Below are 53,431 nucleotides of genomic sequence, written 5' to 3'. Positions count from 1 at the left end.
GCAGCGCCGCCAGGTTGGCGGGCCGCTTTGCCGCGCCCCGCCCTTCGGCGGCGGCCATCTCGCCGCGCGTCTTCACCACGTGGCCGCCCCGCGCATCGTGCAACCACTTCCACAGCCTCAGATAGCCGCTGAACTCGCTTTTCTCGTCGTCGAACTTCGCATGCGCCTGGTCCGCCTGCGCCTGTTGCTCCAGCGGCCGGTCGCGCACGTCCTGCACGCTCAGGGCGGCGGCGATGATGAGCACCTCGCGCAGCGCCCCGCGCTCGCGCCCTTCCAGAATCATGCGGCCCACGCGCGGGTCCAACGGCAGGCGCGACAGCTCCAGGCCCAGTTCGGTCAGTTCCTGCGCCTCATCCATCGCGCCCAGTTCCTGCAAGAGCTGGATGCCATCGGCAATCGCGCGGCCCGAGGGCGCATCGAGAAACGAAAAATCCTCCACCCGCCCACCCTCGCCGCCCAGGTGCAGGCTCTTCATGCGCAGGATCACGGCCGCCAGCGACGAGCGCAGGATTTCCGGGTCGGTAAAGCGCGGGCGGCTGGCAAAGTCCTTCTCGTCGTACAGCCGGATGCACACCCCGTCGCTCACGCGCCCGCAGCGGCCGGCGCGCTGGTTGGCGGCGGCCTGGCTCACCGGCTCGATCAGCAACTGCTCCACCTTGCTACGGTAGCTGTAGCGCTTGACGCGGGCCGTGCCGGGGTCGATGACGTACTTGATGCCCGGCACCGTGAGCGAGGTCTCGGCCACGTTGGTGGCAATGACGATGCGCGGCGCGCCGTGCGTGTCGAACACGCGGTCCTGCTCGGCCTGGCTGAGGCGCGCGAACAGCGGCAGCACCTCGGCGTTGCGCGTCAGCGGGCTGTGCGACAGGTGCTTGCGCAGATGCTCGGCAGCGTCGCGGATTTCGCGTTCGCCGGGCATGAAGACCAATATGTCCCCCGCTGGACTGCCCGTCCAGACTTCATCGACCGCTTCGGCAATCGCATCGTTCAAATCGTGGTCGCGGCTTTCCTCGAAGGGCCGATAGCGCTGCTCCACCGGATAGGTGCGCCCCGACACCAGCAGCACCGGCGCGGGCTGGTCCTTGGCATCGGCAAAGTGCTTGGCAAAACGATCCGCGTCGATGGTGGCCGAGGTGACGATCAGCTTCAGATCGGGCCGCTTCGGCAAGATCTGCTTCAGATACCCGAGCAGGAAGTCGATGTTCAGGCTGCGCTCGTGCGCCTCGTCGATGATGAGCGTGTCGTAGGCGCGCAGCAGCGGGTCGGTCTGCGTTTCGGCCAACAGGATGCCGTCGGTCATCAGCTTCACGCTGGCGCCGGGCGACAGCCGGTCGTTGAAGCGCACCTTGTAGCCCACCACCTCGCCCAGCGGCGTCTGCAGCTCGTCGGCAATGCGCTTGGCCACGCTGGTGGCGGCGATGCGGCGCGGCTGCGTGTGGCCGATCAGCTTGCCGCGCTGGCCGGCCGGTGCGTTGCAGCGCCCGCGGCCCATGGCCAGCGCGATCTTGGGCAACTGCGTGGTCTTGCCCGAACCCGTTTCGCCGCAGACGATGACGACCTGGTGCGCGCGCAGCGCGGCCTCGATCTCGGCGCGCCGGCTGCTCACGGGCAGCGACTCGGGGAAGTCGATCAGCTTGGGCTGGTTGGCCGCTGCAACTTCAGAACGGCCCGCGCGCTCAGGCAGCGGCTGGCGGGGCGGTGCGGGGGCGGAACGGCGGCTCGGGTCGGTCATGGGGTGCGGCATTATCCCCGCCGGCCCTGCGGTGCAGCGGGTGGCGGGACCTGCCCTACATGAGGGCGATCCGCCGCAGCTCAACCCGGTGATTCGCTATTTAAATAATAGCTGCTTGCGCTTGCAGGACGGGCGCTGAAGGCCAAAATGGCTTGAAAACCTGCTGTGCCACGCTGATCACACCATCCCCGCCAGCCGCTGCCGCACGATCTGCTGCGCCTCGGCCACGATGCGGTCGATCAGTTCCTTCACCGTCGGGATGTCGTGGATCAGCCCGGCCACCATGCCGCACGACCAGGCGCCGGCGTCCAGGTCACCATCGCGCATCACCTTGGGGTACACGCCGCCCACCTCAGCCACGATGTCGTCGAAGGTGATCCTGTCGCCCAGTTCGCGCTCCTTGGCCAGCAGGCGCTCGACGCCGGCGTTGTTCAGCACACGCTCGGTGTTGCGCAGCGGGCGCATCACCAGGCGCGTGTCCAGTTCGCTGGCGGCCACGATGGCCTGTTTGACCTTCTCGTGCACCGGCGCCTCCTTCGTGGCGATGAAGCGCGTGCCCATATTCATGCCCTCGGCGCCCATGGCCATCGCCGCCACGAGGCTGCGGCCGTCGGCCATGCCGCCCGAGGCGATGAAGGGAATCTTCAGCGTCTCGGCCGCGCGCGGCAGCAGGATGAAGTTGGGCACGTCGTCCTCGCCCGGGTGGCCGCCGCATTCGAAGCCGTCCACGCTCACCGCGTCGCAGCCAATCGCCTCGGCCTTCAGCGCGTGGCGCACCGAGGTGCATTTGTGGATCACGGTGATACCCGCTTCCTTCAGCATGGGCATCCACTTCTGCGGGTTGTTGCCCGCCGTCTCGACCACCTTGATGCCACCGTCGACGATGCTGCGCACGTAGCCGGGGTAGTCGGGCGGCGTGCGCGCGGGCAGAAAGGTCAGGTTCACGCCGAAGGGCTTGTCGGTCATGCCGCGGCAGCGCGCGATCTCCTCGGCCAGCGCGGCGGGCGACGGCTGCGTGAGCGCCGTCAGAATGCCCAGGCCGCCCGCGTTGGACACGGCCGAGGCCAACTCGGCCAGGCCGACGAAGTGCATGCCGCCCTGCACGATGGGGTATTGGATGCCGAGCATGTCGGTGATGCGGGTGCGCATGAAGCTTCTCTCCGTGTCGAATGGGGTTGCGGGTGAAGCCGCCATTGTGCAAAACGGCGCCGCGCCGCGCGTAACGCGGGTGACATGGCGTTGGCCAAAGTGGGCACGGAACCACGGCGCGCCAGGCGGCTCCAACCGCGTCGACGCCGGACCACCCGCCGACGCACCGCATTGACCACCATGAAGCGCCCCACCGCCACCCGCCCGCCGCGCACTGCCAACCGTGCCGTGCGCGTGGCCGCGCCTGCGCCGCGCAACCCGGTGGCGGCCGCACTGGCCGCGCGACGCACATCGGGCGCGGCCGGGCGCCATGGCCCGCAGGCCAGCGCGCGCCGGGCCGCCGAACGCGCGGCGCTGGTGCGGGAGCTGCGGTCCGCACGGGACGATTGAAGCGACCGGACGCTGTGTAATTTATAGCAGTCAGCGCAGACGCGGCGCCGGCTTTCAGTTTTTTTATGGGAAGTCCATGCACTGGAGGATACGCCGCCCTTTGAACGCAGAGGTCGCGGAGGTTTCGCAAAAGTCGCAAAAAAAAACGATGTTTGGAGCCTGGTGCATTTGCAGGCTTCGCCAGTGATAGATGCCTCACTCGTTGGCGACAAGCCCATGATGCTTTCTGCGTCTTTTTGCGAAACCTTCGCGACCTCTGCGTTCAACCTGGAAACGGCAGTTGGATGCGCCCGAGCGTGCCATGAGGCGTGCCAGGTTTTGCCTGCAAGGACGAGCAACGCCGCATGGCGCGGACCGAAAGCGGTGAAATCCGGTGCACAACGCGCTCACCTGACAGGTGAGCGTGATCGAAGCCGTGAAAGTCAACGTACATGGGGTTGACCGAAGATGACGAACGGTCAACTGCCGTTTCTATTGACGTATTCCAAAAGCATGACAGCGCGTGCCGCGCCAAGGAAAACCCCCCTCTCCCTCTGGGAGAGGGACTGGGGTGAGGGCCGCCAGCGTGTCATGCATGACGCAATGATCAACAGGCTCAGTCGAACTTCACCCGCGGATCGACCCACACGTAGGTCAGATCGCTGATCAGCTTGGTGATGAGCCCGATCAGCGTGAACAGGAACAGCGTGCCCAACACCACCGGATAGTCGCGGCGGATCACGCTTTCGTAGCTCAGCAGACCCAGCCCGTCGAGCGAGAACAGCGTCTCGATCAGCAGCGCGCCGGTGAAGAAGGCGCCGATGAAGGCCGCCGGAAAGCCCGTCACGATGGGGATCAGCGCGTTGCGGAACACGTGCTTCCACAGCACCTGCCGCTCCGTCAGGCCCTTGGCGCGCGCCGTCAGCACGTACTGCTTGCGGATTTCCTCCAGGAACGAGTTCTTGGTCAGCATCGCCGTCACCGCAAAGCTGCCCAGCACCATCGCCGTCACCGGCAGCGTGATGTGCCACAGGTAATCGACGATCTTCGCGCCCCAGCTCAGTTCGTCCCAGTTGGCCGAGGTCAGCCCGCGCAGCGGAAACCACTGCAACTGCCCGCCAAAGATCACCAGCAGCGCCACGCCCAGCACGAAGCCCGGAATGGCGTAGCCCACCAGCACGATCAGCGTCGTCACCAGGTCGAACCGGCTGCCCGCCCGCACCGCCTTGGCCACACCCAGCGGCACGCTGATGCCGTAGCTGATGAAAAACGTCCACAGCCCCAGGCTGATCGACACCGGCAGCTTCTCCTTGATGAGCTGCCACACGTCCTTGTTCTGGAAGAAGCTGCGCCCCAGATCGAAGCGCGCGAACTGCCCCAGCATCTGGAAGAAGCGCTGGTGCGCCGGCTTGTCGAAGCCGTAGAGCCTCTTGATTTCCTCCAGCCGCTGCCCATCCACGCCCTGCGCGCCGCGATAGGCCATGCCCCCGCCCTCGGCCGACGCCCCGCCTGCCCCGGCGCGGGCCTCGGCCAGGTACTGCTCCACCGGGCCGCCGGGCACGAACTGTATGACGGCGAAGGTCAGCAGCAGCACGCCCAGCAGCGTGGGCAGCATCAACAGGAGGCGTTTGAGGATGTAGGCGAACATGGCTCTTCTGATTCAGGCTTCCACCAGCGTCCATTGCGACCAATCGCTCGGAACCATGGTGCGCCTGCGATCCTTGAATACCGCTTGCATTTCAAGTTCTCCGTTGGGACGTGGGCCAATCGAATAAATCCAGCACATGCCAAGACGCTGATTGCCGGGAGGTAGCGCGCTGATGCGCGCCAAGGGCACCACCAGACGGCGCCGATAGCGGTCGGACGAGGCGGATTGGACTGAAACCAGATAAGGCACCTGGTCACGCCTCGGGCCGGGGTTGATGTGAACATCGAATCGAGGCATCAAGCGCGCCCGCGTGGCTACAGGGGCGAATGGTCGTCAGCAAAAGAGCCGCCCCACGCATCGAGCACGGCGTTCCAGTCGTCGCAACACTGCTCTGCCTCGCGCAGACGGGCGGCGCGCGCATCGCGCTCCCGCGCTACGTACTCGGTCAACATGGCTTCGACCGTGGCCGACAGGTTGCCACTGTGCGCCTCGGCCTCCTGCACCAAGTCTTCGCTCAGGGTCAGGTTGACGGGGCGCTTGCGGGGCGAGACGGTGTGTGGCGTACTCATATGCGCATGGTATGTGCATCAGGCTGCGGTCGCAAAACCGCGTTCGCTCGCCTGGAGCACAGGCTATCGTCGCCCGCGGGGCGCACCGCTGCGGACTCAAGCGGGTTTCTTCTCCGTCAGTTGCCCCGACACATACTTGTGCAGCACGCTGGCGATCAGTGTCTGGTAGGGCATGCCCTCGGCCAGAGCGCGCGCCTGGATGTCCATCAGGTCGGCGGACGACAGGCGGATGTTGACGCGCTTGTCCTTGACCGCCGTGGCGCGCGCAGCATCGCGCAGGCGTTGCAGTTCGGCCTTGGTGGCAACGGAGATCAGCTGGCCGGACTCGTAGTCTTCCAGCAGTTGCAGTTCGTCGGGATCGAGACGTGGCATGTCATTCTCCTTTCGCGGCAATGAAGTCGCGCGTGGCCTTTCGGCTGGGGATGATGGTCTTGAGGAACAGGTGATCCTCTTCCTCGACGTAGGGCACCAAATACGCGTAGTCGTCGATCACCACCACCATGATGCGCTGACGCGGGTAACGCTCGGCGTTCGGGTGCGCGACGATATCCAGCAGCCCCCCGGATTCGACTGCGACGGTGATCTGTTCGAACGACAAACCCCGCTCCTGCTGGAGCAGCGCGTTCTTCTCGACAGACCACCGAAACGGCTTCATGGCGCAAGTTTAGGCAATCGTGTGCCTTTTGTCATCAATGCGACGCCTGCCTTTAGCGCGTGCCCGGTGGATTCCTTGCCCACCACGTATCAATCGCCCACGTCTCCCCCCTGAAATACGGCGGGGTCACCTTCGGTCGCTCCAGCCGCCAGGCGTTGTAGGCCATGCGGTGGGTGCCGGCAAACCACTGCGGCAGCAGGACGTGGCTGTGGCTGATGACGCGGTCCAGCGTGCGGCAGGCGGCGCGGTACTGTGCTTCAGTCTTCGCGCTGACCATCAAGCTGATGATGCTGTCCACCGCCGCGCTCTTCACGCCCGCCAGATTGCCCGAATCCTCGGTATCCGCCGCCTGGCTGCCGAACAGGTCGGCGTATTCCTGGCCGGGGTTGGCGGTGCCGGCGTAGGCGATGGTGGTGATGTCGAAGTCGAATTTCTGCAGGCGCTGCTGGTACAGCGCGAAATCGACCGGGCGAAAGCGCAGCGTGATGCCGAGTTTTTCCAGGTTGCGCATCCACGGCGTGACGACGCGGGCGCCGCCTTCGTTGCTGTCGAGGTATTCGAGCACGAAGGCCTGGCCTTGGGCGTTGCGCAGGGTGCCGCTTTGCACGGTCCAGCCCGCCTCGGCCAGCAGCTGCTGCGCGCGGCGCAGGTTCTCGCGCAGGCCGCCGACGGCCGGGTCCTGGGGCTGATCGGTGCGCGGGGGCGTGTAGGCAATGCCGAAAGCGGCGGCGGGGATCTGGCCGCGCAAGGGATCCATCAGTGCCAGTTCTTCCGCTGACGGCAGGCCGCTGGCCGCGCAGCTGGTGTTGCCGAACAGGCCGCTGACGCGCGTGTACGAGTTGTAGAACATCTGGCGGTTCATCCACTCGTAGTCCACCGCCAGGCCCAGCGCCTCGCGCACGCGCACGTCCTGCAGCAGCGGGCGGCGCGTGTTGAGCACGTAGCTCTGAAAGCCGGTGGGCAGCTTGTGCTGAAACTCGCCCTTGACCAGTTCGCCGGCGTCAAAGCGCTTGCCGTTCACGCGCCGCGCCCAGTCGCCGGCCGAATAAAAGGCCATGAGGTCGAACTCGCCCGCCTTCAGCGCCTCCAGCCGGGCGGTGTTGTCGCGATAGATCTTGACCAGGATGCGGTCGAAGTTGGCCGTGCCGCGGCGCACGTTCAGCTCGCGCGCCCAGTAGTCGGGGTCGCGCACGTAGGTGATGTCCTTGCCGAACTTGACGGGCCCGATCTTGTACGGCCCGCTGCCAATGGGCGGCTCCATCACCACCTCGTTGAAGGGCTTGCCCTCGCCCCATTGGCGGCTGAACACGGGCAGGCCGCCCACGGTGAGCGGCAGCTCGCGGTTGGCGCGCTTGAAGCGGTAGCGCACGGTGCGTTCGTCCACCACGTCGACGCCGTCCACGTCGATCAGCATGGTCTTGTACGCGGGCGAGGTGTGCGGGCCGACCAGGGTGTCGTAGCTGTGCTTCACGTCCGCGGCCAGCACAGCGTCGCCATTGTGAAAGCGCGCTTCCCTGCGCAGGCGGAAGGTGGCCGACAGGCCATCGGGCGCCACCGTCACGTCCTCGGCCAGCAGGCCGTAGCCGGCGCCCTCCTCGTCCAGCGAGCCGGTGAGCAGGGTGTCAAACATCAGCTGGCTCAGATAAGCCGGCGCGCCGCCGCGGATGGTGAAGGGGTTGTACTTGTCGAAGGTGGACAGGCGCAGGTTGCTGACCAGGCGCAGCTCGCCGCCCTTGGGCGCGGCGGGGTTCACGTAGTCGAAGTGGGCGAAGCCCGGCGGGTATTTCATGTCGCCCCACAGCGCATAGCCGTGGGCAGCCCACGCCGGGGGGCTGAACAGCAGGCCGAAGGCCACAAGCAATGCACGCATGCGACAATTCTGCCGCTATTTTTCGAGGAGCTAGACCCATGACCAAACCCACCGGCTTTCTGGCGGGCAAGAAGCTGCTGATCACCGGCGTGCTGTCCAACCGATCCATCGCCTACGGCATCGCCAAGGCCTGCCACGCGCAGGGCGCCGAGCTGGCCTTCAGCTACGTGGGCGAGCGCTTCAAGGACCGCATCACCGAGTTCGCGGCCGAGTTCGACAGCCAGCTGGTGTTCGACTGCGACGTGGGCAGCGACGAGCAGATCGAGGCGATGTTCAAAAACCTGAGCGCCACTTGGCCCAAGTTCGACGGCTTCGTGCACGCCATCGGCTTTGCGCCGCGCGAGGCGATCGCGGGCAACTTTTTCGACGGCCTGAGCCGCGAGAACTATCGCATCGCGCACGACATCAGCGCCTACAGCTTTCCCGGCATGGCCAAGGCCGCCCTGCCCTACCTGAACGACAAGGCGGCGCTGCTGACGCTGAGCTACCTGGGCGCGTTGCGCAGCATCCCCAACTACAACACCATGGGCCTGGCCAAGGCCAGCCTAGAGGCCAGCGTGCGCTACATGGCCGAGGCGCTGGGCGGCAAGGGCATCCGCGTCAACGGCATCAGCGCCGGGCCGATCAAGACGCTGGCGGCCAGCGGCATCAAGGATTTCGGCAAGCTGCTGGGCTACGTGGCCAGCGCCGCGCCGCTGCGGCGCAACGTGACGATCGACGACGTGGGCAATGTGGCCGCCTTCCTGCTGAGCGATCTGGCCAGCGGCGTGACGGCCGAGATCACCTACGTCGATGGCGGCTTCAGCCAGACGGCGGGCTTGAGCGCGGACATGGTGGGCTGACCCGCGGCGCCGCTTTTACTCTGATTGTGGGAGCGGCCTTGGCCGCGATACAGCGCCGTGCGAAGGTCAAGCGCCTCATCGCGGCCAAGGCCGCTCCCACAAGATTCCGCGTCACCCACCACAAGCCAAATCGACCTCCAGCGCTTACCCAGCAAGCGCCGACAGCTTCTCTATTCATAGCATGAACCGCCGCCGCCTCCTGCTGCTCACGCCCCTGCTGGCCTGCGCTACCCTGCGCGCGCCACTGGCCTGGGCGCAGCGCAGCGACGCCCCCGCGCTGCAGCTGGCCGGCCATTACCGCCCCGGCATGGACCTGCGCGGCTGGTGGGTCAGCGAGAAGTACGACGGCGTGCGTGCGCACTGGGATGGCCAGCAGCTGCGCACGCGCGGTGGCGAACGCATCAACGCGCCCGCCTGGTTCACCGCCGGCTGGCCGGCCGAGCCGATGGATGGCGAGTTGTGGGCCGGGCGCGGCCGCTTCGAGCAGGCGCAGTCGGCCGCGGCGCGCCAGCAGCCGGACGATGCCGCCTGGCGTGCGCTGCGCTACATGGTGTTCGACGTGCCGGCGCACCCCGGCACCTTCGACGAACGCCTGCGCGCGCTGGCCGGGCTGGTGGCGCGCATCGACCAGCCCTGGGTGCTGGCCGTACCGCAGCGCAAGGTGGCCAGCCACGCCGAACTGCAGGCCCTGCTGCGCGACGTGGAACGTGGCGGCGGCGAAGGGCTGATGCTGCGCCGCGGTGCATCGCTGCACCGGGCCGGCCGCGGCGATGACCTGCTGAAGTTCAAATCCCACGACGACGCCGAGGCGCGCGTGGTGGCGCACCTGCCCGGCAAGGGCAAGCACGCCGGCCGCCTGGGCGCGCTGCTGGTGGAAACGCCCGAAGGCCAGCGCTTTGCGCTGGGCACCGGCTTCACCGACGCGCAGCGCGCCGATCCGCCACCCGTGGGCAGCTGGGTGACCTACCGCTACCGCGGCCTGCACCAGAAAAGCGGCCTGCCGCGCTTTGCCAGCTTCATGCGGGTGCGGGCGGACGAGGCGCGGTTCAGGCCGGGGCGTTGATCGTCGGCAGCCTGTGTGGGAGCGGGCTGGCCCGCGATTCGGCGGATGTGGGGATGAAGCGCCCATCGCGGGCAAGCCCGCTCCCACAGCAAGACATAACATCAAAAAGCATAGCTGCTTGCGCTCGCCTTTCCTTGATTTCAGAGGTATTTCTCCTGAAATCGTGATCTGTCCAGCGCATGCCACTATTTATTCAATAGCGCATTGCCTACGGCCCACGCCGGCACAACAGCGGTGCCAGTATTTCCCTGACCGCTTCTCGCGCCCGACCCACCAGGGCTGCAGCCCGAAAAAGGCGAAAAAAAGCCCGCATCAGCGGGCTTCTTCATCAGACGCCAGGCAACTTACTTCGCGCCGGCGTCGGCCTCTGCCTTCAGGATGGTGTACAGCTCGTCCTTGATGTGCAGCTTTTCCTTCTTCAGCGTCTCGATCTCCAGGTGCGTGCCACCGGCATCGTGGCTTTCCAGCGCCTTGATCTGGTGGTCCAGATCGTTGTGTTTCTCGAACAGGCTCAGAAAGCGGTTGTTGGTGCCTTCGCCTTTCAGGCGGGTGATCAGGTCGCGGTACTCAGGGAACATCGTTTCTCCTTTCAATGGAGCAAATCATAGCCTGCCCCATCTCATTGAGAGCGTGCATAAGGCGTCTTCTTGCGGGTTTCGATCATGTCCTGGATGTCGGTCTTGGGGCTGACCTTGCGCTTGCCGCCGTCCTCGGCCACGCAGTCGGCGAAGTAGCGCACGTCGCCGTTGTCGTCCTCCACTTCCACCAGGCCGTGGATGTCGGTCTCGAAGCCGGGGCACAGCAGCGAGAACTCGCGCGAGAACTTGAGGTAATCCACGATCTTCTTGTTGAACACCTCGCCCGGAATCAGCAGCGGAATGCCCGGCGGATACGGCGTGACCAGCGCGGTGGTGATCCGCCCTTCCAGGTCGTCGATCTCCACGCGCTCCACCTTGCGGCGGGCGATGCAGGCATAGGCCTCGGCCGGGTTCATGGCGGGTGTCAGCTCGCTCAGGTACATCTCGGTGGTCAGCCGCGCGATGTCGTGCTTGGCGTACAGCTGGTGCACGTGCTGGCACAGATCGCGCAGGCCCATGCGCTCGTAGCGGCGGTGCTGCTGGCAGAACTCCGGCATGATGCGCCACAGCGGCTGGTTGCGGTCGTAGTCGTCCTTGAACTGCTGCAGCGCCGTCAGCAGCGTGTTCCAGCGGCCCTTGGTGATGCCGATGGTGAACATGATGAAGAAGCTGTACAGGCCCGTCTTCTCCACCACCACGCCGTGCTCGGCCAGGAACTTGGTGACGATGCTGGCCGGAATGCCGGTCTTGTCGAACTTGCCGTCCAGGTTCAGCCCTGGCGTGACGATGGTGGCCTTGATCGGGTCCAGCATGTTGAAGCCCGGCGCCAGCTTGCCGAAGCCGTGCCAGCTGTTGGCCTTGCTGCGGCCGTTGCGGATGATCCAGTCGCTGGCGCGGCCGACGCCCTGTTCGGCGATCTCGTCCGGGCCCCACACCTTGAACCACCAGTCGCCCTTGCCGAAGTCGGCCTCGACCTTGCGCATGGCGCGGCGGAAGTCCAGCGCCTCGGCGATGCTCTCCTCCACCATCGCGGTGCCGCCGGGCGGCTCCATCATGGCGGCGGCCACGTCGCAGCTGGCGATGATGCTGTACTGCGGGCTGGTCGAGGTGTGCATCAGGTACGCCTCGTTGAACAGGTAGCGGTCCAGCTGCACGTTCTGCGAATCCTGCACCAGCACGTGGCTGGCCTGGCTGATGCCGGCCAGCAGCTTGTGGATCGACTGCGTGGAATACACCACCGATTGCTTGGGCCGCGCGCGCTTCTTGCCCATGGCGTGGTATGACCCATAGAACGGGTGGAAGGCCGCGTGCGGCAGCCAGGCCTCGTCGAAGTGCAGGTTGTCGACGTAGCCGTCCAGCATGCTCTTGATGGCCTCGGTGTCGTACAGCACGCCGTCGTAGGTGGACTGCGTCAGCGACATGATGCGCGGCTTCACCTTGTCGGCGTCCACGTGCTTCAAGAGCGGGTTGGCGCGGATCTTGGCCTTGATCGCCTCGGGCTCGAACTCGCTCTTCGGGATCGGCCCGATGATGCCGAAGTGGTTGCGCGTGGGCTTCAGGAAGACCGGAATCGCCCCCGTCATGATGATGGCGTGCAGGTTGCTCTTGTGGCAGTTGCGGTCGACCACCACCACGTCGCCCGGCGCCACGGTGTGGTGCCACACGATCTTGTTCGACGTGCTGGTGCCGTTGGTGACGAAGAAGCAGTGGTCGGCATTGAAGATGCGCGCCGCGTTGCGCTCGGATTCGCCGATGGCGCCGTTGTGGTCCAGCAGCTGGCCGAGTTCTTCCACCGCGTTGCACACGTCGGCGCGCAGCATGTTCTCGCCATAGAACTGGTGGTACATCTGGCCGATGGGCGACTTCAAGAACGCCACGCCGCCCGAATGGCCCGGGCAGTGCCACGAGTACGACCCGTCCTCGGCGTAGTCGAGCAGCGCCTTGAAGAACGGTGGCTGGATGCCCTCCAGGTAGCTCTTGGCCTCGCGCACGATGTGCTTGGCCACGAAATCGGGCGTGTCCTCGAACATGTGGATGAAGCCGTGCAGCTCGCGCAGCACGTCGTTGGGCAGGTGCTGGCTGGTCTTGGTCTCGCCGTGCAGGTAGATCGGCACGTCGCTGTTCTTGCGCCGCACCTCCTGGATGAAGTTGCGCAAATCCTGCACGGCGGGGTCGGCCTCGGGGTCGCTGCCCAGTTCCTCGTCGTCGATCGACAGGATGAAGGCGCTGGCGCGGCTTTGCTGCTGCGCGAACTGGCTCAAGTCACCATAGCTGGTGGCGCCCAGCACCTCGAAGCCCTCGGCCTCGATGGCCTCGGCCAGCGCACGGATGCCGAAGCCCGAGGTGTTCTCGGCGCGGTAGTCTTCGTCGATGATGACGATGGGAAAGCGGAATTTCATGGGGGCGGGCTCCAGCCGGGATGCGGCAACGCAGCGGCGAAGTGTACGGAATTGGTGCGTCAGCACCGCTACATGCGAGCGATTGAACCAAAATGCAAGTCAATCGTCCTACAACATCACAACGGCAGGAGGTGAACATGGCCCTTTCAACCTGGTGGTGGATCGCCACCGGCGTGCTGGTGGCGCTGGAGCTGGTCAGCGGCACCTTTTATCTCTTGATGCTGGCCATCGGCGGCGTGGCGGGCGCGCTGGCGGCGCATGCCGGCGCATCGCCCAGCAGCCAGATCGTGATCGCCGCCGTGGTGGGCGGCGCGGCCGTGGTGGCCTGCTACCTGGTGCGCCGCCGCCGGCCGGGCGATCCTTCGCCGCGCTCCGAGCGCAGCGTGAACCTGGACGTGGGCGAAACCGTGCAGATCGACGGCTGGAACGCCGACGGCACGGCGCAAATCCGCTACCGTGGCACGCAGTGGACCGTGCTGGCCCGCCCCGGCACCGAGCCGCGCCCCGGCCCCCACCGCGTGGCCGAACTGGTCGGCAGCCGCCTGCTGGTCGACCCGCTGTAGCGCCCCGCGCACCCTTTGACACACCGGTGCCACCCCGCGCAGGCATCATCCCGCAAGCCCACGAACTTCAGAAAGCATCGCCTTGGAACTCGCCCTCATCCTCCTCGTCATCGCCGTCATCTTCATCACCCGCTCGGTCAAGGTGGTGCCGCAGCAGAACGCCTGGGTCATCGAGCGCCTGGGCAAGTACCACGCCACGCTGGCACCGGGCCTGAACTTCCTCGTGCCCTTCATCGACCGCGTGGCCTACCGCCACAGCCTGAAGGAAATCCCGCTCGACGTGCCCAGCCAGATCTGCATCACGCGCGACAACACGCAGCTGCAGGTCGACGGCATCCTGTACTACCAGGTCACCGACCCGATGCGCGCCAGCTACGGCTCCAGCAACTACGTCATGGCCATCTCACAGCTGGCGCAGACCACGCTGCGCAGCGTCATCGGCCGGCTGGAGCTGGACAAGACCTTCGAAGAGCGCGACATGATCAACGCCAAGGTGGTCGAGGCCATCGACGAAGCCGCGCTGAACTGGGGCGTGAAGGTGCTGCGCTACGAAATCAAGGACCTGACGCCGCCGGCCGAAATCCTGCGCGCCATGCAGGCGCAAATCACCGCCGAGCGCGAAAAGCGCGCCGTCATCGCCACTTCCGAAGGCAAGCGGCAGGAACAGATCAACCTGGCCGACGGCGAAAAGCAGGCCGCCATCGCCAAGTCCGAGGGCGAGAAGCAGGCCGCCATCAACAACGCCCAGGGCGAAGCCGCCGCCATCACCGAAGTGGCCACCGCCACCGCCGTCGCCCTGGCCCGCATCGGCACCGCCATCCGCCAGCCCGGCGGCGAACAGGCGGTGCAGCTCAAGGTGGCCGAACGCGCCGTCGACGCCTACAGCCAGCTGGCCGCCCAAGCCCGCACCACCCTGGTCGTGCCCAGCAACATGACCGAAGTCTCGGCCCTCATCACTTCGGCCATGAAGATGGTGCAGGCCGGCCAGAACGGCACCGACACGCCGCCCGTGCGCTGACGCGCGAGGGCGGGAGCGCTACATATACTCCCCATAACCCTATCCGCCAGCGCCCGACTGGCGGGCGCAAAAGGCATATACTCCCAAAATACGCTTGCCGAACGCCTGCCATTGAGGCGCCTCTGCCCGCCACGCCAGCACCCCAAGTGCACGCCAGGCACGGGCCTGCACCAAGGCCGCCACCGCCCCAGCGCAGCCACGGCCACGCATCCATCGCACCGCCTGGCTTTCGCTGAGCGCTGCTACAATGCCGGGTTCCACGGAGAGGTGGATGAGTGGTTTAAGTCGCACGCCTGGAAAGCGTGTGTGGGTTAATAGCCCACCGCGGGTTCGAATCCCGCCCTCTCCGCCAGCAAGCCTTATTTCATGCGGCTTTCGGGCCGTTTTTCATTCCACACCCCCAATTACATCCCATTGCGGCGTGCGGTCTGGCACCCCCTCCCGCGCGCGCGTGGGTGCCCCTACTGCACCCGCCTGCACATCAACTGCAATTCCCGTTGGGCGCTCTTGACGTGAATCACCGACTGAATGCCGTAGGTGTCGGCGCCGTGCTTCACGCGCATGGTGGAATCGACGCCGGGCACGTAGCGCAGGCGGATGCGCACCGTCACTTCAGCCACCACGGCCATGGCGGCCATGTATTCCCGGCCTTGCAGCGGCTCCACTGCGGCCCAGGCATCAAACACCGGCATCCAGTCGGTGAAGGGCTGGCCAGCCTCGTCCTGCCCCTCGGAAAGCTGTTCCAGCGTCACCCATTGATCGAGCGTGCCGGCCCTCATACCGACAGACTCCGGTAGGGTGCCAGCAGGCGGGCAAACGTCGGGTTGTCGTGCAGACTGCGATCCGTGACGGCTTCGCGGTTCTCGTACAGATCGGCCACGCGCAACAAGATCGCAGCCTCGACGGGCGCGGGCGGCGCCAGCAGTTCCATATCCTCGTGCGCCATGTCCAGGTAATCCGCTACGGAATACGTAGCAGCATCGATCATGCGCTGGATCAGATCATCCTCGTGCGTGTGGTCTACGCGAAGATGGGCTTTGGCTTGTTCAAGTGTGGGCATGGTTGATCCTCAAGGGCGATGTGCAGAAATGCACTTCGGTGAATAGGTGCCGGTCGCGCCTTCCTGCAAAGGCCACCGGCTGTCGGGGTTAGTTTGGAACCGTGCCACTCGCCGACTAAGGCACGTCCGGGTGATGCCTTGCGGCCCCTCCCGGCTAGGGTTAAACAAAACAGAACTCACTGGCCGCATGGCCTTGTTCTTCACCAGCGGCGACGGCAACACCTATCGCCATGGCAAGGGCTTGCATGCCGTCAATCCGGCCCGTGGCGCGGCTCTTGTCCAACTTGCGGGCGCCAGTCGGGTCTTTGGTCACCACGGCATTGGCGGCGCACATCGTCAGCACCGGGTGCATGCCGTGGGCGATGCGCTGATTCAGCAGCTCGGCTTCCAGCGCATCCAGCGCGGGCGCCATGTCCTTGTAGCCCTGGCCCCACGGCACCAGCGGCAGATCGCAGCCGACGCGCTCCAATTCCTTTTTCAGCAAATCAATGCGCCAGCGGTCATAGGCAATGGCTTGCACGTCCAGGCCGGCAAGGATGGCGGCCATGTCTTGCGCGACGATTTCGTAATCGACGGTGGCGCCGGCAGTGGTGTGCAAATGGCCCTCAGCGGCCCACACGGCATAGGGTGCGCGATCACGCTTTGAACGATCATGAATGCCTTGCTCGGGCGTCCAGAAGTGGGGCTGTACTTGCCACACGCCATCCACCTTGCCGACGATCACCAGCGCCGTCAGGTCGGTGCGGGCGGACAGGTCAAGGCCGGCGAAGACAGGGCCATCCACTGCGTCCATTTTTGGACTGAGTGCGCAACCCTTCCACACGTCCGGCGACACGAAAGGCGATTCAGTGCTGACGCGCTGATTCAGCAAAAGATTGCGGGCGCTGTTCTCCATGCTGGGCATGCGCTGCGCCTGCGTCATCTGTTCCCGAAGATCATCTTCGGAGCGGAACAAACCCAGGGCTGGATTTGCGGCCTTCCAGGCGCTCTCGTCCATCAAGTCGCAGCCTTCGGGCGCAGCGTATAGGTGGCAGACAATCTTCGGATCACCAGACTTCAAGGCATCGTCAATCTGCACGCTGAGCCAATCCGCATCCGATGCAGCCTGCGTGCTGATGATGATTTGCAGCGGGTTTTCGTGTGCCCCTTGGGAGGTCAGCAGGCTGTCGATAAAGTCGTCTTGCGGGCCACGCACCTGCCCCCATTCGTCCCCAATAATCAGCAGGGGACTCGCGCCCATCGCCGTCTTTGCCTCGGCACTCATGGCGCGGAACTCGGTATTCATGGGCAGGCCGATGATCCGTTTCCCCGATGGCACGATTCGCACCAGGTCGGCAATCTTGGGGGATTGCTGGATCATGAGACAGCACAGCCGGAACACCAGCGATGCCTGTTCACGCGACAAGGCGCCTGAAACCAGAACCGCATTCTGTCGAGCTTCAGGGCCCACGACAAACGCGGCGAGGATGGCGGCGATAAGCGCAGTTTTGCCCCCCTTTCTGCCCATGCTCAGGATGGCGCGGCGCGTGCCGTGGGGGTTGTCGAAAACGTCAATCAGAAACTTCTTTTGGAAGTCTGCCAGCACCATGGGTTTGCCCACGTCCTTACCCTCGGGGACGCACAAGTAGCCCTCGATAAATCGGATGACGCGGGCGGCGCGGGTCATACCGCGCGCAGCCTCGGGATAAGCTCGTCCCCGTCGTCCTGGCGTGCCTTGCGCTCTGCCGTGTTCTGGTTCACTTGATCCGCTGCACGTCCCGCAGTAGCAGTTGGATGCACTGCCACCGCCCTGGCCAGCGCCATGGATAGGCGGGTCAGCTTTGCGTGCTCGTCGGAGCCAATCGGGGAAGATTCGATAGCGTGCTGTACGCGGGCAAGGTTCGCAGCCTGCACAAGATCAGCTTGCGTCCAAAGATCACGGGCGCGGGCGGTCACGATGGCGTCCCAGAACGGTTTGCAAGGCTCGGGCAGGGTCACATACCCCGGCGGCTCAATAGGCGCTTGGGCGGCGTTCTGGTGCGCTTGGGTGGCAGTCTTGGCACTATCGGAGCGGTGGCGCTTGGGTGTGAGCTTCATAATTGCCTATTTTTTAAGCAGGTAGCGTTAAAGCGAGGGGAACAGCGCGGTTTGCCGGCCTCGGTTGCTGGCGATTTCTGAAACCACGGATGGCTCGGATCGAGCGGCATGCCTTTGCTATCACATCCATAGCTGACGCGCTTGCCCATGTCGCGCTGGGTCTTGCGGCTATGGCAGGGCTTGCACAGTGATTGCAGCGCCTCGGGACGGTTGTCGCTCGGGTCGTTGTTCACATGGTCGACCTCGGTCGCCGGCTCGATCACGCCCCGGTCGAGGCAGTGCTGGCACAGTGGGCGCTCGCCCAGGATCACGGCACGCAGACGGCGCCATGCCTTGCCATCAAGTGCCAGCGTGCGGCCAGTCTCAAGCTGGCGCTGCTTGAGTGTCTTCATGGTCGATACCCTCAATCGTCGGCAGGTTCTCAAGTCGGCGGGCCTCGGACGGCAGCAACCAGCCTGATGCGATGCCCTTGCCGTAGAAGTCAGCCCGGTTGCTGGAATCGCCGCGCAACATGCCCTCGGCAGAGAACTCAGGGTAATAGATGCGCCGGCCTGCGTCGGTCAGCAACTGGCGTGCAATCGCCCCTTCAATCGCGGCCATGTGCCTGCCCAGCGTGTGCGTGATGAACCATCGATTCATCTCGACTGAGTTACTGAAGTTGGCGTGCGTCAGGTCGCCAATGAGAACCGGCGGAATCTTGAATATCCGCGCCACCTCTTGAACTGAGAACTGACGCGCTGCAATCCATTCGGCGTCCTCCAGGCTCATGCTCACGGGGCTGAAGGTCACGCCTTCTTCAAGTACCGGGGTGCGGCCTGCGTTGGCTGCGCCGCTGTACTGCGTGGCCCAGCTCTGCTTCAGGGCTTCGCGCTGTTCGGCTTTCAGCTTGCCGGGGAACGACAGCACGCCCGATAGCTTGGTGCCGTTGCGGAATGACGCGGTACCGTGTTCGGCTTCGGCGGTGGCCAGCTCGATCACCGCACGCGCAGCCTGAATCGGGGATTGGCCGATCAGCGGATCAGCGCCGGCACGGTGGCGCAGGTGGAATACTTCAGCCGGTAGCAGGCGTTCCATCTTGCCGTCGCGGTCGGTGTACGCATACCCGCCGATCACGTCGCCCTTGCGCATGACGGTCACGCGCTCGGCAGGCAGCGGGATCAGCGCATCGCACTGCCCGTCCCACGCGCGAATGATCTTTGCAAACGCATTGCCGCGCAGCAAGGCACTGGCCACCATGAATTCCCAGAACTCGACGGCCGATTGATGCTCGTTCGGCGCGTGGTGGATCACGCCATACAGACGATGGTCGCTGGCTTTCACGCGGTCTTCGCCTTCACGGCGGTACAGGTGCAGGGGCAAGCTGCCGATGGCTTCGCTAATGGCCGATACAGCGGCGTAGCAGGCGGCCACGGACTGCGCCGATTCGGGCGTGACGCTGCCCGACGTGCGCAGGGCGGCAAAGTTGGCCCACACGTCGTTCGGGTTCGCGTCGCGGCGCTCCAGGCCCAGCACGCGGGCGGCACGTTCGATCAGTCGCATGTGTCCAGCCAAAGTAGTTCGCGGCCATTGAAGATGCCCACCTGCGGCGGGCGATTGCGCACGCTCACGGTGGTTTGCTCATAGGCTGGCCATGCCTGCACCACGCTGACTTCGTGCAGCTCGACGGCGCGCAGCTCGCGCGTGTCGCCGCGCCAGACTTCATCAGTAGCGACGAAACCAAAGCTCATGCCGCCCAGGTCGCCACGCTGCGCCAGTGCGGCCACATCACGGCCCGCTTGCGTGTCGGGCAGCGCCAGCGTGAAGGCCAGCCCGTGCCCGTCTTCATGCAGCGTCAGCGTGCCGGTCTTGGTGCGGCCCAGCACGGCACGTTGATCGTGGTCAGCCAGCGCCAGCACGTCGCGGCCACTGGCCAGCGTTTCCTTGAATGCACCGGGGGCGATGCGTTCGGTGAAACCGCCGATCTTGGTATCGACGCCATAGACGGCGGCGTAGCCGGACAGCACGCGCCCGCTGGCGGTGATGCCAGCGGTGGCGCGACGTTCGATCACTGGCGCATCCATGGCTTAGGCGATGGCGATGTCTTCAACCAGCACGAACGCTTCCGGGCGACGCACCACGGCATCCATGGTGTGCAGGATGCGGAGCTGAATATCGCCTCGTTCGTAGTAGCCGGCGGCGTAGGGGTTGGCCAGCACTTCCGTGGCGCCCCATTCACCGATCACCAGCTCGCCAAAGTCGCCGACGATCATGCGGCCCTTGGCAGGGCTACCGGCCTTGGCGTCAAGCTGGTTGCTGACATGCGCGGTCAAGCCGTTGATGCTGCCGCCTTGCAGGATGTAGTCAGCGCCTGCGGTGGTGGACTTCAAGGTGCTGCCCAGCTTGGTCGCCACCTTGGCGTGCGTCAGGATCGCATTGGGGGTGACGTTCACCAGCGCCAGTTTCTCGAACACCGCCAGCACGGCGGCCCAATCCAAGGTTGCCAAGCTGGCGGTCTGGGCACCGGCAGCATTCAAGATGCCCACAGGCTGCTTGGCGGCGGCGGTGCCATGGATCAATGCCTTGTCAACGGCCAGCCCGACTACGGCGGCAATATCGTCGCGCAGCAGTTGCTCAATCGCAGGGTTGGACTGCAAGGCCAGTTGACGGCTGAAGGCGGTCAAAGCACCGACGTGCTTCGGCTCCAGGCGAATGCTGGAATAGCTCGGGTTGCTTTCGGTCAGCGGGTCGCCCTCGTTCAACCAGTAGGCGGTACTCGCGCCCGTGGCCTTCGGGATCACCACATCGCCGCGCAAGCCCGACAGCACGCGCGCGCCCAGGCTGCGCACGATGGTCGAATTGCGCAGCAAGCCGATGAATTGATCGGGGCGCGGATCGTCCGGGGTAATGGCGGCGTTCGCGGTCGTTGTCATGGTGGCGCGTTTCTCGAACACGCTTGACGGGATCAGCACGCCCCCATGCTTGGCTTCAATGCCGTTGCGCTTGGCTTCTTGCTGGAACTCGGCAAGGGCGCCGGTCACGCTGCGCTGCTCAATCTGCGCGCGGATGGCGTCGGTGATGTTGACGGCGCCCTCCAGATTCGCGGTGGCCTTGTCGGGCGTGCCCAGGCTGCGGCGCTCGGCAGACTCAAGGAACACGGCGCGCTGCTCTTGCGCTTCCAGATCGGTAATGCTGGCCTTCAGGCCGTCGAAGGCTTTCTGCTCGTCGGCGGTCAGGTTGCGTTTCTCGGCACCGGCCTTGTCCACCAGGGCGCGGGCTTCGGCTACCTTCAGGGCGCGGGCTTCGCGCAGGTCGGCTACTTTCATCGGGTCACTTTCGTAAAGGTGCCCGAATCGCCGGGCGGGTTGCAATAGTCATAGACTATTGATACTGCGTGATATATAGCGTCTTTCAATCGTCTTGTCAAGAAAAAACCCGCACGGGGCGGGCTGTGGGTGGGACAACTTGTCCCACTATTCCGGGTAGTGGCTTTTGAAGTAATCCAGCAGATCGCCCCGAAGGTGCGGCGGTATCTCCAGGCACTGGCGTTCCATTTCTGCGCGGGCTTCGGCACCGTCGCCGTGTCGGTCACAGCAGCGCATGGCGGCGGCCAGCAGCTTTTTCATCGTCCGTTGCGCTGTCAATTCCGATGCAACAGTTGCGCAACTCGGTGCAGCCAAAGTTGCGCTGGTTTTTGCGTGGTGTTGCGCAGGTGTTGCGGTGCCAGTTGCGTGCTGACGCCCCTGCGGTTGCGCAGGTGTTGCGCTGCCGGTTGCATCGTTGGCCGCAGAAGTTGCGTGTTGCGTCTCTATAGGCGCGCAACTCGCAACTGCCCGCTTGAGTTGCTCGCGCAGGCTCATCGCTTGGCCTCCGGCGGCACGTCGCCCAGCTCACGCGCTTTGCGCAGGTGCCGGCTGACGTTGGACTTGTTGATCTCCAACTCGGCGGCGATCTCCGATTGGCTCAAGCCCTCTTTGGCCAGCGCCACCACGCGGTCATAGGTGCTTGCCTCCACGGTGCGGTAAGTCCAAGTGGCTTGGTCTTCGTCGCCGCCCAGGGCCAGTTCCAGGCTTTCAGCATCGGTGCCGGCCAGGTTGCGGGCCTTGGTGAACTCGGCCACGAACACGGCGCCCTGCGTAGGGTCGTAGTCTTGCGGTCGCCCCAGGCCGATAACCACGTCCAGAAGGTCTTCGCGCTTGCTGGTGCCGCGCTGCTGGCCGCCTTTGCCCGCGTGATGCACCAGCACCACGGCGATGCCACGGCGGCGCAGGGTCAGCAGCCATTCGCCCACCGGTTGCCAGCTCTCGCCCTCGTTCTCGCGCCCCGTGCGCGCCCAGGCGCTCAGGTTGTCGATAAACAGGACTTCGGTGTCCGGTTCGATCATGGCGTCGATGGCGGCCTGGCCCTCCGGTGTCGATATGTCCGGCATGGCCGTCCCATCGGGCAGCAGGTCGGGCGTGAAGACGCGCAGGAAGCCGGGCGCCGGTTCCACGTCGGGGACGTGCATCAGCAGGCGCTTTTGCATCAAGGCGCCCGGCAGCTCGCCGTCTAGGTACAGCACCTTGTGCGGACGTGGCGCGCTCCATTTGGCAAAGGTGCCCCCGGTGGCGATGGCGAAGGCTGCGGCTAGACAAAAGTGCGTCTTGCCGATGCCGCGTGCGGCGAACACCATGCACAGGTCTTGCGAGTGCAGCCACGGCGCAAGGATTTCCGCGCGTGGTTTGAAGTGCATTCCGGCCAGCTCTTGCACTGTTACCGCACGGATGGCTGGTGCAGTTGCGTGTTGCGTTGCTAGGGGCGCGCAACTCGCAACTCCTGCTGGCGGGTGGTCGGCAATGTCTGCGTCCAAGGCTGCGAATGCGCGTTCCAGCGGTCTTTCGAGTGCCATCATGCGAACACCTCCGCAATGCGCCCAATGCGGCCTGCGGCGGTCAGCAGGCGGGTTAGGTCAATCTGACTCAGCACCACGCCGTGGGCGACGTTGGCGGCGGCTACGGCCACCAGATTCGATTCGGCAGCCAGCACCATCAGGGCATCGCGTGCCGGTAGCGGCGTCGGTCGTGTGCGGGCGCTGTCCTTGCCGTCGTCAATCCAGGCGCCCAGCTCCTTGGCAGAGTCGATAAAGCCCTGGCCGCGTGCGGCCATGTGATAGGCCAGTACGTCACCACCACGGGCGCCACAGCCGGTCATGCAGACAAAGGCCCCGGTATCGGTGTTGATCCGCATGGCGTCGCTGCTATCGCAGTGCAGGCAGGACGTGGTGCGCCATTTGCCTTTGCGCTCGCGGAAAGTCAGGCCAGCGGTGTCGCTGTAGTAGGTCAGCGGGTCGGGTAGGCGGGTGCGGTCAAAGCTCATTGCGCCCGCCTTTCATTTTCGATTCGCGCCAAGCAATCAGCTCGGCGGTATCAAATACGGTGCAGCGCGCAGACAGGCGGCGGCCCTTGGGGAAGTCTTGTTTCTCGGCAGCCCAGCGCCAGAAAGTCGGCAGGGACACGCCCAGAAGCTCCGCGCCCTGCTTCGGACGGGATGAAGGGGGATAGCGCTTGGTTTGCATCAATTAACCTTTCAAGGTCTGCAACGTATTCGCGTCGCATTGATGCAAATCATGTAGGCGGGTCAGAAAATACCATCCCCCCGTAAGCAAGAAAATCTGCCCGTTAGGTGGGGTATCTCAGCGGCGAATCGCGCAGCCGCTTTTCCACATCCTTCGCGTCTAGCGGATTATCTTTCAAGTCAAAAATAGCTGTAGCAATATGCGCTATTGCAGTTGGCTTGCCGGCATTGAATTCCCGCCGAAACTGCCAATCAAGATGCCGGATGAACATCGTAATCTCCGGTGTCTTGCCTTCATCGTGTTGGGCCGGCCTGACGGATGCGCGGGTCGGTAGCCCGTCCCTGCGCTTCTCGGCTTCCTTGATCGCCCATTCCAGCACGTCATCAGCGATCGCCAGCGGGTAGCCGGTTTGGTAGCCCCCTTTTCTGAGTGAATGCCACCCCAGTTCTAACAGAATATCCGGCTCATCCTCGGCATCTAAACCATAGGCATAGCTGGTGACTGAATCGCCCGGCATGATGGCCCGAATCGCCGATTTAAGTTCTTTCGCCAAGCTAATGACGCGCTCGATGTCCTCTTTTTCGTGCGATGCCGGTGGCCGTCCATATTCCCGCACCGTCAGATCGAAAGCTGTATTAACTCGGGCCAGCACGGCGCCCACTCGTGAGGCCTCGTCACCAAATTGCTTCCAGACAAGATCGGCGCCAAAACCACTTGAAAGGCGCTGTAGGACATGGCGCTGAAAAGCGAAGTTTCTCAAGTTCGGCAATCCCTCGAGACGCGCCTTTACCTCCTCGATTGCCGGCGACGCGATCATGCTGCCCCCCGGATTGGCACCACGTCCGCAGTCGCTGGCACGGTGTCACAGTAGGCGGCCCAATCGGCCATCAAGGCGCGGCGCTTTTCAAACAGCGTGCCCCGCTGGTAAGCAGCTTCAGCCTTGTCCTTCAACTGGTGCGCCAGCGCATGCTCGATTACCTCGCGCGGGTGCGCCGTGGATTCACCGGCCCAATCGCGGAATGTGCTTCGGAAGCCATGCACGGTCAGATCGGCCCGATTCATGCGCTTGAGTAGCTGCAACCCAGCCATATTGGAAAGCGGCTTGTCGCCCTTCGGGCCGGGGAACAGATAGGCGCTGTCCGATTGGTCGCGCAGATCGGTTAGGACGCGCAGGGCGCCGTCACTCAGCGGAACAATGTGTTCCTTGCCCGCCTTCATGCGCTCGGCTGGAATCGTCCATACCTTCGTACTCAGATCGAACTCGCGCCACTCGGCATTGATGGCCTCGGACGTGCGGCACGCGGTCAGGACGATGAACTCAAGGGCGCGCGCTGACGTGCCCGGCATCTCACGCACGCGGGCCATGAATGCGCCCACTTCACGCCACGGCAGCGCAGCATGGTGTTCTACCCTCGCCACCTTCGCGCGGGCGGGCAGCAGCTTGTCCAGGTGGCCTTTCCAGCGCGCAGGGTTCTCGCCCTCGCGGTAGCCCTGCACCTTCGCCCAATCCAGCACAGATTCGATTCGCCCGCGCAGGCGCGATGCTGTCTCTGCCTTGCTTGTCCAGATTGGTTGCAGCACTCGCAACACATGAGCGGTATCTACGCGCGACACGGGCAGATCGCCAATCACGGGGCTGGCGTAGGCGCGCAGCGTGTTTTCCCATTGCTGGCGATGCTTGTCATTGCGCCAGCCGGGCGCGTGGGCGTCTATGTAGCGTTCGGCGGCCTTGTCGAATGAGATGACGCTGGCGTCGGCCATTCGGCGCTGTAGCGCATCCTCGCGCTTCGCCTCGATAGGGTCTAGACCATCGGCCAGCAGTTGACGCGCTGCCCTCGCCCGCTCGCGCGCCTCCGCCAATGAAAAGGTGGCGACGCCTCCTAGCCCCATTTCACGGGCGCGCTTGTTGAGCATGAACCGGAACACCCAGGTCTTGGCGCCGGTCGGCAGTACCTGCAAATACAGCCCGCCCCCGTCGCCGTAGCGGCCGGGCTTGGACTGCTTTTCTACCTGCTTCGCAGTCAGCGTAAATTCTCTCCGCCTAACCATGGCACCCCCAAATGCATCCACAATCGTGACTGCGATTCTAGGATGTTTCGTGATACCATGCAAGGCGAACGAATGACACCTAACCCATTGATATAGGTGGCATTTTTAGTCTTTGTGAGACCACTTGATGTGAACCCCGCAACGGACGCCCTCTCCGCCAGGGATTCCCATCCAAGAAAAAGCGGCCTTCGTGGCCGCTTTTTCTTTGTCCCGCCGCCCGGCCGATCATGCCGCCAGCGCGTAGGTGCCCTCGCCGTCCCGGCTGACCTGGCCGGCTTGCACAAGCCTGTCGAGGTGCATCTGGATGCTGCGCCGCTCGGCGAATTCGACGAAGGGCAGTTCGTAACCCACCGGGTACAGCAGGCGCCGCTCGACCAGGCGGTCCAGCGTGTGCGGGCCTTCGCGCAGGTAGCCCAGCAGGCGCTCGTCGCGCTCGTCGATCTTGGCCGCAAAGCGCTCCAGCGCCTGCAGGAAGGCCGCGCGCTCGGTGACGACGCCGCGGTGGTGCGAGGTGATCCACATGCGCGCATCGAGATCGCGCACGGCCTGCAGGCTGCGCTGGAACTGGCCCAGGTCGGACGAGGCATCGCCGTAGTAGGGGCCGAAGCCGGTGAGGTCGATGTCGCCGATGAAGGCGATGCCTTCGCTTTCGACCACCAGTGCGCAATGGCCCGCCGTGTGGCCCGGCAGGTGGTGGGCGCGCACGCGCACGCCGCCGCCCAGGTCCCACTGCGCGCCATCGGCGTAGCCGGTGGCGTCGGGGCGCGGCGCGTAGTCGAAGTCGCGCTCGATCATGGGGCGCAGCACGTCGAGCACCGGCTGCGGGTAGCCGTAATGGCGCGCTAGCCCCTGCCACGACTGCGCGGCGGCCAGGTCGGCCTGGTGCACCTGCACGGGCGCACTGCGCAGGCGGCCCAGCGCCACCATGTGGTCTTCATGCACGTGGCCGAGGATGATGAGATCGACCTCGTCCAGGTCGGGCCCGATGTGGCGCGACACCTGGGGCGTGTCGAAGGCGACGCGCGTGTCGGCGCCCTGCACCAGCACCTGGTTGCCATCGGGGTACTTGCCGGATTTGTCGCCCTGGTACACCCGCACGGGGCCGAAGTTCAGACTCTGCATGCGCTCTCCTTGAGGGCCGATGATGGCACCCTGCCGCCGCCGGCGCTGTCACCCAGGCGGGAACTCCGTTTTTTGTAGCTTCTGGCGCAGTATGGACGGGCGCTGAAGACCGATTTGGCTTGAAATCGTCAACGCACCGCCTGCAGCCACCAACTGCCGTCCACCTCGTGGCCTGCCACCGCGTGCAGATCGGGCGAGCCGGCACTCAGCGCCCGCCCCTGCAGCGACCAGCGGTGGCGCAGCGCAAAGTCGAAGCCGGGTGCGGCCTGGCGGCAGGCGATGTCGCCGGCGCGGAAGTCGGGCGCGAAATCGGCACACGGAATGCCGGGCGTGAGAGGCGATGCCGCCGTGGGCACGCCGACGAAGCCGTCCTGCTGCGGCAGGTAGAAGCCGCGCACGGCGCCGTCTTCGCCGCGCAGCAGCATCAGCTTCAGGCGCGCGGCCTCCTGGGCGCGCAGGCCGTCGGGCAGGTAGCGTGCGTCCGCAGGCGCATCGGCCCACAGGAAGGTGCCGGGCAGCAGCTTGACCACGCGCACGCTGGGCGGCCCCTCGGGGTCGGCCGGGCCGGCGGCGTAGCGCCAGCTCAGCACCAGGGCGGCCAGCACCGCCACCGCCATCATGGCGCGCAGCGCGATGGCGAGCAGGCGCCGCTCGCTCCACACCGGCGCGGTGGCCATCAGTCGAAGCGCAGCGTGCGCACGCCGGTGGGCGTGCCCAGCAGGCACACCTGCGCGCGCTGGTGCGCGAACACGCCCACGGTGACCACGCCGGGCCACTGGTTCACTTCGCTCTCGAAGCCCGGCGGATCGGTGATGGCCAGCCCGCGCACGTCCAGGATGTGCTGGCCGTTGTCGGTGACCAGCGGTGCGCCATCGCGCATGCGCAGCGTGGCCTCGGCCTTCAGGGCGGCGAACTGGCGTGCGATGCGGTTGGCGGCCATGGGGATCACCTCCACCGGCAGCGGAAAGCGCCCCAGCACGTCGACCAGCTTGGATTCGTCGGCAATGCAGACGAAGCGCCGGGCCTGCGCGGCCACGATCTTCTCGCGCGTCAGCGCCGCGCCCCCGCCCTTGACCATGTGGCCCTTGGCGTCGATCTCGTCCGCACCGTCGATGTAGACGGCGATCTCGCCCACGGCATTGCAGTCGAACACCTGGATACCCAGTGCCTGCAGCCGCTCGGTGGAGGCCACCGACGACGACACGGCACCGGCAATGCGGTCCTTGATCAGCGCCAGTTCGTCGATGAACTTGTTCACCGTCGAGCCGGTGCCCACGCCCACGATTTCGCCCGGCACCACGTAATCCAGCGCGGCCTGGCCGACCATCGCTTTCAGTTCGTCCTGGGTCATTTGCGACAATTCCTCAAGTTTCAAAACGGTTTGCAAAGAATTATCCAATGGCCCTGATCCCCTACGGCTTGACGCGCGCCGTGCTGTTCAACATGGACGCCGAAGCCGCGCACGAACTCACCCTGGACATGCTGGCGCGCGGCCAGGGCACGCCGTTGCAGTGCGGGTGGTCGCAGGCGCGCGTGCACGACCCCGTGACGCTGGCGGGCCTGCGCTTTCCCAACCGCGTGGGCCTGGCCGCGGGGCTCGACAAGAACGCCCGCGCCATCGACGCCTTTGCCGCCATGGGCTTCGGCTTCGTCGAGGTGGGCACGGTCACGCCGCTGGCGCAGCCGGGCAACCCCAAGCCACGCATCTTCCGCCTGCCGGCCAGGGACGCGCTGATCAACCGCATGGGCTTCAACAACGAAGGGCTCGACGTCTTCATCCGCAACGTCAAGAACTCTCGTTTTCATAGCGCCTCGCGCTCGTCGGACAAGGGCCAGCGCATGATTCTGGGCCTGAACATCGGCAAGAACGCGGCCACGCCCATCGAGCGCGCGACCGACGATTACCTGATCGGCCTGGCTGGCGTGTACCCGTATGCCGACTACGTGACGGTGAACATCAGCAGCCCCAACACCAAGAACCTGCGCGACCTGCAGAGCGACGCCGCGCTGGACGCGCTGCTGTCGGCCCTCAAGTCGCGCCAGGGCGAGCTGGCGGCCGAGCACGGCAGGCAGGTGCCCCTGTTCCTGAAGATCGCGCCCGATCTGGACCAAGGCCAGGTGCAGGCCATTGCCGATGCGCTGCGCCGGCACGGCATCGAAGGCGTGATCGCCACCAACACCACGCTGTCGCGCGATGCCGTGCAGGGCCTGCCGCATGCCGAGGAAGCCGGCGGCTTGTCGGGCGCGCCGGTGCGCGAGGCCAGCAACCGCGTGGTGCGCCAGCTGCGCGCGGCGCTGGGCGCGGGCTTTCCGATCATCGGCGTGGGCGGCATCCTGAGCGGCGCCGATGCGCAGGCCAAGATCGAGGCCGGCGCGGATGTGGTGCAGATCTACACCGGGCTGATCTACAAGGGTGCGGGGCTGGTGCGAGAGGTGGCACAGGCGATCCGCCGATAGCGGCGCGCCCTGGGCGCTAGCGCAGCACGACCCCGTGCTCGGCGGCCAGCCGGGCCAGGTCGGCCTCTGTGTCGATATCGAAGGTGTAGCGCGGGTGGTTGGCGTCGAGCCATGCCACCTGCGCAGGGTGTGCACGGCGCCAGTCGCGCAGGCCGGCCTCGACGGGCTGGGCCATCAGATCGCGGCGCACCCTGGTGTCGAACATCAGCGGATGGCCGGGCTGACCCTGAAAACGCGGCACCAGCAATGCCGTGCCCGGCGCGCGCGCCCGCCACGCCGTGAGCACGCTGAGCATGTCGGCAGCGGTGATGAGCGGTTGGTCCGCCAGCGTGACCAGCACAGCGTCCAAATCAGCAGGCAGCGCTGCCAACGCACAGCGCAGCGAACTGCCTGGGCCATCGTCCGGATTGAGGTTCAAAACCCATTGCAACCCCGATGGGGACGCCGCAGCCTGCTTCTCTTGTTGTAGCACTTCGCCGATCCGATCGGCATGGTGACCGAGCACCACCACCACGTCCGACAGGCCCGCCGCAACCAGCGCCCGCAGGTGGTGGGCGATCAGCGGCTTGCCGTCTTCGCGTCGCAGCAGGCTCTTGGGGCGGTAGCCCATGCGCCGCCCCGCGCCAGCGGCCATCAGCACGGCGCCCATGCGCGCGCCCGGTGCGGGGGCAACAGCCGTGCTCACCCCTACACGCAGGCTGGAGGGCCCGCGGCAGCACCCTGCTGGTCCTTCACGTGGGCCACGTCCAGGTCGCGCGGCAACGTCACGCCGTTCTTCACGGCCAGCACCTCGGCCATCACGCTGACGGCGATCTCGGGCGGGGTCTTGCTGCCGATGAAAATGCCGACCGGGCCGCGCAGGGGCTTCAGGCTGTCCTCGGTCTGGCCGAAATGCTCGATCATGCGCTGGCGGCGTGCCGCGTTGTTGCGGCGACTGCCCAGGGCGCCGATGTAGAACGCATCGCTGCCCAGCGCCTCCAGCAGCGCGAGGTCGTCCAGCTTGGGGTCGTGCGTCAGGGCGATGACGCAGCTGCGCTTGTCGGGCTTGAAGGCGGTCACCACGTCGTCGGGCATGTCGGTCGCCAGTTGCACGCCGGGCACCGACCAGCCGCCGCGGTATTCCTCGCGCGGGTCGCACACGGTGACGGCAAAACCGCAGAACTGCGCCATGGTGGCCAGGTATTCGCTCATCTGCCCAGCGCCGATGATGAGCATGCGGTACTCGGGACCGAAGGTGTTGGTGAGCTGGGTGTCGTCCAAGCTGAGTTCGGCCGGTGCGTCGGCCGGCGTCAGCGTCACCTGGCCGTCGCCCAGCCGCACCTGGCGCCGCATCAGGCGGCCGCTGTCGAGCGCGCGCACCAGTTCGGCCAGACTGGCCGGGTCGGGATCGAACTCGAACAGCAGCTCCAGCGTGCCGCCGCACGGCAGGCCGAAGCGGTGCGCCTCGTCGGCGGTGATGCCGTATTTGGCGAAGCCCGGCGCGCCGCTGTGCGGCAGCGCATCGGCCGCGCCCTGGCGGGCGTAGCGGGCGATCAGGTCGTCCTCGATGCAGCCGCCCGACACCGAGCCGACCACTGCACCGTTCTCGCACAGCGCCATGATGGAGCCGACCGGCCGCGGCGACGAGCCCCAGGTGCGCACCACCGTGACCAGCAGCGCCTGCCGGCCCGCAGCGCGCCAGTCGCGCAGCGCGCGCAGCACGGTGACGTCAATGTTTTCCATGGCTGGTTACTCCTTGATCAGGCTGCCGAACAGCCGGACATCCGGACGCAGAGGACGCAGAGGTTTCGCAGAGGACGCAAAAGGAACAGCCAATGAAGAACTCTCAAAAACATAGCTGCTGGCGCTGTCTGCACAAGGGTAGAACGTCGATTTCATCTGGATTCTTCTGCGTCTTCTGCGAAACCTCTGCATCCTCTGCGTTCGGCTGTTGCGATTCAGGTGGACGCATCGTCCTTGCCGCCGCCCGTCAGCTTGCCCCACATCTTCTTCAGCTTGCCCGGTTCGACGGCCTGCTCCTCGGGCGGCGGGCCGTGGCGGCGGGTCATTTCCTCGTCGAAGCGCTTGAAGAAGCTCTCCGCCATCGACTTGGCCACGCCATCGATCAGGCGCTGGCCCACCTGGGCGATCTTGCCGCCCACCGAGGCGTGCACGGTGTAACCCAGTTCGCACCCCTCGTCGTGTGGCACCAGCGTGACCTGCGCATTGCCCTTGCCGAAGCCGGCGGCGCCGCCGTTGCCCTCGAAGTGGATGGTGTAGCTGTCGGGCGCGTTCACGTCGGCCAGGTTCAGCTTGCCCTTGAACTTGGCCGCCACGGGGCCGACCTTGATGGCGTTGGTCAGTTCATAGGCGTTGTCACCGGTGGCCTCGATGTTGTCGCAGCCGGGGATGCACAGCTTCAGCACCTCGGGGTCGTTCAGCGCCTCCCAGGCCTGTTGCTGGGTGACGGAAAGGGTCCGGCTTCCTTGCATGTCCATGGATGGGTTCCTCTGCTTGCTATTTTTTCATGAGCGCCGCGATGCCTGCGGCGAGATCCTGCAGGCGCGCGATGTTGTGCACCGCCAGCATGCCGTCGGCCGCGAGGTGCAGCACGGCGGCGCCGCGCGCGCTGGGGGCGTAGCCGTCGTAGCGCAGCAGCGGGTTGAGCCACAACAGCGCGCGGCTGTGGCGCTTGAGCCAGGCCAGCTCGCGCGCCAGCTCATCCGGCTCGCCGGTGTCGAGGCCGTCGCTGACCAGCAGCACCAGCGTGCGCCGGCCCACCAGCCGGCGTGCGTGGCGCAGGCGCAGCGTGGCCAGCGCACTTCCCAAGCGCGTGCCGCCGGCAAAGTCGTCGATGGCGCGGCCGGCGCGCAGCAGCATGGCATCGGTGTCTGATTCGCGGAAAGCAGGTGTCAGGTCGGCCAGCCGCATGCCGAAGGCGAACACGTCGCGCTGGATGCGCTGGCCATCGATCTGGCGCGTGGCCGCGTGCAGAAACGCCAGCAGCAGGCGCGCGTAGCGCTCCATCGAGCCCGACACGTCGACCAGCAGCAGCAAGGGCAGCGGCTGGCGCCGGCGCTGCAGGCGGTGCAGCGACATCACCTCGCCGCCGGTGTGCGCGGCCCCCTGCAGCGTGTGCGCCCAGTGCACGCGCGCGCCACGCCATCCGGCGCGCACGCGGCGCGCCGGCACACGGGGCACGGGCAGGCGGATGTCGCGCACCAGGCGCTCGACCAGGACGTATTCGCTGGCCGAAAGCTGGTTGAAATCGGCGTGTCTCAGGCGCGCCAGGTCGCTGGCGGTCATGGCCGCGTCGAACTCGAATTCCTTGTCGGCCGCCTGCGGCGGGCGCGGTGCCTGGGCGCGGTGCGGCATCAACGCTTCGCGCACGCGCGGGCGCTGCGGCGGCGGCACGGCGCTGCCTTCGGCGCGTGGCAGCATCTGCGCCAGCAGCTTGTGGGCCAGTTCGGGATCGCGGAAGAAGGCGTCGAACAGTTCGCGGAACACGGCGCGGTCCTGCTCGCGGCCGACCAGCACGGCTTCAAGCGCGGCGGCCACGTCCCGCTTGGCTTCGACACCCGTGAGCTGCAGCGCCTGCTGCGCCAGCGCGATGCGCGCGGCGTCCACCGACACGCCAGCGCGGCGCAGCGTACGACCGAAGGCCGTGAGGTTGTCGGCCAGCTTGCCGGTGCGGGCGTCACCGAGCAGGGTGGTCATGCCCTGGCCCCAACGCGCTGCAGGTTTGCGGTATGGCGCCCGCGCCCCGCTGGGGAGAGGGTTGGGGTGAGGGGACAGCGGCGCTTGCAGGGATGCGCGGCGGGCCCCCATCCCAGCCTTCCCCCAGCGGGGGAAGGAGGAACAGCCAGCCTCACCCCCGCCCTCTCCCGCAGGCGGGAGAGGGAGCAAAAACCGGCGCGACATCGGAGTTGGAGCTTGTTCACGCCCCCTCCTCCGCCGCCAGCACCTCCGTGATCAGCTCCGTCGTCAGCGCCGCCACGTCCTCGCGCTGCTTGAACAGCACGCCGGCGGTGCCCTGCACCACTTCGGGGTCGAGCGCCAGGGTGTCCAGCGCGACCAGCGCCCTGGCCCATTCGACGCTTTCGGCGATGCCGGGCGCGCGCTGGAACAGCGACGCGTGCGCGCTGCGCAGCTTGTGCACGAAGGCCGCCACCTGGTCGGCCAGGGCCTGCGGCGCCTCGGGCACGCGGGCACGCACGATGGCCAGTTCGCGCTCGCGCTCCGGGTAGTCGAGCCAGTGGTACAGACAGCGGCGCTTGACAGCATCGTTCAGCTCGCGCGTGCGGTTGCTGGTGAGGATCGTCACCGGCGTGGCCGCCGCGCGCACCGTGCCAAGCTCGGGGATGCTGACCTGGTATTCGCCCAGGTATTCGAGCAGGAAAGCCTCGAACGGCTCGTCGGCGCGGTCCACCTCGTCGATCAGCAGCACCGCGCCGGGCGGCGGCGCCTGCAGTGCCTGCAGCAAGGGACGGCGGATGAGGTAGCGCGGCTGGTAGACCTCGCGCTCGATCTCTTCCGACGGCGCACTGCCCTCGGCCGCGCGCAGGTGCAACAGTTGGGCGGCGTAGTTCCACTCGTACAGCGCCTCACGCTGCTCCAGGCCGTCGTAGCACTGCAGGCGGATCAGCTCGCGCCCCAATACCTGCGCCAGCGACTTGGCCAGCTCGGTCTTGCCGACGCCAGGCTCGCCCTCGAGCAGCAGCGGGCGTTGCAGCTTGAGCGCCAGAAACGCCGCCGTCGCCAGCCGCCGGTCGGCGAAATAGCCCGCCGCCTGCAGCGCGTCGGTGAGGGTGTCGATGGTGGCAGTGGGCGGCATGACTTCTGTTTTGATAGCTGTTCGCACTGACTAGGCAAGGGCTGGAGGCCGAAAACACTTGCAATCGGGAAAACGTGGCCGTGATCGGTGATGCGCCGCTGGCCCTCACCCCTGCCCTCTCCCAGAGGGAGAGGGAGTTTCTTTTGGGATGGCACGGGCTGTCGTGCCATTCAACGACATCCCAAGACAGCAGCCAGCAACCAAGAATTTCTTCTTTTTTTGCGTCCTCTGCGAATCCTTTGCGTCTTCTGCGTCCGGCTGTTGGGCTGTTCGGCCAGTTCGGTATCGATCAACCCAGCGCCTTCGCCACCGCCCGCTGCGCCATCACGCCGACCAGGTGCGCGCGGTATTCGGCGCTGCCGTGCAGGTCGCCATTCAGCTCGGACGGGTCAGTCTTGACGCCGGCAGCGGCCTCGGTGGTGAAGCTCTTGCCCAGCGCCTCTTCCATCGCCGTGTGGCGGAACACCCCGTTGCCGCCGCCGGTGACGGCCACGCGCACGCCATCCGCCGTCTGTGCCACGAACACGCCGATCAGCGCGAACAGCGACGCGGGCTGGCGGAACTTCATGTAGGCGGCACGCTGCGGCTTGGGAAAGCGCACGGCGATGATCAGCTCGCCCTCTTCCAGCGCGGTGGCGAACAGGCCCTGGAAGTAGTCGTCGGCCGCGATCTCGCGTTCGGTGGTGACGATGGTGGCACCCAGCGCCAGCGCCGCCGCCGGATAGTCGGCCGCCGGATCGTTGTTGGCCAGCGAGCCGCCGATGGTGCCCATGGCCCGCACCTGCTTGTCGCCGATGCCCTCGGCCAGCGCCGCCAGCGCGGGGATCATGGCTTTCACGTCGGCGTTGCCGGCGACGTCAGCATGGCGCGTCATGGCGCCGATAACGAGCGCGTCGCCCTCCTGGCGCACGCCGGCCAATTCCTTCACGCCGCCCAGGTCGACCAGTTGTTCGGGCGCAGCCAGGCGCAGCTTCATCGACGCCAGCAGCGTTTGCCCGCCGGCCAGCAGCTTGCCGCCGCCCTGGGCGAGCTTGACCGCATCGGCTTGCGTGGTGGGGCGTTCAAAGGTGAATGCGTACATGGTTCGTGTCTCCTCAAGCCTGGGCCGATTGAATCGCCTGCCACACGCGGTGCGGCGTGGCGGGCATGTCGAGTTCGGTCACGCCCAGGGGCTTGAGCGCATCGAGCACCGCGTTGATGACGGCCGGCGGCGAGCCGATGGCACCCGCCTCGCCGCAGCCCTTGCTGCCAATGGGGTTGTGCGTGCAGGGCGTGCAGACGTGGCCGAGCCTGAATTCGGGAAAGTCGGCCGCGCGCGGCATGGTGTAGTCCATGTAGCTGCCGGTCAGCAGCTGGCCGCTTTCGGGGTCGTACACGCCGTGCTCCAGCAGCGCCTGGCCGATGCCCTGCACCAGTCCGCCGTGCACCTGGCCTTCGACGATCATCGGGTTGATGATGACACCGAAGTCGTCCACCGCGGTGAAGCGGTCTACGCGCACCACGCCGGTGGCGGGGTCGACCTCGACCTCGCAGATGTAGGTGCCGGCCGGGTAGGTGAAGTTGGTCGGGTCGTAGAACGCGGTTTCGTTCAGGCCAGGCTCCAGCTTGTCGAGCGGGTAGTTGTGCGGCACGTAGGCCGTCAGCGCCACCTGGGCGAAGGGGATCTTCTTGTCGGTGCCCTTGACGCTGAACTCGCCACCACTGAACTCGATGTCGGCGTCGCTGGCTTCCATCAGGTGCGCGGCGATCTTCTTGGCCTTCGCCTCGATCTTGTCGATGGCCTTCATGATGGCGGTGCCACCGACCGAGAGCGAGCGGCTGCCGTAGGTGCCCATGCCGAAGGGCACGCGGCCGGTGTCGCCGTGCACGATGTCGACCTGGGATGGGTCGATGCCGAGACGCGCCGCCACCAGCTGGGCGAACGTCGTCTCGTGGCCTTGGCCGTGGCTGTGAGAACCGGTGAACACCGTCACGCTGCCGGTGGGGTGCACGCGCACCTCGCCGGCCTCGAACAGGCCGGCGCGCGCGCCTAAAGCGCCGGCGATGTTGCTAGGCGCCAGGCCGCAGGCCTCGATGTAGCTGCTGTAGCCGATGCCGCGCTTCAGGCCTTTCGCCTCACTGGCGGTGCGCCGCGCCTCGAAGCCCTTGACGTCGGCCAGCTCCTGCGCCTGATCCATGCACGCGTGGTAGTCGCCGATGTCGTACTGCAGCGCCACCGGCGTCTGGTACGGAAAGCTGGTGATGAAGTTGCGCTTGCGGATCTCGTCCTGCGACAGGCCCAGCTCCCATGCGCAGCGCGTGACCAGACGTTCGACCACGTAAGTCGCCTCGGGCCGGCCCGCGCCGCGGTAGGCATCGACCGGCGCCGTGCTGGTGAACCAGCCATCGACCTCGACGTAGATCTGCGGTGCCGTGTACTGCCCCGCCAGCAGCGTGCCGTACAGGATGGTGGGCACGCTGGAAGCGAAGGTGGACAGGTACGAACCCAGGTTGGCATCGGTGTGCACGCGCATGGCGAGGAACTTGCCGTCCTTGTCCATCGCCATTTCGGCGTGCGTGATGTGGTCGCGGCCGTGCGCGTCGCTCACGAACGATTCGCTGCGCTCGGCCGTCCACTTCACGGCGCAGTTGAGCTGCCGGGCGGCCCAAGTCACCGCCACGTCCTCGGCATACAGGAAAATCTTGGAGCCGAAGCCGCCGCCCACATCGGGCGCGATCACGCGCACTTTGTGCTCGGGCAGTTGCAGGACGAAGGCGGTGAGCAGCAGGCGCTCGACGTGCGGGTTCTGGTTGGCGACGTACAGCACGTACTCGTCGCTGGCCCGGTTGTAGCTGGCGTTGGCCGCGCGCGGCTCCATGGCGTTGGGGATCAGCCGGTTGTTGGTGATGTCGAGCTTGGTGACGTGCGCGGCCTTGGCGAAGGCCTCGTCCACCGCGGCCTTGTCGCCCAGCGTCCACTTGTAGCAGTGGTTGTCGGGCGCCTCGTCGTGCAGCGCGGGGCCGTTTCGGGCGGTGCGCATGTCGATCACGGCATCGAGCACGTCGTAGTCCACCTCCACCGCCTCGGCGGCGTCCTTGGCCTGCTGCAGCGTGTCGGCCACCACCATGGCCACGTGGTCGCCCACGTAGCGCACCTTGGTGTGCGCCAGGATGGGGTGCGGCGGCTCCTTCATCGGCGAGCCGTCGGGGTTGCTGATGAGCCAGCCGCAGGGCAACCCGCCCATCTTGCCTTCCATGTCCTTGCCGGTGAAGACCTTCACCACGCCGGGCATCTTCTCGGCGGCACCAACATCGACGCTCTTGAGAGCGGCATGCGCATGCGGCGAGCGCACGAACACCGCGTACTTCTGGTTGGCCTGGTGGATGTCGTCGGTGTACTGGCCGACGCCGGTCAGAAACCGCTCGTCCTCCTTGCGCTTCATGGATTCGCCGATGTGCGGCAGCTTGGCAAAGTCGTTGGCACCCATGTCTTGTCTCCTTGTTTTCTCGTCGGGGTCAGGCCAGCGCCTTTTGCGCCTGCTGCACCGCCTTGACAATGTTCTGGTAGCCAGTGCAGCGGCAGATGTTGCCCTCCAGCAGCTCGCGGATCTCGGCCTCGCTGGCCTGGGGATGGTGCTGGAGCAGATCGATGCTGCTCATCACCATGCCGGTGGTGCAGAAGCCGCATTGCAGGCCGTGACAGTCCTTCATTGCCGCCTGCACTGGGTGCATGCTGCCGTCGGCATTCGCCACGCCCTCGATGGTGGTCACCTCGGCGCCCGGCAGTTGCGCCGCCAGCACGTTGCACGACTTGATGGCGCGGCCGTTGGCGATCACCGTGCAGGCACCGCACTGCGCGGTATCGCAGCCGACGTGGGTGCCGGTCAGGCGCAGCGTGTCGCGCAGCAGCTGCACCAGCAGCGTGTTCTCGGGCACGTCGGCGCTGACCGGCTTGCCGTTGACGGTGAGTTCGACTTTCATCGGGACTGTCTCCTTCCAGGATGGTCTTGTAGGTGTGAGAATGCCTCTTCCATTCTTGGAACACTCCCGGGGACCGCGGCTAGGTGAAACCCTAGTTCTGGCCTGCCGGCGGCCGAAATTCTCAGATTGAGACGGGCGGTTTCGCAGGCGTCCGCACGCGATCCTATGCAACAGATTTCATAGCCATGAAGCCTCGCGACCGGCTCCAGCAGATCGAACAGACGCGCCGCGCGCTGCTCACCAGCGATGTGCCGCCGGACCAGCTGCTGCACGCTGCCTGGAACGACCGTGCGTGGCTGCTGCGCTCCTGGCAGCGCTGCCTGGCGCAGGGACAGCGGCCCGAGCAGCCGGTCAGCTTCGACGCGGTGCCCGCCGCCGCCCGCCAGCGGGCCGACGAAGCGCACCGCAGCCTGCTTGCCGCGGCACGCCCCGAGATGCAGCGCCTCGCGCGCGCCGTGGCCCCGATCCGCTACTTCGCCATCCTGACCGATGCCGCCGGCGCCGTGATCGACACCGCGGGCGCCATCGACCGCCGCGACCGCCGCGCCGAGGCCATTGCGCGCGTGGGCGTCGACCTCTCGGAGCGCAGCATCGGCACCAGCGCCATCGGTGCGGCGCTGGGCGAGCAGCAGCCGGTGTGGCTGCACCGAGGCGAGCATTTCTTCCGCGACACCAGCGTCTACAGCTGTGCCGGCGCGCCGCTGACGGGGCCGAAGGGCCAGTGCCTCGGCATGCTGGATCTGACCGGCATCGAGGCGCCCGAGCGTCCTGAATTGCAGCACCTGGTGGCCCGCTCGGCCCGCGCCATCGAGGACGCATTGCTGCACGCCACCCCGCACGCGCTGCGCCTGCACCTGGCGTGGGGTGAGGCGCTGCCCGGAGAAACCGCTCATGCCGTGCTCTGCCTGGACGCCGGGGGCGCCGTGCTGGGCGCCAACAGCGCCGCGCGCCAGATGCTGCCCGCCCTGGCGGGGCTGGCACACGGCGGGGTGCACGCCGGCGATCTGTTCGCCCTGCCCTGGCAACACCTGTTCGACCTGGCCGGGCGGGATGCACCGTCGCTTGTACCCCTGTGGTCGGGCCTGCGGATCGCCGTGCAGGCCGTGCGACCCGGCGCACCGGCAGCCAGTCCAGCACCTGCCACGCCGCGCCTGCCGCTCAAAGCGCTGGAAGAACGGCTCATCCAGCAGGCCGTGCGCGACGCCAGCGGCAATGTGGCCGAAGCCGCGCGCGCGCTGGGCCTGAGCCGGGCCACGCTGTACCGGCGCCTGGCGGCCACACGCGGCGCCTCCGTCGCGCGCCGCTGAGACTTCAAGCATTTTTGGCCTCCAGCGCCCGCCCAGCAAGCGGTGTTCGCTATCAATAGGGAAGCGATCGACAGCCATCGCCTCATGGAGCAAGGCACACCGCTCGCTACACTTCACGCTTTGCCGGCCACGGTGCCGCGCCAGCCCTGCCCTTTCCCCATGTCCACCGTTTTCAACTTCACCTTCGTCCCCTGGTTCCGCGCCGTGGCGCCCTATATCCACATGCACCGCGGCAAGACCTTCGTGGTCGGCGTGGTGGGTGAGGCGATTGCCGCCGGCAAGCTGGGCAACATCGCCACCGACCTGGCGCTGATCCAGAGCATGGGCGTGAAGATCGTGCTGGTGCACGGTTTTCGCCCGCAGGTGAACGAGCAGCTGCGCGCCAAGGGGCACGACGCCCGCTATTCGCACGGCCTGCGCATCACCGACGACGTGGCGCTGGACTGCGCGCAGGAGGCCGCCGGCCAGCTGCGCTACGAGATCGAGGCCGCCTTCAGCCAGGGGCTGCCCAACACGCCCATGGCCGGCTCCAAGGTGCGGGTGATTTCGGGCAACTTTCTCACCGCGCGGCCCATGGGCATCATCGACGGCGTGGATTTCAAGAGCACCGGCGTGGTGCGCAAGGTGGACGTGGCGGGCATCTCGCATTCGCTCGACACCGGCGCGCTGGTGCTGCTGTCGCCGGTCGGCTTTTCGCCCACGGGCGAGGCCTTCAACCTGTCGATGGAGGAAGTGGCCACCTCGGTGGCCATGGCGCTGCAGGCCGACAAGCTGATGTTCCTGACCGAGAAGCCCGGCGTGCGCATCCGCCCGCTGGAGCCCGAGGCCGAGGACAACCCTATCGACACCGAGATTCCGCTGGCCGAGGCGCGCGCGCTGATGGCGCGCCTGCCGATGCCCGAGCAGCCGATGGACGTGGGCTTCTACCTGCGCCACTGCGTGACGGCGTGCGAGCACGGCGTGGAGCGCAGCCACATCCTGCCCTATGCGGTGGATGGCGCGCTGCTGCTGGAGGTGTACGTGCACGACGGCATTGGCACCATGGTGGTTGACGAGAAGCTGGAGAGCCTGCGCGAGGCCACGCACGACGACGTGGGCGGCATCCTGCAGCTGATCGAGCCGTTCGAGAAGGACGGCACCCTGGTCAAGCGCAGCCGCACCGAGATCGAGCGCGACATCGGCGCCTACAGCATCGTCGAGCACGATGGCGTGATCTTTGCCTGCGCCGCGCTCTACCCCTACCCCGAGGCCAAAACTGGCGAGATGGCCGCCGTCACCGTGTCGCCGCAAAGCCAGGGCCAGGGCGACGGCGAGAAGATCCTGAAGCGCATCGAGCAGCGCGCCCGCGAGATGGGCCTGACCAGCATCTTCGTGCTGACCACGCGCACCATGCACTGGTTCATCAAGCGCGGCTTTCGCCAGGTCGACCCGGACTGGCTGCCCGAGGCGCGCAAGCGCAAGTACAACTGGGACCGCAAGAGCCAGGTGCTGGTGAAAAATCTGTAGCACGTAACACGGCGCTGCTGTCAGTCCGGCGGGCGCTTCTCCTACGGCACGGCCCAGGGCGCCGGCCTACAGTGAATGCATCGAAGGCATTTGCAAGGAGAAACAAGCCATGGAACTTGTCTGGTTCATTCTGGTGGGGCTGATCGCCGGCTGGCTGGCCGGCATGATCGTCAAGGGCGGCGGCTACGGCCTGGTGGGCGACATCGTCGTCGGCATTCTGGGCGCGCTGCTGGGCGGCTTTCTGTTCGGCTCGCTGGGCGGCGCCGTGGGCGGCGGGCTGCTGGGCAGCATCGTGGTGGCCACGCTGGGCGCCATCATCCTGATCGTGATCCTGCGGCTGATCAAGCGCGCCTGATCAGGCTTCCCCGGAAATAAAAAAAGCGGCCCGCGGGCCGCTTTTTTCATGCGCGTGCCAGCGCGTCAGGCCGGCATCACGCCGCCGCGCCGTGCCGGCAGCTTCAGCAGCGTGACCAGGATGGTGACGATGAAGATGCTGAACCAGATGAACGACCAGTTGGCAATGGTGCCGCCGAGGAACGTCCAGTCCACCGCGCTGCAGTCGCCCGCGCCCTTGAAGATCATGGGGATGGCGCGCTGCAGCGGAAACGATTCGATCATGCCGAACAGGTCGCGCCCGCAGGTGGCGAACTCGGGCGGGTTCCACTGCAGCCAGCTCTGGCGCGCGGCGGTGAAGGCGCCGAAGGCCGCCATGGCCACGCCCAGAATGCCCCACAGGCGCCAGCCGGCCGGCCCCTTGGAGAAGGCGGCCAGCGCCGCGAACACGCCCACGACGATGAGCGCATAGCGCTGCACGATGCACATGGGGCAGGGCTCGAGCCCCACCACGTTCTGCAGGTACAGGATGCCGAAGGCCAGCATGCCGGCACAGATGAGGGCGATGGCGCCGAACACGCGGCGGGGATGGGCGAAAAGCGAATCAAGCATGGTGGTGCGGATTGTCTGTCATCGGGCCGGCAGCGCGGGGGCTGCGGCGGCGATTGGAGCGCGCCGGGTGTGCAAAGGTTCCCAGAACGACGGACGCGATGCGGCGGCAGATTGCTTCTGTTTTAGCAGCTATCGGCGCCGATACAGCCTGCGCTTCATGCCATTTTGACTTGATAAACAGGCCGCCGGCAAGGTGTACGGGGCACACGCGGACACTACATTATCAGGAGCTGCTTGCGCCTGATATAGAACAGTTTCATTTTCAAACACATCTGAAATCCTTGTGCAGCAAGCGCAGGCAGCTATTATTTTTCAAAGAAGTCCCGGATGGCGCATGGATCGCATCCCCTGTGTGGGAGCGGGCTTGCCCGCGATCAGGCGCTGGCTGCGACGAAGCGCCTCATCGCGGGCAAGCACGCTCCTACAAGGCTGTCCGAGCCTGGTTGCGCATCAAGCAGCCCTGCTGATCCACACACCCCGCCCGCGCACCAAGAAAAAACCCGCGCCAGGCGCGGGTTCGTCAGGCCAGCCGCGCCGCTGCCGGCGCCGGGCTGTGCATCAGGCCTGCTTCTTCACCCAGGCGGCGAAGGCGTCGACGTACTTCTGCACGAACTCCTTGCTGTCGGGCCCAATGGCGCCGTCCTGGACCAGACCTTCCTTCCACTGCAGGAACATCTCCGGCTGGCCCAGCGTGGGCATGTCGAGGTAGGCCAGCACGTTGCGCAGGTGCTGCTGCGCCAGCGAGGTGCCGATGGCGCCCACCGACACACCCACCACGCCCGCCGGCTTGCCAGCCCACACGCTCTGGCCCCAGGGGCGCGAGGCGTGGTCGATGGCGTTTTTCAGCACGCCGGGCACCGAGCGGTTGTACTCGGCGGTGACGAACAGCACCGCGTCGGCAGCCTTGATCTCGCCCCGCAGGCGCGTGACCTGCGGCGCCGGGTTGCCGTCGTCGTCCTGGTTGTACAGCGGCAGGTCGTCGATGCGGATGAACTGCGCCTTCAGCTCGGTCGGAAACTGCTTGACCAGCGCCTCGGCAAACTGCCTGTTGAACGATTCCTTGCGGATGCTGCCGACGACGACGGCAACTGTTTTCTGGCTCATGGAGATCTCCTGCAGGGTGATGGGCAAAGCCCGGATGCGGCTTTCAGTGCTTGAAACGGCGCACCCAGGCCACGAAAGTGTCGACGAAATTCTGCGCGAAATCCTTGCTGGCGGGGCCGACGTTGCCCTGCTCGTCCACCAGCCCGTCCTTCCACTGAAGGTACATCTCGGGCTGGTTCAGCGTCGGCATGTCGAGCACGGCCAGCACGTTGCGCAGGTGCTGCGCCGCCATGGCGCCCGACAGCGGGCCGTAGGACACGGTGACGATGGCCGCAGGCTTGCCCTTCCACTTGGCCTGGCCGTAGGGGCGCGAGGCCTGGTCGATGGCGTTCTTCAGCACGCCGGAATACGAGCGGTTGTACTCGGGCGTGACGAACAGCACGCCGTCGGCGGCCTCCACCTCGGCCTTCAGGCGCCGCACTTCGGGGGCGTTGTCGCCATCGTCGTCCTGGTCGTAGTGCGGCAGGTCGTCGATGCGCAAGAAGTTGAACTTCACGCCTTCGGGCGCCAGCTTGGCCAGCGCCTCGGCGAAGCGGCGGTTGTACGAATCCTTGCGAATGCTGCCGACGACGACGGCGATGTTCAGGGGGCTGCTCATGGTGTTGTTGTTCCTGTTGGTAAATAGCAAACTGCTAATGATCCACCAAACTCAATAGTCTTGCACGCCGCGGGATTGGTTGAAATGGTGTACGGCGGCGCCGGCCCATAATGCCGCGCATGACGGAAAAGGATGTGACACGGGCCCGCCCGCAACCGGGCGAAGAAGCCCAGGACCACGCCGCCCCCCGCCGCCAGCGCGGCATCCAGTCGATCGAGGTCGGCATGCGCGTGCTGCAGGCGCTGACCGAGCAGCGCCGCGCGCTGCCGCTGAAGGACTTGGCGCGCCTGGCCGACATGCCGCCGGCCAAGGCCCACCCGTATCTGGTCAGTTTCATGGCCACCGGCCTGGTCAAGCAGCACCCGCTGACCGGCCACTACGAACTGGGCCCCGCCGCGCTGCAGATGGGCCTGGCCGCGCTGCAGCAGCTCGACCCGCTGACCGAGGCCAGCCAGGAGGCCGCGCAGCTGGCCGCACGCTCGGATCTGAGCATCGCCCTGGCCGTGTGGGGCCAGCTGGGCCCCACCGTGGTGCGGCTGGACGAGCCGCGTTACCCGCTGCACGTGAACCTGCGCGTGGGCACCGTGATGTCGCTGTTCAACACCATCACCGGCCGCGTGTTCGCCGCCTACCTGCCCGAGAAGATGGTGCGCAGCATGCTGGAGGACGAGCACCGCCGCGTGGTCGGCGGCGCCTCGTCCAGCTTCGACGCGCCCGAGGTGCAGGCGCTGCTGCGCGACATCCGCGCCAGCGGCATGGGGCGCGGCATCTCGATGCCGCAGCCGGGCGTGAACACGCTGTGCGCCCCCGTGTTCGACGCCGCCGGCCACATCGTGCTGGTGATGACCATGATCGGGCCGCAGGGCATCTTCGACGCCGAGATCGACAGCCCCGCCGGCCAGCTGCTGCGCGAGCATGCCGGCAACGTGTCGCGGCGGCTGGGCCATCGCGCGTAGCCAGAAAACTATCATTTCAATAGCTTCCCGCGCCCAAGGGACGGGCGCTGGAGGCCGATTTGATACTGGATCGAGCGACGGCATCCAGCGCGCCCTACCTCGTCCTCAAAATTAAACATTGGCAAATAGATTGACGAATAACTAAATTCGTCCCTACAATCGGCCATCTCGAACAACGCTGGAGACTTGCCATGTCCGAAAAGAAATTCGCCTCCCAGGCCGACCTGGAAGAAAAGAAGATCAGCTGGGAAAAGCTCAGCGACAACGCCTACGCCTACACCGCCGAGGGCGACCCGAACACCGGCGTCATCATCGGCGACGACGGCTGCATGATCATCGACGCCACCGCCACGCCCGTGGCCGCGCAAGGTGTGATCCAGAAGATCCGCGAGATCACCGACAAGCCGATCAAGTACGTGGTGCTGACGCACTACCACGCCGTGCGCGTGCTGGGCGCCAGCGGCTACAAGTCGGAAGGCCTCGAGCAGATCATCGCCAGCCAGGACACCTACGACCTGATCGTCGAGCGCGGCCAGCAGGACATGGACTCGGAAATCGGCCGCTTCCCGCGCCTGTTCCAGGCCGTCGAAAGCGTGCCGGGCCTGACCTGGCCGACGATGACCTTCACCGGCGAGATGACGCTGTGGCTGGGCAAGCTGGAGGTGAAGATCAAGCAGGTGGGCCGCGGCCACACCAAGGGCGACACCATCGTCTACCTGCCGAGCCAGAACACCTGTTTCTCGGGCGATCTGGTCGAGGCCGATGCGGCCTGCTACACCGGCGACGCCTACCTGGCCGACTGGCCGCAGACGCTGGACAACCTGGCCGCCATGAAGTTCGACAAGCTGGTGCCCGGCCGCGGGCCGGCGCTGCTGACGCCGGCCGAGGTGCAGAAGGGCCTGGCCTACACACGCGACTTCGTCAGCACGCTGTACCAGAGCGCGCAGGAAGCCGTGGCCCAGGGCATGGACCTGAACGCCACCATGAAGCACACGCGCAAGGCCATGGACCCGAAGTTCGGCCAGGTCTTCATCTACGAGCACTGCCTGCCCTTTGACGTGACCCGTGCGCACGACGAGGCCAGCGGCATCCGCGACCCGCGCATCTGGACCGCCGAGCGCGATCAGCAGATGTGGCACGAGTTGCAGAAAGCTTGATGCCCAGCCCGCCGTGCGGGCACCTCCTTGTGGGAGCGGGCTTGCCCGCGATAGGGCTGACGCTGCACAACGGCTCATCGCGAGCAAGCCCGCTCCCACAGCAAGAAGCTCATTTATTGATAGCTGCCTGCGCTTATCCATCAAGCGCTGCAGCCTCTTTTGACTCAAACCGCCAACCCGAGGAGACAAGCGGTGCAAAAGACCTTCACCTACCCCAAGTTCGAGTTCGTCCAGCCGCCCGAGCTGACCGAAGGCAAGACCGGCCATTACCCCGTGGTCGTGGTGGGCGCCGGCCCGGTGGGCCTGTCGGCCGCCATCGACCTGGCGCAGCAGGGCCAGGATGTGCTGCTGCTCGACAACGACGACACCGTGTCGATCGGCTCGCGCGGCGTGTGCTACGCCAAGCGCGCGCTGGAAGTGCTCGATCGCATGGGCTGCGGCGACAAGTTCGTGCAGAAGGGTGTGAGCTGGGACGTGGGCCGCACCTTCCTGCGCGAGGGCGAGGTGTTCAACTTCAACCTGCGGCCCGAGGCGGATCATCACCGCCCCGGCATGATCAACCTGCAGCAGTACTACCTCGAGGAATACCTGATCGAGCGCGCCCGCCAGCTGTCGGACAAGCTGCAGATGCGCTTCAAGAGCAACGTCATCTCCGTCGTGCCGGGCGAAGACCAGGTGACGGTGCGCGTCGAGACGCCGGACGGGCCCTACTCGCTCACCACCGACTGGCTGGTGGTCGCCGACGGCGCGCGCAGTCCCATTCGCACCATGCTCGGGCTCGACATCGAGGGCAAGATCTTCATGGACCGCTTCCTCATCGCCGACGTGGTGATGAAGGCCGACTTCCCGGCCGAGCGCTGGTTCTGGTTCGACCCGCCCTTCCACCCCAACCAGAGCGTGCTGCTGCACAAGCAGGCCGACAACGTGTGGCGCATCGACTTCCAGCTCGGCTGGGACGCCGACCCGGTGGAAGAGCGCAAGCCCGAGAAGGTGATCCCGCGCATCCAGGCCATGCTCGGCGACGAGCGCGAGTTCGAGCTGGAATGGGTCAGCATCTACACCTTCCAGTGCCGGCGCATGAACAGGTTCAACCATGGCCGCGTGCTGTTCGTGGGCGATGCGGCGCACCAGGTCTCGCCCTTCGGCGCGCGTGGCGCCAACAGCGGCATCCAGGACACCGACAACCTGGCCTGGAAGCTCAAGCTGGTGATGGACGGCCAGGCCCCCGCCACCCTGCTCGACACCTACACCGAAGAACGTGGCTGGGCGGCCGACGAGAACATCATGAACTCGACCCGCTCGACCGACTTCATCACGCCCAAGAGCGCCACCAGCAAGACCTTCCGCAACGCGGTGCTGGAGCTGGCGGCCAACTACCCTTTCGCCCGCGCGCTGGTCAACTCCGGCCGCCTGTCGGTGCCCAGCTGGCTGGCGACGTCGAGCCTGAACACGCCGGATGCGGACGCCTTCAAGGGCAACATGATCCCCGGCGCGCCCATGGCCGACGCGCCGGTGCAGGCCGCCGGCGGCGACGGCTGGCTGCTGCACCAGATGGGCAACCGCTTCCAGGCGCTGCACTATGTCGAGGACGCGGACGCACTGGACGCGGGTGCCGCGCAAGCGCTGAGTGAGCTGCAAGCGGGCGGCATCCCGGTCGAGCCCATCGTGGTCGCCCGAAAGGGCCAGGCGCCCGCCGGCCTGAAGACCCTGATCGACACCAAGGGCTGCGTGGCCCAGCGCTACGACCTGCAGCCGGGCACCACCTACCTTTGCCGGCCAGATCAGCACGTGGCCGGCCGCTGGCGTGCGCTGGATGCTGCAAAAATCAAAGCAGCCGTGGCCCGCGCAACGGGCAACGCCTGAAGACCGACCGGAGACCCGCCATGCCCCTGAACACCCAGCCCAACTTCAGCGAAGCCGGCCAGCGCTACTTCCAGGCCTACTCGCCCGGCGACGATTTCTACGAGGCCTTGATCGACACCCACCGCGACCTGAGCGACGAGCAGAGCGCCATGGTCAACGCCCGCCTGATCCTGCTGCTGGCCAACCACATCGGCGACATCGGCGTGCTGCGCGAGGCCATGCGGATCGCCCGCGACGGCGTGTAAGCCGCTTCATCCCGGCGCGTCAGGCGCCAGTCGCAGCCAGATCGCCAGGCCACTTCGGCCCTGCGCCCACGCTACCAGCGACCGCCACGGCGGTCGCTTTTTCGTTGCTGATCGGCTTTTTGCACTGTGTGCGCTGGCGCACAGACAGCCGCCGGCACGCGGCGCATGCTGGGCTTGTATCGAACGGTCGGCGCCCATCGCGGCAGCCTGTCGGACTGCCTCCTCGCACAACCGGTATCGGTCCAACGCTGAAGGAGCGCATCATGAACAGACCCTCGATTCTCTTCTCGGCCGTGCTGCTGGCCGCCGGCACCTCGGTCGCCATGGCCCAGGGCCCGAGCGATGCCCAGATCGCCGCCATCGTCGTCACCGCCAACCAGGTCGACATCGACGTCGGCAAGTTTGCGCAGACCAAGGCCCACGCCGCCGACGTCAAGGCCTTTGCCAGGCAGATGGTGACCGACCACACGGGCGTCAACAAGCAGGCCGCAGAACTGGCGAACCGGCTCAAGCTCACGCCCGAGGACAACCCGACGGCGCAAAGCCTCCAGCAGGGGGGCGTCGATGCGCTCAAGACGCTCGAGCCGCTGAAAGGCGCCGCGTTCGACAAGGCCTACATCGCACGCGAGGTCGACTACCACACGCAGGTCATCGATGCGATCGACAAGACCCTGATTCCGAGCGCACAGAACGCCAAGCTGAAGGCGCTGCTGGTCAACTCCCGGCCGGCCTTCGTCGGCCACCTGGAGCACGCGAAACAGATCCAGGCCAAGCTGAAATGACGCGCAGGCAGGCATCGACATGGCCGCAGCCCCCCACGCCCCGTGCACGCGCCGCCACGCGCTGCTGATCGCGGCCGGCATGGCGGTGGCATCCGTCGCGCGGGCGCGGGCGCGCCTGCCGGTGCGGCACACCGTCGTCATGGCGGCAACGGCCTATGCGCCGCTGACCCTGACCGTGCGGCGCGGCGACAGCGTGGAGTGGATCAACAAGGACCCGTTTCCGCACACCGTCACCTGCGCTGGCGTGTTCGATTCGCAGAGCATCGCCGAAGGCGCGCGCTGGACTTATCGTGCCGACAGGCGCGGCCGCTTTGCCTACACCTGCACCTTCCACCCCAACATGAACGGCACCCTGGTGGTGACCTGAGGGCCGCCACCGCCACCGGAGAACGACCATGGCCAGCGACGACACTTTTCTCACCGGCCCCGACCTCGCCCAGGGCGTGGCCTCGTCGGCGCTCGCTGACGGTGCGATGCTGCTCGGCCACGCGCATGGCGAGTCGCTGATCCTGGTGCGCCAGGGCGGCCAGCTGTTCGCCGTCGGCGCCGTCTGCACGCACTGGAACGGGCCGCTGGCCGACGGCCTGCTGGTCGGCGACACGGTGCGCTGCCCCTGGCACCACGCGGCCTTCAGCCTGCGCACCGGCGAGGCGGTGCGCGCGCCGGCGCTCAAGCCCATCACCTGCCGCCAGGTCGAGGAAATCGACGGCCGCGTCTGCGTGCGCCAGAGCACCCCCACCCTGCCGCGCAAGGCCGCGCCGCCCGAGGTGTTGCAACCCATCGTCATCGTGGGCGGCGGCGCCGCAGGCCAGGCGGCGGCCGAGGCATTGCGCCGCGCGGGCCACGAGGGCAGCATCACCCTGTTCAGCGCCGACCCGGACCTGCCCTGCGACCGGCCCAACCTGTCGAAGTACTACCTGGACGGCAGTGCATCCGATGACTGGGTGCCGCTGCGTCCGGCGTCGTTCTATGAAGACCAGCGCATCGACCTGCGGCTCGGCATGCGCGTGGCCGCCATCGACACCGCGCGGCGCGAGGTGCAACTGGAGGACGGCAGCCGGCATGGCTTCGACGCCCTGCTGCTGGCCACCGGCGCCGAGCCGGTGCGACTGCCGCTGCCCGGTGCCGACCTGCCGCACATGCGCTACCTGCGCAGCTGGGCCGATGCCCGCGCGCTGGCGGCCGCGGCCGGCACAGCCAGGCAAGCCGTCGTCATCAGCGCCAGCTTCATCGGGCTGGAGGTGGCGGCCTCGCTGCGCAAGCGCGGCCTGCGCGTGCACGTGGTGGGGCGCGAGACGGCCTTGATGGAGCGCGTGCTGGGCACCGACGTCGGTGCCTTCCTGCGCCGCCTGCACGAGCAGCACGGCGTGGTCTTTCACCTCGGCGTCACGCCCGAAACCATCGACGCGCGCGGCGTCTTGCTGTCGAACGGCGAGACGCTCGCCGCCGACCTGGTCGTGATCGGCGTCGGCGTGCGTCCGGCGCTGGCGCTGGCCGAACAGGCGGGCCTGGCGCTGGATCGCGGCGTGACGGTCGACGAGTACCTGCAGACCAGCGTGCCCGGCATCTACGCCGCGGGCGACATCGCGCGCTGGCCCGACCCGCACAGCAGCGCGCCGATCCGCGTCGCGCACTGGGTGGTGGCGCAGCGCCTGGGCCAGGTGGCGGCGCACAACATGCTGGGGCAGCGCGAGCGCTTCCAGATGCTGCCGTTCTTCTGGACCGAGCAGTTCGACTTCGGCCTGGCCTACGTGGGCCATGCCGAAGGCTTCGACCAGGTGGTAATCGACGGCGACATCGACGCACGCGACTGCCGCATCTCCTACCGGCGCGCCGGGCAGGAGCTGGCAGCTGCCTTCGTCCACCGCGATCTCGAAGGCCTGCGCACCGAACGCGCGTTCGAGAACGCACTGGCCGCCGCCGCCCCGGCCCCGACGACCACGAGGAGCACCGCATGAACACCGACATGTACCCCCCGGCCTCGCGCGAACTCAACGCGCGGCGCGAGCAACTGACGCCTGATGCCACCAAGGCCTTCCAGGCCTTCGGCAAGGCCGTGTTCGCCGACGGCGCCCTGCCCGCCAAGACCAAGGAACTGATCGCCGTGGCGGTCGCCCATGTCACACAGTGCCCCTACTGCATCCGCGGCCACACTGCCAGCGCGCTGCGCAAGGGCGCCACCGAGCAGGAGCTGATGGAGGCCATCTGGGTCGCCGCCGAGATGCGTGCCGGCGCCGCCTATGCGCACTCCAACCTGGCGCTGGACGCCATGTCGCAGCACGCCGCGCGCCACCCGGCGGCGGGTTGAGGCCAGCGAAGGCGCCAGTGATGAGCCGCATCGCCGCATCCCGCGTGCGCTTGAAGCGCGCCTACGCGCCGCCCGCCGCCAGCGACGGCATGCGCGTGCTGATCGACCGGCTGTGGCCGCGCGGCGTGCGCAAGGACGCGGCGGCGCTGGACCTCTGGCTCAAGGACATCGGCCCCAGCACCGAACTCCGCAAGTGGTTCGGGCACGAGCCGTCGCGCTGGGCCGAGTTCCGCCGCCGCTACGCCGACGAGATCGCGCAGAAGCCGCAGCTGCTGGCGCAGCTGCGCGACATCGCGCGCCAGGGCGTGCTGACGATGGTCTATTCAGCCCACGACGAGCAGCACAACGATGCCCTGGTGCTGCAGGAACTGATCCTGCACCCACCCACCGCCACCGGGCCTTGACCGCCCTCAGCGCCGCAGCGGCAGCGTGCGCGACAGTAGCCGGTCGTACTCGCGCCTGACCACGCCGTAGCATTCGCAGGCGCGCCGCTCCAGCGCCGGGCGGTCGAACACCGTGATGCGGCCACGCCGGTACTCGATCAGGCCCTCGCGGCTCAGCCGGCCGGCCGCCTCGGTCACCCCCTCGCGGCGCACGCCCAGCATGTTGGCGATGAGTTCCTGCGTCATCACCAGTTCGTTGCCGGGCAGGCGATCCAGGCTCAGCAGCAGCCAGCGGCACAGCTGCTGCACCACGGCGTGGTGCCGGTTGCACACCGCGGTCTGCGACATCTGCGTCATCAGCGCCTGTGTGAAGCGCAGCAGCAGCTGCATGACCGCCGGCTGGCGTTCGAACTCCGTCATCAGGAAATCCGCGCGCACCCGCAGCCCCCGGCCCGCGCTCTGTACCACCGCGCGGCTCAGCGTGCTGCCGCCGCCCATGAACAGCGGCATGCCGACCAGCCCTTCATGGCCGATCACCGCAATCTCGGTGGAACCACCGTCCTCCAGCAGATAGACCAGGCAGACGATGGCCGTGAGCGGAAACACCGCGTGCGAGATGCGCGCGCCCGATTCGCGCAGCACGGCGCCCAGCGGCAGGTCGACGTCCTCCAGCTCGGGCCACCAGCGCGCGAACACCTCGTCCGGCAGCAGCGCCAGCAGCCGGTTCTTGCAGGCCAGTTCGCGGGCAACCACCACCACGCTCCTATGGGATCGACGTCCCGAAGCAGCTTACCCCCCATCCCATGGCGGGGCCAGCTTTTACCGGCTGCGCTGGTGGGGTCTTGGCCGTCAGGCCATCTTCACCGCCGTGCCCGTCACCGAGACCAGCATCATCCCGTTGGTCTCGCCCAGCACCTCGTAGTAGAAGTCGTGGTTTCCTTGGCGGGCATGGCGCGGGCGCTGGCGTCAATGGGATTCTGGCGCCCAAGCAACGCCCAGATCGGTCGCCGCAGCGTGCAGGCGCTTGTCGCGCGTCCACAGCCGGGCATCGGCGGCCAGCAGCGTGGCGGCCAGCAGATGCACGTCGATCCAGCCCAGGCCACGGCCGGCAAGCTGGTGCTGCTCGACCGCGTGCAGCACTTCGTCGTGCTCGGCCTGCGGCGCCGGCGGCAAGGCAGCCAGCAGGTCGAGCACGTCACGGCGGTTCTTCAGATGGCCAAGCGCGATTTCGCCGATGACGAAAGGGTGTATCGCGATGGCGCCCTGCTCCAGCGCCCGCGCCAGATCGGCATCGCCCTGGCGCAGGTGATCGACCCAGACCGAGGTGTCGGCCAGGATCATGGGCGCCTGGTCTTGGGTGCGGGTTCGCCCTGGCGGCGTGGCGCCGCCGCCAGCCGCGGCTCGCTGCCGCCCAGCCGCGCCAGGCGGCGCGCGCTTTCGCGCTCGATCAGGGCACGCAACGCTTCGGCCAGCAGCGCCGAGCGGTCCTGCACGCCGCTCAGCGCGCCGGCGCGCCCGAGCAAGGCTTCATCCAGGGTAACGGTGGTACGCATTGAAACGATTCCTGCATCAATATCGACATCATTTTATGCGATTCTTGATGCCAAGAGCCGGCGTCACACCTTCGCCAGCGCCTGATCCAGGTCGGCCAGCAGGTCGTCGATGTGCTCGATGCCGACGCACAGGCGCACGGTTTCCTCTTTCACGCCGGTCTTGGCTAGCTCTTCGGGCGAGAGCTGGCGGTGCGTGGTGCTGGCCGGGTGCGTGGCCAGCGACTTGGTGTCGCCGATGTTGACCAGGCGCGTGAACAGCTGCAGCGCGTCGAGAAAGCGCGCGCCGGCGGCGCGGGCATCGTCGCCGGGGGCGGATTTGACGCCGAAGGTGAACAGGCCCGAAGCGCGCCCGCCCATGTAGTGCTGCGCCAGCGCGTGGTCTTCGTGATCGGGCAGGCCGGCGTAGCTGACCCAGGCCACCTTGGCGTGCTGCTGCAGATGCTGCGCCACCTTCATCGTGTTCTCGCAGATGCGGTCCATGCGCAGCGCCAGGGTTTCGATGCCCTGCAGGATCTGGAAGGCGTTGAAGGGCGACAGCGCCGCGCCGGTGTTGCGCAGCGGCACGACGCGGGCGCGCCCGATGAAGGCCGCCGGGCCCAGGGCCTCGGTGTAGACCACGCCGTGGTAGCTCACGTCGGGTTCGTTCAGGCGCTTGAAGCGCGCCTTGTGCTCGGCCCAGGGAAACCTGCCGCTGTCGACGATGGCGCCGCCCAGCGAGGTGCCGTGGCCGCCCATGTACTTGGTGAGGGACTGGATCACGATGTCGGCGCCGTGCTCGATGGGGCGCATCAGGTAGGGGCTGGCGACGGTGTTGTCGACGATCAGCGGCACGCCGTGCCGGTGCGCGATGGCGGCCACGCTGGCGATGTCGGTGATGTTGCCGGCCGGGTTGCCGATGCTCTCGACGAACACGGCCTTGGTGCGTTCGTCGATCAGCTTGTCGAAGCTCTGCGGGTCGCGGTGGTCGGCAAAGCGCGTGGTGATGCCGAGCTGCGGCAGCGTGTGGGCGAACAGGTTGTAGGTGCCGCCGTACAGCGCGGTGCTGCTGACGATGTTGTCGCCCGCCTCGGCGATGGTCTGGATGGCGTACATGATGGCCGCCTGCCCCGAGGCAACGGCCAGCGCACCAATGCCGCCCTCCAGCGCCGCCACGCGCTTTTCCAGCACGTCGTTGGTGGGGTTCATGATGCGGGTGTAAATGT

The 53,431-nt window shown here is 66.7% G+C and carries 61 protein-coding genes and 1 tRNA gene (2 of these 62 only partly in view); 19 read left to right on the top strand and 43 right to left on the bottom strand.

Annotation, left to right across the window (positions count from 1 at the left end; genetic code table 11):
* Together hrpA and ACFSCU_RS12760 are read right to left on the bottom strand one after the other, a co-directional pair.
* Positions 1–1,744, bottom strand: partial view of an ATP-dependent RNA helicase HrpA gene (hrpA, locus tag ACFSCU_RS12765; protein WP_377560876.1) — the start only. Its footprint begins 2,549 nt before the window's first position; the window shows 1,744 of its 4,293 coding nt (coding positions 1–1,744); its start codon is at positions 1,742–1,744; its stop codon lies beyond the left edge, outside the window.
* 165 nt (positions 1,745–1,909) lie between these two features.
* Entirely contained in the window at positions 1,910–2,881 is a 972-nt protein-coding gene (locus ACFSCU_RS12760) for an NAD(P)H-dependent flavin oxidoreductase (protein ID WP_180551477.1), read from the bottom strand.
* A gap of 180 nt (positions 2,882–3,061) precedes the next feature.
* On the opposite strand from ACFSCU_RS12760, the gene ACFSCU_RS12755 reads away from it, so the two are divergent.
* Positions 3,062–3,271: a hypothetical protein gene (locus tag ACFSCU_RS12755; RefSeq protein ID WP_180551476.1), complete on the top strand. Its 210-nt coding sequence runs from the start codon at positions 3,062–3,064 to the stop codon at positions 3,269–3,271.
* A gap of 595 nt (positions 3,272–3,866) precedes the next feature.
* On the opposite strand, the gene ACFSCU_RS12750 is transcribed toward ACFSCU_RS12755, so the two are convergent.
* From ACFSCU_RS12750 to ACFSCU_RS12725, 6 genes are all read right to left on the bottom strand, one after another.
* Positions 3,867–4,898 carry a microcin C ABC transporter permease YejB gene (locus tag ACFSCU_RS12750; protein WP_180551475.1) on the bottom strand — a complete coding sequence of 344 codons (1,032 nt, stop codon included), beginning with the start codon at positions 4,896–4,898 and terminating at the stop codon, positions 3,867–3,869.
* A 12-nt stretch (positions 4,899–4,910) separates the two neighbouring features.
* On the bottom strand, positions 4,911–5,195 hold the full coding sequence (locus ACFSCU_RS12745) for a CcdB family protein (RefSeq protein ID WP_180551474.1): 285 nt from the start codon (positions 5,193–5,195) through the stop codon (positions 4,911–4,913).
* 17 nt (positions 5,196–5,212) lie between these two features.
* Positions 5,213–5,467, bottom strand: a complete 255-nt coding sequence (locus ACFSCU_RS12740) for a type II toxin-antitoxin system CcdA family antitoxin (RefSeq protein WP_180551473.1) — start codon at positions 5,465–5,467, stop codon at positions 5,213–5,215.
* Positions 5,468–5,563: 96 nt separating this feature from the next.
* Positions 5,564–5,839 (bottom strand): hypothetical protein, encoded by a 276-nt coding sequence (locus ACFSCU_RS12735; RefSeq protein WP_180551472.1) that lies wholly within the window; start codon positions 5,837–5,839, stop codon positions 5,564–5,566.
* A gap of 1 nt (position 5,840) precedes the next feature.
* The gene (locus tag ACFSCU_RS12730) at positions 5,841–6,122 is read right to left on the bottom strand and encodes a hypothetical protein (RefSeq protein ID WP_377560873.1); all 282 of its coding nucleotides are present in this window, start codon (positions 6,120–6,122) and stop codon (positions 5,841–5,843) included.
* 52 nt (positions 6,123–6,174) lie between these two features.
* Positions 6,175–7,992 carry an extracellular solute-binding protein gene (locus tag ACFSCU_RS12725; RefSeq protein WP_377560871.1) on the bottom strand — a complete coding sequence of 606 codons (1,818 nt, stop codon included), beginning with the start codon at positions 7,990–7,992 and terminating at the stop codon, positions 6,175–6,177.
* Between the two features lie 38 nt (positions 7,993–8,030).
* Here ACFSCU_RS12725 and fabI point away from each other — a divergent pair, with 38 nt between their 5' ends.
* Both fabI and ACFSCU_RS12715 read left to right on the top strand, forming a co-directional pair.
* Positions 8,031–8,834, top strand: coding sequence for an enoyl-ACP reductase FabI (gene fabI / locus ACFSCU_RS12720; protein ID WP_180551471.1), 804 nt, complete (start codon positions 8,031–8,033; stop codon positions 8,832–8,834).
* A gap of 181 nt (positions 8,835–9,015) precedes the next feature.
* A complete protein-coding gene (locus ACFSCU_RS12715) occupies positions 9,016–9,897 on the top strand; it encodes a DNA ligase (protein WP_180551470.1) in 882 nt (293 codons plus the stop codon).
* A 344-nt stretch (positions 9,898–10,241) separates the two neighbouring features.
* On the opposite strand, the gene ACFSCU_RS12710 is transcribed toward ACFSCU_RS12715, so the two are convergent.
* Both ACFSCU_RS12710 and ACFSCU_RS12705 read right to left on the bottom strand, forming a co-directional pair.
* Positions 10,242–10,475, bottom strand: coding sequence for a DUF465 domain-containing protein (locus ACFSCU_RS12710; RefSeq protein ID WP_180551469.1), 234 nt, complete (start codon positions 10,473–10,475; stop codon positions 10,242–10,244).
* A gap of 41 nt (positions 10,476–10,516) precedes the next feature.
* Entirely contained in the window at positions 10,517–12,874 is a 2,358-nt protein-coding gene (locus tag ACFSCU_RS12705) for an arginine/lysine/ornithine decarboxylase (RefSeq protein ID WP_180551468.1), read from the bottom strand.
* 137 nt (positions 12,875–13,011) lie between these two features.
* Here ACFSCU_RS12705 and ACFSCU_RS12700 point away from each other — a divergent pair, with 137 nt between their 5' ends.
* From ACFSCU_RS12700 to ACFSCU_RS12690, 3 genes are all read left to right on the top strand, one after another.
* Positions 13,012–13,437 carry an NfeD family protein gene (locus tag ACFSCU_RS12700; RefSeq protein WP_180551467.1) on the top strand — a complete coding sequence of 142 codons (426 nt, stop codon included), beginning with the start codon at positions 13,012–13,014 and terminating at the stop codon, positions 13,435–13,437.
* 82 nt (positions 13,438–13,519) lie between these two features.
* The gene (locus ACFSCU_RS12695; RefSeq protein ID WP_180551466.1) at positions 13,520–14,455 is read left to right on the top strand and encodes an SPFH domain-containing protein; all 936 of its coding nucleotides are present in this window, start codon (positions 13,520–13,522) and stop codon (positions 14,453–14,455) included.
* A gap of 261 nt (positions 14,456–14,716) precedes the next feature.
* A tRNA-Ser gene (locus tag ACFSCU_RS12690) sits at positions 14,717–14,807 on the top strand.
* A gap of 109 nt (positions 14,808–14,916) precedes the next feature.
* On the opposite strand, the gene ACFSCU_RS12685 is transcribed toward ACFSCU_RS12690, so the two are convergent.
* The 17 genes from ACFSCU_RS12685 to rpiA all read right to left on the bottom strand — a co-directional run bounded on the left by ACFSCU_RS12685 (position 14,917) and on the right by rpiA (position 27,643).
* The gene (locus ACFSCU_RS12685) at positions 14,917–15,234 is read right to left on the bottom strand and encodes a phage head closure protein (protein WP_180551465.1); all 318 of its coding nucleotides are present in this window, start codon (positions 15,232–15,234) and stop codon (positions 14,917–14,919) included.
* Positions 15,231–15,515 carry a head-tail connector protein gene (locus tag ACFSCU_RS12680; protein ID WP_377560867.1) on the bottom strand — a complete coding sequence of 95 codons (285 nt, stop codon included), beginning with the start codon at positions 15,513–15,515 and terminating at the stop codon, positions 15,231–15,233. Before ACFSCU_RS12680 ends, ACFSCU_RS12685 begins: the two co-directional genes overlap by 4 nt.
* Positions 15,516–15,675: 160 nt before the next feature.
* Positions 15,676–17,181 carry a terminase large subunit gene (locus ACFSCU_RS12675; RefSeq protein ID WP_377560865.1) on the bottom strand — a complete coding sequence of 502 codons (1,506 nt, stop codon included), beginning with the start codon at positions 17,179–17,181 and terminating at the stop codon, positions 15,676–15,678.
* Positions 17,178–17,591, bottom strand: a complete 414-nt coding sequence (locus ACFSCU_RS12670) for a terminase (RefSeq protein ID WP_180551463.1) — start codon at positions 17,589–17,591, stop codon at positions 17,178–17,180. The genes ACFSCU_RS12675 and ACFSCU_RS12670 overlap by 4 nt, the downstream gene beginning before the upstream one ends.
* Positions 17,588–17,983, bottom strand: coding sequence for an HNH endonuclease signature motif containing protein (locus ACFSCU_RS12665; protein WP_377560863.1), 396 nt, complete (start codon positions 17,981–17,983; stop codon positions 17,588–17,590). The genes ACFSCU_RS12670 and ACFSCU_RS12665 overlap by 4 nt, the downstream gene beginning before the upstream one ends.
* Entirely contained in the window at positions 17,955–19,130 is a 1,176-nt protein-coding gene (locus ACFSCU_RS12660; protein ID WP_180551461.1) for a phage portal protein, read from the bottom strand. The genes ACFSCU_RS12665 and ACFSCU_RS12660 overlap by 29 nt, the downstream gene beginning before the upstream one ends.
* A complete protein-coding gene (locus tag ACFSCU_RS12655) occupies positions 19,121–19,651 on the bottom strand; it encodes an HK97 family phage prohead protease (RefSeq protein WP_180551459.1) in 531 nt (176 codons plus the stop codon). Before ACFSCU_RS12655 ends, ACFSCU_RS12660 begins: the two co-directional genes overlap by 10 nt.
* 3 nt (positions 19,652–19,654) lie before the next feature.
* Entirely contained in the window at positions 19,655–20,893 is a 1,239-nt protein-coding gene (locus tag ACFSCU_RS12650; protein WP_377560862.1) for a phage major capsid protein, read from the bottom strand.
* A gap of 147 nt (positions 20,894–21,040) precedes the next feature.
* Positions 21,041–21,427, bottom strand: a complete 387-nt coding sequence (locus tag ACFSCU_RS12645; RefSeq protein ID WP_180551458.1) for a hypothetical protein — start codon at positions 21,425–21,427, stop codon at positions 21,041–21,043.
* Positions 21,424–22,455: an AAA family ATPase gene (locus ACFSCU_RS12640; protein WP_257646249.1), complete on the bottom strand. Its 1,032-nt coding sequence runs from the start codon at positions 22,453–22,455 to the stop codon at positions 21,424–21,426. Before ACFSCU_RS12640 ends, ACFSCU_RS12645 begins: the two co-directional genes overlap by 4 nt.
* Positions 22,455–22,922: a hypothetical protein gene (locus tag ACFSCU_RS12635; protein WP_180551455.1), complete on the bottom strand. Its 468-nt coding sequence runs from the start codon at positions 22,920–22,922 to the stop codon at positions 22,455–22,457. The genes ACFSCU_RS12640 and ACFSCU_RS12635 overlap by 1 nt, the downstream gene beginning before the upstream one ends.
* Positions 22,912–23,121 carry a helix-turn-helix transcriptional regulator gene (locus ACFSCU_RS12630; protein ID WP_377560859.1) on the bottom strand — a complete coding sequence of 70 codons (210 nt, stop codon included), beginning with the start codon at positions 23,119–23,121 and terminating at the stop codon, positions 22,912–22,914. The genes ACFSCU_RS12635 and ACFSCU_RS12630 overlap by 11 nt, the downstream gene beginning before the upstream one ends.
* Positions 23,122–23,224: 103 nt before the next feature.
* On the bottom strand, positions 23,225–23,938 hold the full coding sequence (locus ACFSCU_RS12625) for a hypothetical protein (RefSeq protein ID WP_377560857.1): 714 nt from the start codon (positions 23,936–23,938) through the stop codon (positions 23,225–23,227).
* Positions 23,935–25,170 carry a tyrosine-type recombinase/integrase gene (locus tag ACFSCU_RS12620; RefSeq protein ID WP_377560856.1) on the bottom strand — a complete coding sequence of 412 codons (1,236 nt, stop codon included), beginning with the start codon at positions 25,168–25,170 and terminating at the stop codon, positions 23,935–23,937. Before ACFSCU_RS12620 ends, ACFSCU_RS12625 begins: the two co-directional genes overlap by 4 nt.
* 225 nt (positions 25,171–25,395) lie before the next feature.
* A complete protein-coding gene (locus ACFSCU_RS12615) occupies positions 25,396–26,292 on the bottom strand; it encodes an MBL fold metallo-hydrolase (RefSeq protein WP_180551450.1) in 897 nt (298 codons plus the stop codon).
* Positions 26,293–26,420: 128 nt separating this feature from the next.
* Positions 26,421–26,969, bottom strand: a complete 549-nt coding sequence (locus tag ACFSCU_RS12610; RefSeq protein WP_180551449.1) for a hypothetical protein — start codon at positions 26,967–26,969, stop codon at positions 26,421–26,423.
* Positions 26,969–27,643 carry a ribose-5-phosphate isomerase RpiA gene (gene rpiA, locus ACFSCU_RS12605; RefSeq protein ID WP_180551448.1) on the bottom strand — a complete coding sequence of 225 codons (675 nt, stop codon included), beginning with the start codon at positions 27,641–27,643 and terminating at the stop codon, positions 26,969–26,971. Before rpiA ends, ACFSCU_RS12610 begins: the two co-directional genes overlap by 1 nt.
* Before the next feature lie 47 nt (positions 27,644–27,690).
* Here rpiA and ACFSCU_RS12600 point away from each other — a divergent pair, with 47 nt between their 5' ends.
* Positions 27,691–28,749 (top strand): quinone-dependent dihydroorotate dehydrogenase, encoded by a 1,059-nt coding sequence (locus ACFSCU_RS12600; RefSeq protein WP_180551446.1) that lies wholly within the window; start codon positions 27,691–27,693, stop codon positions 28,747–28,749.
* A 16-nt stretch (positions 28,750–28,765) separates the two neighbouring features.
* On the opposite strand, the gene ACFSCU_RS12595 is transcribed toward ACFSCU_RS12600, so the two are convergent.
* From ACFSCU_RS12595 to ACFSCU_RS12555, 9 genes are all read right to left on the bottom strand, one after another.
* Entirely contained in the window at positions 28,766–29,398 is a 633-nt protein-coding gene (locus tag ACFSCU_RS12595; RefSeq protein WP_180551444.1) for a nucleotidyltransferase family protein, read from the bottom strand.
* A gap of 38 nt (positions 29,399–29,436) precedes the next feature.
* Positions 29,437–30,471 carry an XdhC family protein gene (locus tag ACFSCU_RS12590; protein ID WP_180551442.1) on the bottom strand — a complete coding sequence of 345 codons (1,035 nt, stop codon included), beginning with the start codon at positions 30,469–30,471 and terminating at the stop codon, positions 29,437–29,439.
* Positions 30,472–30,477: 6 nt separating this feature from the next.
* Positions 30,478–30,627 carry a hypothetical protein gene (locus tag ACFSCU_RS12585; protein WP_377560854.1) on the bottom strand — a complete coding sequence of 50 codons (150 nt, stop codon included), beginning with the start codon at positions 30,625–30,627 and terminating at the stop codon, positions 30,478–30,480.
* A 59-nt stretch (positions 30,628–30,686) separates the two neighbouring features.
* A complete protein-coding gene (locus tag ACFSCU_RS12580; protein ID WP_180551882.1) occupies positions 30,687–31,226 on the bottom strand; it encodes a CoxG family protein in 540 nt (179 codons plus the stop codon).
* Between the two features lie 19 nt (positions 31,227–31,245).
* Positions 31,246–32,445 (bottom strand): vWA domain-containing protein, encoded by a 1,200-nt coding sequence (locus tag ACFSCU_RS12575; protein ID WP_377560852.1) that lies wholly within the window; start codon positions 32,443–32,445, stop codon positions 31,246–31,248.
* Between the two features lie 220 nt (positions 32,446–32,665).
* Positions 32,666–33,562 (bottom strand): AAA family ATPase, encoded by an 897-nt coding sequence (locus ACFSCU_RS12570; protein ID WP_333706405.1) that lies wholly within the window; start codon positions 33,560–33,562, stop codon positions 32,666–32,668.
* 289 nt (positions 33,563–33,851) lie between these two features.
* The gene (locus ACFSCU_RS12565; protein ID WP_180551440.1) at positions 33,852–34,643 is read right to left on the bottom strand and encodes an FAD binding domain-containing protein; all 792 of its coding nucleotides are present in this window, start codon (positions 34,641–34,643) and stop codon (positions 33,852–33,854) included.
* A gap of 13 nt (positions 34,644–34,656) precedes the next feature.
* Entirely contained in the window at positions 34,657–37,029 is a 2,373-nt protein-coding gene (locus ACFSCU_RS12560; RefSeq protein WP_180551439.1) for a xanthine dehydrogenase family protein molybdopterin-binding subunit, read from the bottom strand.
* Between the two features lie 28 nt (positions 37,030–37,057).
* Positions 37,058–37,522 carry a (2Fe-2S)-binding protein gene (locus tag ACFSCU_RS12555; protein WP_180551438.1) on the bottom strand — a complete coding sequence of 155 codons (465 nt, stop codon included), beginning with the start codon at positions 37,520–37,522 and terminating at the stop codon, positions 37,058–37,060.
* A gap of 185 nt (positions 37,523–37,707) precedes the next feature.
* Between ACFSCU_RS12555 and ACFSCU_RS12550 the strand changes: the two genes are divergently transcribed.
* The 3 genes from ACFSCU_RS12550 to ACFSCU_RS12540 all read left to right on the top strand — a co-directional run bounded on the left by ACFSCU_RS12550 (position 37,708) and on the right by ACFSCU_RS12540 (position 40,690).
* Complete coding sequence (locus ACFSCU_RS12550; RefSeq protein ID WP_180551437.1) at positions 37,708–38,829, top strand: helix-turn-helix domain-containing protein; 1,122 nt, start codon at positions 37,708–37,710, stop codon at positions 38,827–38,829.
* 159 nt (positions 38,830–38,988) lie between these two features.
* Positions 38,989–40,335, top strand: coding sequence for an amino-acid N-acetyltransferase (gene argA / locus ACFSCU_RS12545; RefSeq protein WP_180551436.1), 1,347 nt, complete (start codon positions 38,989–38,991; stop codon positions 40,333–40,335).
* 109 nt (positions 40,336–40,444) lie between these two features.
* Positions 40,445–40,690, top strand: a complete 246-nt coding sequence (locus tag ACFSCU_RS12540; RefSeq protein WP_180551435.1) for a GlsB/YeaQ/YmgE family stress response membrane protein — start codon at positions 40,445–40,447, stop codon at positions 40,688–40,690.
* A 65-nt stretch (positions 40,691–40,755) separates the two neighbouring features.
* On the opposite strand, the gene ACFSCU_RS12535 is transcribed toward ACFSCU_RS12540, so the two are convergent.
* The 3 genes from ACFSCU_RS12535 to ACFSCU_RS12525 all read right to left on the bottom strand — a co-directional run bounded on the left by ACFSCU_RS12535 (position 40,756) and on the right by ACFSCU_RS12525 (position 42,982).
* On the bottom strand, positions 40,756–41,280 hold the full coding sequence (locus ACFSCU_RS12535) for a disulfide bond formation protein B (RefSeq protein ID WP_180551434.1): 525 nt from the start codon (positions 41,278–41,280) through the stop codon (positions 40,756–40,758).
* A gap of 558 nt (positions 41,281–41,838) precedes the next feature.
* Positions 41,839–42,384 carry an NADPH-dependent FMN reductase gene (locus ACFSCU_RS12530; protein ID WP_180551433.1) on the bottom strand — a complete coding sequence of 182 codons (546 nt, stop codon included), beginning with the start codon at positions 42,382–42,384 and terminating at the stop codon, positions 41,839–41,841.
* Between the two features lie 43 nt (positions 42,385–42,427).
* Positions 42,428–42,982, bottom strand: a complete 555-nt coding sequence (locus tag ACFSCU_RS12525) for an NADPH-dependent FMN reductase (RefSeq protein ID WP_377560848.1) — start codon at positions 42,980–42,982, stop codon at positions 42,428–42,430.
* A gap of 119 nt (positions 42,983–43,101) precedes the next feature.
* Here ACFSCU_RS12525 and ACFSCU_RS12520 point away from each other — a divergent pair, with 119 nt between their 5' ends.
* The 9 genes from ACFSCU_RS12520 (at position 43,102) to ACFSCU_RS12480 (ending at position 50,697) form a co-directional block, all read left to right on the top strand.
* Positions 43,102–43,938 (top strand): IclR family transcriptional regulator, encoded by an 837-nt coding sequence (locus tag ACFSCU_RS12520; protein ID WP_377560846.1) that lies wholly within the window; start codon positions 43,102–43,104, stop codon positions 43,936–43,938.
* A gap of 191 nt (positions 43,939–44,129) precedes the next feature.
* The gene (locus tag ACFSCU_RS12515; protein ID WP_377560844.1) at positions 44,130–45,095 is read left to right on the top strand and encodes an MBL fold metallo-hydrolase; all 966 of its coding nucleotides are present in this window, start codon (positions 44,130–44,132) and stop codon (positions 45,093–45,095) included.
* Between the two features lie 192 nt (positions 45,096–45,287).
* Entirely contained in the window at positions 45,288–46,958 is a 1,671-nt protein-coding gene (locus ACFSCU_RS12510; protein ID WP_377560843.1) for an FAD-dependent oxidoreductase, read from the top strand.
* A gap of 20 nt (positions 46,959–46,978) precedes the next feature.
* Positions 46,979–47,203 carry a DUF2783 domain-containing protein gene (locus ACFSCU_RS12505; protein ID WP_180551878.1) on the top strand — a complete coding sequence of 75 codons (225 nt, stop codon included), beginning with the start codon at positions 46,979–46,981 and terminating at the stop codon, positions 47,201–47,203.
* A gap of 263 nt (positions 47,204–47,466) precedes the next feature.
* A complete protein-coding gene (locus ACFSCU_RS12500; RefSeq protein WP_377560841.1) occupies positions 47,467–47,985 on the top strand; it encodes a DUF4142 domain-containing protein in 519 nt (172 codons plus the stop codon).
* Positions 47,986–48,004: 19 nt separating this feature from the next.
* Positions 48,005–48,352: a cupredoxin domain-containing protein gene (locus tag ACFSCU_RS12495; protein ID WP_377560840.1), complete on the top strand. Its 348-nt coding sequence runs from the start codon at positions 48,005–48,007 to the stop codon at positions 48,350–48,352.
* A 28-nt stretch (positions 48,353–48,380) separates the two neighbouring features.
* Positions 48,381–49,943, top strand: coding sequence for an FAD-dependent oxidoreductase (locus tag ACFSCU_RS12490; protein ID WP_377560838.1), 1,563 nt, complete (start codon positions 48,381–48,383; stop codon positions 49,941–49,943).
* On the top strand, positions 49,940–50,293 hold the full coding sequence (locus tag ACFSCU_RS12485; protein WP_333706379.1) for a carboxymuconolactone decarboxylase family protein: 354 nt from the start codon (positions 49,940–49,942) through the stop codon (positions 50,291–50,293). Before ACFSCU_RS12490 ends, ACFSCU_RS12485 begins: the two co-directional genes overlap by 4 nt.
* Positions 50,294–50,313: 20 nt before the next feature.
* Complete coding sequence (locus tag ACFSCU_RS12480; RefSeq protein ID WP_180551430.1) at positions 50,314–50,697, top strand: DUF488 domain-containing protein; 384 nt, start codon at positions 50,314–50,316, stop codon at positions 50,695–50,697.
* A gap of 6 nt (positions 50,698–50,703) precedes the next feature.
* On the opposite strand, the gene ACFSCU_RS12475 is transcribed toward ACFSCU_RS12480, so the two are convergent.
* The 4 genes from ACFSCU_RS12475 to ACFSCU_RS12460 form a co-directional block, all read right to left on the bottom strand.
* Positions 50,704–51,429: a Crp/Fnr family transcriptional regulator gene (locus ACFSCU_RS12475; protein WP_377560837.1), complete on the bottom strand. Its 726-nt coding sequence runs from the start codon at positions 51,427–51,429 to the stop codon at positions 50,704–50,706.
* Between the two features lie 213 nt (positions 51,430–51,642).
* A complete protein-coding gene (locus ACFSCU_RS12470; protein ID WP_180551429.1) occupies positions 51,643–52,017 on the bottom strand; it encodes a type II toxin-antitoxin system VapC family toxin in 375 nt (124 codons plus the stop codon).
* A complete protein-coding gene (locus ACFSCU_RS12465; RefSeq protein ID WP_180551428.1) occupies positions 52,014–52,229 on the bottom strand; it encodes a type II toxin-antitoxin system VapB family antitoxin in 216 nt (71 codons plus the stop codon). The genes ACFSCU_RS12470 and ACFSCU_RS12465 overlap by 4 nt, the downstream gene beginning before the upstream one ends.
* Before the next feature lie 63 nt (positions 52,230–52,292).
* Positions 52,293–53,431 carry the 3' portion of an O-acetylhomoserine aminocarboxypropyltransferase/cysteine synthase family protein gene (locus tag ACFSCU_RS12460; RefSeq protein ID WP_377560835.1) on the bottom strand. 160 nt of this gene lie beyond the right edge of the window, so only the last 1,139 of its 1,299 coding nucleotides appear in the window; the start codon falls outside the window, past its right edge; its stop codon occupies positions 52,293–52,295.

The sequence above is a fragment of the Ottowia beijingensis genome (assembly GCF_042680925.1).
Lineage (GTDB): Bacteria > Pseudomonadota > Gammaproteobacteria > Burkholderiales > Burkholderiaceae_C > Ottowia > Ottowia beijingensis.
Note: the sequence above shows the minus strand (reverse complement) of the source record. Positions and strands in the feature narration are given on the sequence as shown.

Bases quoted from the DNA above. Each gene is read 5' to 3' on its own strand.
- ACFSCU_RS12760 (WP_180551477.1), bottom strand. From the start codon at position 2,881: ATGCGCACCCGCATCACCGACATGCTCGGCATCCAATACCCCATCGTG.
- ACFSCU_RS12755 (WP_180551476.1), top strand. From the start codon at position 3,062: ATGAAGCGCCCCACCGCCACCCGCCCGCCGCGCACTGCCAACCGTGCC.
- ACFSCU_RS12750 (WP_180551475.1), bottom strand. From the start codon at position 4,898: ATGTTCGCCTACATCCTCAAACGCCTCCTGTTGATGCTGCCCACGCTG.
- ACFSCU_RS12745 (WP_180551474.1), bottom strand. From the start codon at position 5,195: ATGCCTCGATTCGATGTTCACATCAACCCCGGCCCGAGGCGTGACCAG.
- ACFSCU_RS12740 (WP_180551473.1), bottom strand. From the start codon at position 5,467: ATGAGTACGCCACACACCGTCTCGCCCCGCAAGCGCCCCGTCAACCTG.
- ACFSCU_RS12735 (WP_180551472.1), bottom strand. From the start codon at position 5,839: ATGCCACGTCTCGATCCCGACGAACTGCAACTGCTGGAAGACTACGAG.
- ACFSCU_RS12730 (WP_377560873.1), bottom strand. From the start codon at position 6,122: ATGAAGCCGTTTCGGTGGTCTGTCGAGAAGAACGCGCTGCTCCAGCAG.
- ACFSCU_RS12725 (WP_377560871.1), bottom strand. From the start codon at position 7,992: ATGCGTGCATTGCTTGTGGCCTTCGGCCTGCTGTTCAGCCCCCCGGCG.
- fabI (WP_180551471.1), top strand. From the start codon at position 8,031: ATGACCAAACCCACCGGCTTTCTGGCGGGCAAGAAGCTGCTGATCACC.
- ACFSCU_RS12715 (WP_180551470.1), top strand. From the start codon at position 9,016: ATGAACCGCCGCCGCCTCCTGCTGCTCACGCCCCTGCTGGCCTGCGCT.
- ACFSCU_RS12710 (WP_180551469.1), bottom strand. From the start codon at position 10,475: ATGTTCCCTGAGTACCGCGACCTGATCACCCGCCTGAAAGGCGAAGGC.
- ACFSCU_RS12705 (WP_180551468.1), bottom strand. From the start codon at position 12,874: ATGAAATTCCGCTTTCCCATCGTCATCATCGACGAAGACTACCGCGCC.
- ACFSCU_RS12700 (WP_180551467.1), top strand. From the start codon at position 13,012: ATGGCCCTTTCAACCTGGTGGTGGATCGCCACCGGCGTGCTGGTGGCG.
- ACFSCU_RS12685 (WP_180551465.1), bottom strand. From the start codon at position 15,234: ATGAGGGCCGGCACGCTCGATCAATGGGTGACGCTGGAACAGCTTTCC.
- ACFSCU_RS12680 (WP_377560867.1), bottom strand. From the start codon at position 15,515: ATGCCCACACTTGAACAAGCCAAAGCCCATCTTCGCGTAGACCACACG.
- ACFSCU_RS12675 (WP_377560865.1), bottom strand. From the start codon at position 17,181: ATGACCCGCGCCGCCCGCGTCATCCGATTTATCGAGGGCTACTTGTGC.
- ACFSCU_RS12670 (WP_180551463.1), bottom strand. From the start codon at position 17,591: ATGAAGCTCACACCCAAGCGCCACCGCTCCGATAGTGCCAAGACTGCC.
- ACFSCU_RS12665 (WP_377560863.1), bottom strand. From the start codon at position 17,983: ATGAAGACACTCAAGCAGCGCCAGCTTGAGACTGGCCGCACGCTGGCA.
- ACFSCU_RS12660 (WP_180551461.1), bottom strand. From the start codon at position 19,130: ATGCGACTGATCGAACGTGCCGCCCGCGTGCTGGGCCTGGAGCGCCGC.
- ACFSCU_RS12655 (WP_180551459.1), bottom strand. From the start codon at position 19,651: ATGGATGCGCCAGTGATCGAACGTCGCGCCACCGCTGGCATCACCGCC.
- ACFSCU_RS12650 (WP_377560862.1), bottom strand. From the start codon at position 20,893: ATGAAAGTAGCCGACCTGCGCGAAGCCCGCGCCCTGAAGGTAGCCGAA.
- ACFSCU_RS12645 (WP_180551458.1), bottom strand. From the start codon at position 21,427: ATGAGCCTGCGCGAGCAACTCAAGCGGGCAGTTGCGAGTTGCGCGCCT.
- ACFSCU_RS12640 (WP_257646249.1), bottom strand. From the start codon at position 22,455: ATGGCACTCGAAAGACCGCTGGAACGCGCATTCGCAGCCTTGGACGCA.
- ACFSCU_RS12635 (WP_180551455.1), bottom strand. From the start codon at position 22,922: ATGAGCTTTGACCGCACCCGCCTACCCGACCCGCTGACCTACTACAGC.
- ACFSCU_RS12630 (WP_377560859.1), bottom strand. From the start codon at position 23,121: ATGCAAACCAAGCGCTATCCCCCTTCATCCCGTCCGAAGCAGGGCGCG.
- ACFSCU_RS12625 (WP_377560857.1), bottom strand. From the start codon at position 23,938: ATGATCGCGTCGCCGGCAATCGAGGAGGTAAAGGCGCGTCTCGAGGGA.
- ACFSCU_RS12620 (WP_377560856.1), bottom strand. From the start codon at position 25,170: ATGGTTAGGCGGAGAGAATTTACGCTGACTGCGAAGCAGGTAGAAAAG.
- ACFSCU_RS12615 (WP_180551450.1), bottom strand. From the start codon at position 26,292: ATGCAGAGTCTGAACTTCGGCCCCGTGCGGGTGTACCAGGGCGACAAA.
- ACFSCU_RS12610 (WP_180551449.1), bottom strand. From the start codon at position 26,969: ATGGCCACCGCGCCGGTGTGGAGCGAGCGGCGCCTGCTCGCCATCGCG.
- rpiA (WP_180551448.1), bottom strand. From the start codon at position 27,643: ATGACCCAGGACGAACTGAAAGCGATGGTCGGCCAGGCCGCGCTGGAT.
- ACFSCU_RS12600 (WP_180551446.1), top strand. From the start codon at position 27,691: ATGGCCCTGATCCCCTACGGCTTGACGCGCGCCGTGCTGTTCAACATG.
- ACFSCU_RS12595 (WP_180551444.1), bottom strand. From the start codon at position 29,398: ATGGGCGCCGTGCTGATGGCCGCTGGCGCGGGGCGGCGCATGGGCTAC.
- ACFSCU_RS12590 (WP_180551442.1), bottom strand. From the start codon at position 30,471: ATGGAAAACATTGACGTCACCGTGCTGCGCGCGCTGCGCGACTGGCGC.
- ACFSCU_RS12585 (WP_377560854.1), bottom strand. From the start codon at position 30,627: ATGAAATCGACGTTCTACCCTTGTGCAGACAGCGCCAGCAGCTATGTT.
- ACFSCU_RS12580 (WP_180551882.1), bottom strand. From the start codon at position 31,226: ATGGACATGCAAGGAAGCCGGACCCTTTCCGTCACCCAGCAACAGGCC.
- ACFSCU_RS12575 (WP_377560852.1), bottom strand. From the start codon at position 32,445: ATGACCACCCTGCTCGGTGACGCCCGCACCGGCAAGCTGGCCGACAAC.
- ACFSCU_RS12570 (WP_333706405.1), bottom strand. From the start codon at position 33,562: ATGCCGCCCACTGCCACCATCGACACCCTCACCGACGCGCTGCAGGCG.
- ACFSCU_RS12565 (WP_180551440.1), bottom strand. From the start codon at position 34,643: ATGTACGCATTCACCTTTGAACGCCCCACCACGCAAGCCGATGCGGTC.
- ACFSCU_RS12560 (WP_180551439.1), bottom strand. From the start codon at position 37,029: ATGGGTGCCAACGACTTTGCCAAGCTGCCGCACATCGGCGAATCCATG.
- ACFSCU_RS12555 (WP_180551438.1), bottom strand. From the start codon at position 37,522: ATGAAAGTCGAACTCACCGTCAACGGCAAGCCGGTCAGCGCCGACGTG.
- ACFSCU_RS12550 (WP_180551437.1), top strand. From the start codon at position 37,708: ATGAAGCCTCGCGACCGGCTCCAGCAGATCGAACAGACGCGCCGCGCG.
- argA (WP_180551436.1), top strand. From the start codon at position 38,989: ATGTCCACCGTTTTCAACTTCACCTTCGTCCCCTGGTTCCGCGCCGTG.
- ACFSCU_RS12540 (WP_180551435.1), top strand. From the start codon at position 40,445: ATGGAACTTGTCTGGTTCATTCTGGTGGGGCTGATCGCCGGCTGGCTG.
- ACFSCU_RS12535 (WP_180551434.1), bottom strand. From the start codon at position 41,280: ATGCTTGATTCGCTTTTCGCCCATCCCCGCCGCGTGTTCGGCGCCATC.
- ACFSCU_RS12530 (WP_180551433.1), bottom strand. From the start codon at position 42,384: ATGAGCCAGAAAACAGTTGCCGTCGTCGTCGGCAGCATCCGCAAGGAA.
- ACFSCU_RS12525 (WP_377560848.1), bottom strand. From the start codon at position 42,982: ATGAGCAGCCCCCTGAACATCGCCGTCGTCGTCGGCAGCATTCGCAAG.
- ACFSCU_RS12520 (WP_377560846.1), top strand. From the start codon at position 43,102: ATGACGGAAAAGGATGTGACACGGGCCCGCCCGCAACCGGGCGAAGAA.
- ACFSCU_RS12515 (WP_377560844.1), top strand. From the start codon at position 44,130: ATGTCCGAAAAGAAATTCGCCTCCCAGGCCGACCTGGAAGAAAAGAAG.
- ACFSCU_RS12505 (WP_180551878.1), top strand. From the start codon at position 46,979: ATGCCCCTGAACACCCAGCCCAACTTCAGCGAAGCCGGCCAGCGCTAC.
- ACFSCU_RS12500 (WP_377560841.1), top strand. From the start codon at position 47,467: ATGAACAGACCCTCGATTCTCTTCTCGGCCGTGCTGCTGGCCGCCGGC.
- ACFSCU_RS12495 (WP_377560840.1), top strand. From the start codon at position 48,005: ATGGCCGCAGCCCCCCACGCCCCGTGCACGCGCCGCCACGCGCTGCTG.
- ACFSCU_RS12490 (WP_377560838.1), top strand. From the start codon at position 48,381: ATGGCCAGCGACGACACTTTTCTCACCGGCCCCGACCTCGCCCAGGGC.
- ACFSCU_RS12485 (WP_333706379.1), top strand. From the start codon at position 49,940: ATGAACACCGACATGTACCCCCCGGCCTCGCGCGAACTCAACGCGCGG.
- ACFSCU_RS12480 (WP_180551430.1), top strand. From the start codon at position 50,314: ATGAGCCGCATCGCCGCATCCCGCGTGCGCTTGAAGCGCGCCTACGCG.
- ACFSCU_RS12470 (WP_180551429.1), bottom strand. From the start codon at position 52,017: ATGATCCTGGCCGACACCTCGGTCTGGGTCGATCACCTGCGCCAGGGC.
- ACFSCU_RS12465 (WP_180551428.1), bottom strand. From the start codon at position 52,229: ATGCGTACCACCGTTACCCTGGATGAAGCCTTGCTCGGGCGCGCCGGC.